Annotated in this window: 46 protein-coding genes (2 of these 46 cut by a window edge); 34 read left to right on the top strand and 12 right to left on the bottom strand. The window is 62.0% G+C overall.

All coding sequences use genetic code 11. The annotated features are described in order from the left end of the window. Window positions 1–455 carry the 5' portion of a hypothetical protein gene (locus DyAD56_RS11500; RefSeq protein WP_102302906.1) on the bottom strand. Its footprint begins 151 nt before the window's first position, so the window shows 455 of its 606 coding nt (coding positions 1–455); it begins with the start codon at window positions 453–455; its stop codon lies off the left edge, out of view. A gap of 102 nt (window positions 456–557) precedes the next feature. Between DyAD56_RS11500 and ubiH the strand changes: the two genes are divergently transcribed. From ubiH to DyAD56_RS11480, 4 genes are read left to right on the top strand one after another with little or no spacing between them, the layout of a single operon-like run. After that, the gene (gene ubiH, locus DyAD56_RS11495; protein ID WP_102302905.1) at window positions 558–1787 is read left to right on the top strand and encodes a 2-octaprenyl-6-methoxyphenyl hydroxylase; all 1230 of its coding nucleotides are present in this window, start codon (window positions 558–560) and stop codon (window positions 1785–1787) included. Further along, complete coding sequence (locus DyAD56_RS11490) at window positions 1784–3007, top strand: FAD-dependent oxidoreductase (RefSeq protein WP_102302904.1); 1224 nt, start codon at window positions 1784–1786, stop codon at window positions 3005–3007. Before ubiH ends, DyAD56_RS11490 begins: the two co-directional genes overlap by 4 nt. Before the next feature lie 17 nt (window positions 3008–3024). Continuing rightward, complete coding sequence (locus tag DyAD56_RS11485; RefSeq protein ID WP_102302903.1) at window positions 3025–3384, top strand: hypothetical protein; 360 nt, start codon at window positions 3025–3027, stop codon at window positions 3382–3384. Between the two features lie 36 nt (window positions 3385–3420). Beyond that, the gene (locus tag DyAD56_RS11480) at window positions 3421–4209 is read left to right on the top strand and encodes a dienelactone hydrolase family protein (protein WP_102302902.1); all 789 of its coding nucleotides are present in this window, start codon (window positions 3421–3423) and stop codon (window positions 4207–4209) included. A 45-nt stretch (window positions 4210–4254) separates the two neighbouring features. On the opposite strand, the gene DyAD56_RS11475 is transcribed toward DyAD56_RS11480, so the two are convergent. Continuing rightward, window positions 4255–5256 carry a polyprenyl synthetase family protein gene (locus DyAD56_RS11475; RefSeq protein ID WP_102302901.1) on the bottom strand — a complete coding sequence of 334 codons (1002 nt, stop codon included), beginning with the start codon at window positions 5254–5256 and terminating at the stop codon, window positions 4255–4257. Between the two features lie 138 nt (window positions 5257–5394). Between DyAD56_RS11475 and DyAD56_RS11470 the strand changes: the two genes are divergently transcribed. The 12 genes from DyAD56_RS11470 (at window position 5395) to DyAD56_RS11415 (ending at window position 19956) form a co-directional block, all read left to right on the top strand. Next, window positions 5395–6615 carry an MFS transporter gene (locus tag DyAD56_RS11470; protein WP_102302900.1) on the top strand — a complete coding sequence of 407 codons (1221 nt, stop codon included), beginning with the start codon at window positions 5395–5397 and terminating at the stop codon, window positions 6613–6615. 106 nt (window positions 6616–6721) lie between these two features. After that, window positions 6722–7693 carry a VTT domain-containing protein gene (locus DyAD56_RS11465; protein ID WP_102302899.1) on the top strand — a complete coding sequence of 324 codons (972 nt, stop codon included), beginning with the start codon at window positions 6722–6724 and terminating at the stop codon, window positions 7691–7693. A 296-nt stretch (window positions 7694–7989) separates the two neighbouring features. Next, on the top strand, window positions 7990–8082 hold the full coding sequence (kdpF, locus tag DyAD56_RS11460; protein ID WP_074545624.1) for a K(+)-transporting ATPase subunit F: 93 nt from the start codon (window positions 7990–7992) through the stop codon (window positions 8080–8082). Then, window positions 8079–9881, top strand: coding sequence for a potassium-transporting ATPase subunit KdpA (gene kdpA / locus DyAD56_RS11455; protein WP_102302898.1), 1803 nt, complete (start codon window positions 8079–8081; stop codon window positions 9879–9881). The genes kdpF and kdpA overlap by 4 nt, the downstream gene beginning before the upstream one ends. 25 nt (window positions 9882–9906) lie before the next feature. Then, window positions 9907–11988: a potassium-transporting ATPase subunit KdpB gene (gene kdpB, locus DyAD56_RS11450; protein WP_102302897.1), complete on the top strand. Its 2082-nt coding sequence runs from the start codon at window positions 9907–9909 to the stop codon at window positions 11986–11988. A 92-nt stretch (window positions 11989–12080) separates the two neighbouring features. Next, window positions 12081–12281 carry a hypothetical protein gene (locus DyAD56_RS11445; protein ID WP_102302896.1) on the top strand — a complete coding sequence of 67 codons (201 nt, stop codon included), beginning with the start codon at window positions 12081–12083 and terminating at the stop codon, window positions 12279–12281. Window positions 12282–12361: 80 nt separating this feature from the next. After that, window positions 12362–13861, top strand: coding sequence for an outer membrane beta-barrel protein (locus tag DyAD56_RS11440; protein ID WP_199178949.1), 1500 nt, complete (start codon window positions 12362–12364; stop codon window positions 13859–13861). 10 nt (window positions 13862–13871) lie between these two features. Next, the gene (kdpC, locus tag DyAD56_RS11435; RefSeq protein ID WP_102302989.1) at window positions 13872–14441 is read left to right on the top strand and encodes a potassium-transporting ATPase subunit KdpC; all 570 of its coding nucleotides are present in this window, start codon (window positions 13872–13874) and stop codon (window positions 14439–14441) included. 164 nt (window positions 14442–14605) lie between these two features. Further along, window positions 14606–17272 carry a sensor histidine kinase KdpD gene (locus tag DyAD56_RS11430; protein ID WP_102302895.1) on the top strand — a complete coding sequence of 889 codons (2667 nt, stop codon included), beginning with the start codon at window positions 14606–14608 and terminating at the stop codon, window positions 17270–17272. Further along, window positions 17269–17958 carry a response regulator transcription factor gene (locus tag DyAD56_RS11425; RefSeq protein WP_102302894.1) on the top strand — a complete coding sequence of 230 codons (690 nt, stop codon included), beginning with the start codon at window positions 17269–17271 and terminating at the stop codon, window positions 17956–17958. Before DyAD56_RS11430 ends, DyAD56_RS11425 begins: the two co-directional genes overlap by 4 nt. Before the next feature lie 231 nt (window positions 17959–18189). Further along, complete coding sequence (gene ssb, locus DyAD56_RS11420) at window positions 18190–18756, top strand: single-stranded DNA-binding protein (protein ID WP_102302893.1); 567 nt, start codon at window positions 18190–18192, stop codon at window positions 18754–18756. A gap of 312 nt (window positions 18757–19068) precedes the next feature. Continuing rightward, window positions 19069–19956: a nucleotide-binding protein gene (locus DyAD56_RS11415; RefSeq protein ID WP_102302892.1), complete on the top strand. Its 888-nt coding sequence runs from the start codon at window positions 19069–19071 to the stop codon at window positions 19954–19956. Between the two features lie 192 nt (window positions 19957–20148). Here DyAD56_RS11415 and DyAD56_RS11410 read toward each other — a convergent pair whose 3' ends face one another. The 4 genes from DyAD56_RS11410 to DyAD56_RS11395 form a co-directional block, all read right to left on the bottom strand. Then, the gene (locus DyAD56_RS11410; RefSeq protein WP_102302891.1) at window positions 20149–20439 is read right to left on the bottom strand and encodes a DUF1330 domain-containing protein; all 291 of its coding nucleotides are present in this window, start codon (window positions 20437–20439) and stop codon (window positions 20149–20151) included. 136 nt (window positions 20440–20575) lie between these two features. Next, window positions 20576–21001, bottom strand: a complete 426-nt coding sequence (locus DyAD56_RS11405; RefSeq protein WP_102302890.1) for an organic hydroperoxide resistance protein — start codon at window positions 20999–21001, stop codon at window positions 20576–20578. Between the two features lie 42 nt (window positions 21002–21043). Beyond that, on the bottom strand, window positions 21044–21754 hold the full coding sequence (locus DyAD56_RS11400) for an SDR family NAD(P)-dependent oxidoreductase (protein ID WP_102302889.1): 711 nt from the start codon (window positions 21752–21754) through the stop codon (window positions 21044–21046). Window positions 21755–21855: 101 nt separating this feature from the next. Next, entirely contained in the window at window positions 21856–22809 is a 954-nt protein-coding gene (locus DyAD56_RS11395; protein WP_233202390.1) for a LysR family transcriptional regulator, read from the bottom strand. Between the two features lie 354 nt (window positions 22810–23163). Here DyAD56_RS11395 and DyAD56_RS23575 point away from each other — a divergent pair, with 354 nt between their 5' ends. The 3 genes from DyAD56_RS23575 to DyAD56_RS11385 all read left to right on the top strand — a co-directional run bounded on the left by DyAD56_RS23575 (window position 23164) and on the right by DyAD56_RS11385 (window position 25381). Beyond that, window positions 23164–23379: a hypothetical protein gene (locus tag DyAD56_RS23575; protein WP_146010487.1), complete on the top strand. Its 216-nt coding sequence runs from the start codon at window positions 23164–23166 to the stop codon at window positions 23377–23379. A gap of 122 nt (window positions 23380–23501) precedes the next feature. Further along, window positions 23502–24533, top strand: coding sequence for a fimbrial protein (locus tag DyAD56_RS11390; protein ID WP_102302887.1), 1032 nt, complete (start codon window positions 23502–23504; stop codon window positions 24531–24533). 227 nt (window positions 24534–24760) lie between these two features. Further along, on the top strand, window positions 24761–25381 hold the full coding sequence (locus DyAD56_RS11385) for a DNA-3-methyladenine glycosylase (protein ID WP_102302886.1): 621 nt from the start codon (window positions 24761–24763) through the stop codon (window positions 25379–25381). 50 nt (window positions 25382–25431) lie between these two features. Here the strand turns inward: DyAD56_RS11385 and DyAD56_RS11380 are convergent, their stop codons facing one another. The 5 genes from DyAD56_RS11380 to DyAD56_RS11360 form a co-directional block, all read right to left on the bottom strand. Then, complete coding sequence (locus DyAD56_RS11380; protein WP_233202389.1) at window positions 25432–25968, bottom strand: gluconokinase; 537 nt, start codon at window positions 25966–25968, stop codon at window positions 25432–25434. A 2-nt stretch (window positions 25969–25970) separates the two neighbouring features. Beyond that, window positions 25971–28388 carry a GH92 family glycosyl hydrolase gene (locus DyAD56_RS11375; RefSeq protein ID WP_102302885.1) on the bottom strand — a complete coding sequence of 806 codons (2418 nt, stop codon included), beginning with the start codon at window positions 28386–28388 and terminating at the stop codon, window positions 25971–25973. Between the two features lie 64 nt (window positions 28389–28452). Further along, entirely contained in the window at window positions 28453–29892 is a 1440-nt protein-coding gene (locus DyAD56_RS11370; RefSeq protein ID WP_102302884.1) for a glycoside hydrolase family 125 protein, read from the bottom strand. Then, window positions 29889–32534 (bottom strand): glycoside hydrolase family 2 protein, encoded by a 2646-nt coding sequence (locus DyAD56_RS11365; RefSeq protein ID WP_102302883.1) that lies wholly within the window; start codon window positions 32532–32534, stop codon window positions 29889–29891. The genes DyAD56_RS11370 and DyAD56_RS11365 overlap by 4 nt, the downstream gene beginning before the upstream one ends. A 110-nt stretch (window positions 32535–32644) precedes the next feature. Next, the gene (locus DyAD56_RS11360; RefSeq protein ID WP_233202388.1) at window positions 32645–35290 is read right to left on the bottom strand and encodes a TonB-dependent receptor; all 2646 of its coding nucleotides are present in this window, start codon (window positions 35288–35290) and stop codon (window positions 32645–32647) included. Window positions 35291–36219: 929 nt separating this feature from the next. Between DyAD56_RS11360 and DyAD56_RS11355 the strand changes: the two genes are divergently transcribed. Beyond that, window positions 36220–37611 carry a DUF4118 domain-containing protein gene (locus tag DyAD56_RS11355; RefSeq protein WP_158241319.1) on the top strand — a complete coding sequence of 464 codons (1392 nt, stop codon included), beginning with the start codon at window positions 36220–36222 and terminating at the stop codon, window positions 37609–37611. Continuing rightward, window positions 37608–38357 (top strand): response regulator, encoded by a 750-nt coding sequence (locus DyAD56_RS11350; RefSeq protein ID WP_102302881.1) that lies wholly within the window; start codon window positions 37608–37610, stop codon window positions 38355–38357. The genes DyAD56_RS11355 and DyAD56_RS11350 overlap by 4 nt, the downstream gene beginning before the upstream one ends. Here DyAD56_RS11350 and DyAD56_RS11345 read toward each other — a convergent pair. Beyond that, a complete protein-coding gene (locus DyAD56_RS11345) occupies window positions 38324–39118 on the bottom strand; it encodes a TorF family putative porin (RefSeq protein ID WP_158241318.1) in 795 nt (264 codons plus the stop codon). The two genes, DyAD56_RS11350 and DyAD56_RS11345, sit on opposite strands and share 34 nt — an antisense overlap. 274 nt (window positions 39119–39392) lie before the next feature. On the opposite strand from DyAD56_RS11345, the gene DyAD56_RS11340 reads away from it, so the two are divergent. The 13 genes from DyAD56_RS11340 to DyAD56_RS11280 all read left to right on the top strand — a co-directional run. Beyond that, entirely contained in the window at window positions 39393–39908 is a 516-nt protein-coding gene (locus tag DyAD56_RS11340; protein ID WP_102302879.1) for an RNA polymerase sigma factor, read from the top strand. Further along, window positions 39901–41013, top strand: coding sequence for a FecR domain-containing protein (locus DyAD56_RS11335; RefSeq protein WP_102302878.1), 1113 nt, complete (start codon window positions 39901–39903; stop codon window positions 41011–41013). Before DyAD56_RS11340 ends, DyAD56_RS11335 begins: the two co-directional genes overlap by 8 nt. 118 nt (window positions 41014–41131) lie before the next feature. Continuing rightward, window positions 41132–43927: a TonB-dependent receptor gene (locus DyAD56_RS11330; RefSeq protein WP_233202387.1), complete on the top strand. Its 2796-nt coding sequence runs from the start codon at window positions 41132–41134 to the stop codon at window positions 43925–43927. 73 nt (window positions 43928–44000) lie between these two features. After that, complete coding sequence (locus DyAD56_RS11325) at window positions 44001–45530, top strand: CehA/McbA family metallohydrolase (RefSeq protein WP_102302877.1); 1530 nt, start codon at window positions 44001–44003, stop codon at window positions 45528–45530. A gap of 293 nt (window positions 45531–45823) precedes the next feature. After that, entirely contained in the window at window positions 45824–46354 is a 531-nt protein-coding gene (locus DyAD56_RS11320; protein ID WP_102302876.1) for an NADPH-dependent FMN reductase, read from the top strand. A 406-nt stretch (window positions 46355–46760) separates the two neighbouring features. After that, window positions 46761–47726, top strand: coding sequence for an HAD family hydrolase (locus tag DyAD56_RS11315; RefSeq protein ID WP_102302875.1), 966 nt, complete (start codon window positions 46761–46763; stop codon window positions 47724–47726). A 96-nt stretch (window positions 47727–47822) separates the two neighbouring features. After that, entirely contained in the window at window positions 47823–49493 is a 1671-nt protein-coding gene (locus tag DyAD56_RS11310; protein WP_102302874.1) for an arylsulfatase, read from the top strand. A gap of 594 nt (window positions 49494–50087) precedes the next feature. Further along, a complete protein-coding gene (locus tag DyAD56_RS11305; protein WP_233202386.1) occupies window positions 50088–51722 on the top strand; it encodes an arylsulfatase in 1635 nt (544 codons plus the stop codon). Between the two features lie 140 nt (window positions 51723–51862). Further along, window positions 51863–54373, top strand: coding sequence for a fused MFS/spermidine synthase (locus DyAD56_RS11300; RefSeq protein WP_233202385.1), 2511 nt, complete (start codon window positions 51863–51865; stop codon window positions 54371–54373). A 31-nt stretch (window positions 54374–54404) separates the two neighbouring features. Next, window positions 54405–55385: a MoxR family ATPase gene (locus tag DyAD56_RS11295; RefSeq protein WP_102302871.1), complete on the top strand. Its 981-nt coding sequence runs from the start codon at window positions 54405–54407 to the stop codon at window positions 55383–55385. A gap of 8 nt (window positions 55386–55393) precedes the next feature. After that, window positions 55394–56344 carry a DUF58 domain-containing protein gene (locus DyAD56_RS11290; RefSeq protein WP_102302870.1) on the top strand — a complete coding sequence of 317 codons (951 nt, stop codon included), beginning with the start codon at window positions 55394–55396 and terminating at the stop codon, window positions 56342–56344. 4 nt (window positions 56345–56348) lie between these two features. Further along, a complete protein-coding gene (locus DyAD56_RS11285) occupies window positions 56349–56852 on the top strand; it encodes a DUF4381 domain-containing protein (RefSeq protein WP_102302869.1) in 504 nt (167 codons plus the stop codon). Continuing rightward, window positions 56839–57671, top strand: the 5' portion of a protein-coding gene (locus DyAD56_RS11280) for a VWA domain-containing protein (protein WP_102302868.1). The gene runs 190 nt beyond the window's last position; the window shows 833 of its 1023 coding nt (coding positions 1–833); the start codon lies at window positions 56839–56841; its stop codon lies off the right edge, out of view. The genes DyAD56_RS11285 and DyAD56_RS11280 overlap by 14 nt, the downstream gene beginning before the upstream one ends.

The raw sequence follows: 57671 nt of genomic DNA, 5'->3' as shown, positions 1-57671 counted from the left end.
ACGCTGCGCGGCTGCGGCACACTGTTGCTCAGCCAATAGAAGCTGCCATTGGAGATCACGTAGCAGGCCAGCCAGCTCACCAGTACGGCGCTGACGGTGAGCGCGAGGCTGCTGGCGTTGAAGCCGAGCTTGCGTCCGGCCAACCAGCTACCACCCAGCCACAGGCTGAGATACGACGGCACCAGGAACCAGTAGGCCGCGGAGACGCAGTAGTGATCCCAGAAGTTGATGCCCTGGTTGCTGATGACCAGGTAATCGACCAGCACGGCCTCGACCATCAGCAGGGGGAACGCCCAGCGTGCCGAACTGCGCAGCCAGAAGCCGGCCAGAAAGAAGATGCCCCACGACGCATCCCAGATGTCGTGATGGAACAGCGAAAGATGGATGCGCGTGGCAGCCATCACCGCGGCCAGGGCCAGGAAGATGCCCAGGCGCTGGGTCTGCGTCTTAGCCATGAGTTGCTCCAGAATAAGGTCGCGTCGTAAGCAGAGACTGAGTTTAGCGCAATTGCGCGAAGCCCAGATGGGGCAGGCCCCGGGCGCGTATGATTCGGCGCCATGACGAACTCATCCTTTCAGGCGGCTGCACGGCAGCCGGTGCTCATCGTTGGCGGCGGGCTGGTTGGTGCCAGTCTGGCCATCGCCCTGGACGCTGCGGGCATCGACGCCGTTATGGTCGAGGCAGCCGCGCCGCGGGTGGGCGAGCAGCCAAGCTACGACGAGCGCAATCTGGCGCTGGCTCGATCTACCGTGAACGGCCTGACCGCCATTGGCGTGTGGAAGCACGCACAGGCGCAGGCTACGGCGATCCGTCATATCCACGTCACGCGGGCTGGCGAGTTCGGCAGCGTGCAGATGGATGCCGCGCGCCAGGGCGTCGATGCGATGGGCTGGACACTGCCCGCGCGCGAACTCGGTGCGGCGTTGTTGCGTCGGCTCGATGAATGCACACGCCTGCGCCGCCTGGCGCCGGCCCGCGTCGAGTCACTGGAACCGTTGGCCGAGGGTTGGCGTGCCCGTATCCAAACCAGCGAAGGGCCAGTCGATATCGACACCCCCTTGCTGGTTGGTGCCGATGGCGCGGGCTCCTTCGTGCGCGAACGCCTGGGCATCGAGGCGGAACGCCACGATTACCGGCAGACTCTGTTCGTCTGCACGATGACGCCGGAGCGCGATCACGCGCATCGTGCCTATGAGCGCTTTGCGGACAACGGCCCGATTGCACTGCTTCCCCTTGCCGGTCGCCGCTGCGGACTGGTGCTCACCGTGCCGCAGCATGAGGCCAAGTTGGTTGAGGCGATGGACGATGAAGCCTTTGTCGCGTTGGCGCAGGAGCGATTCGGCTGGCGTCTGGGCCGCCTGAGCCGACCGGGCAAGCGCCATCCTTATGCGATCCAGCGCGTCGCCGCTCGTTCGCTGGTGTCTGGACGTGCTGTGCTGGTCGGTAATGCCGCGCAGACCGTGCATCCCATTGGCGCGCAGGGCTTTAACCTCGGATTGCGCGACGCGCTCACGTTGGCCGAGTTGCTCACCGGTGCTGCCGATCCCGGCGCGGAAGGGCTGCTAGCGAACTACGCCGCCCGCCGCGCGCCGGATCGCGAAGGCACCATGGTGATGAGCCACGGACTGGTGCAACTGGCCTGTCTGCCGCAGCCGCTGCTGGGGCCGTTGCGCTCAATGGCCATGCTGGCATTCGATCGCGTGCCACCGCTGCAACGCCTGATGGCCCGTCGTGGCATGGGTTTTCGCGGCGAGCCGCCCAAGGCCGTGCTGGAGCGCTTGCCATGAACGCGACGGCTTCTTCTCGCCACGAATCATCGCGTCGTCGCGGCCCGGCCCTCGACATCGCGGTAGTCGGCGGTGGCATGGTGGGTGCGGCGGCAGCACTGGCACTGGCCCGTGCCGGGTTCGCCACGGCGCTGATCGAGGCACGCGCACCGGCACCGTGGTCCGCGAATGACGATGTGGATCTTCGCGTGGTCGGGCTGGCGCCATCGTCGATCGCCCTCCTGCACGAGCTTGGCGTCTGGACGTCCATCCGCACCTCGCGCGCAAGCCCTTATGCACACATGCACGTGTGGGACGCGGCGAGTGGTTCGGCCATCCATTTCGATGCTGCCGACGACGATCGCGACCTGCTGGGCTACATCGTGGAAAACAACCTTGTGCAGTGGCAGCTTTGGCAGGCGCTGGATGCCGCCGGCGTGCGTCGCCTTTGCCCTGCAAAGGTCAGTAGCTATGAGGCGCTTGAAGACCGTGTGCAGTTGTCCTTGAACGGCGCCGAGACCGACGCGGTTTCCGCCCGTTTGCTGGTCGCCGCCGATGGCGCGGCCTCACCCTTGCGCGCGATGGCGGGCATTGATACCAAGGGGCGCGATTACGCCCAACGTGGCGTCGTTGCACACGTACAGACCGAGCGGCCGCACGAGGGAACAGCATGGCAGCGCTTCCTGGACACTGGGCCGCTGGCCTTGTTGCCGCTGGCCGATGGCCGCAGCTCCATCGTGTGGTCCTTGCCGGAAGACGAAGCGCAGCGCGTGCTCGCGCTGGACGATGAAGCATTCTTTGGGGAGCTGGGCGTGGCCAGCGACTTCCGCCTTGGCCGCATCACGGGTGCCACGCCACGCGCAGCGTTCCCGTTGCGGCTGCAACTGGCCGAAACCTATCAGGCCGAGCGCTTCGTACTGCTCGGCGATGCGGCGCATGCGGTGCATCCGCTGGCGGGGCAGGGCGTGAACCTTGGTTTGCGCGATGTCGCCGAGTTGCGCGACACGCTGGTCGCCGCTCGCGACGCGGGCAGTGATATCGCGGCCGCGCACGTGTTGCGCCGGTATGCGCGTCGCCGGCGCAGTGCCGATACCGTCGATGCCCTCGGTTTCGACGCGCTGGCGCGCATCTACGCATGGCAATCGTCGCCATGGGTGGCGGCGCGCGGTCTCGGGGTGAAACTGATCGACAAACTGTCACCCATCAAGCGCAGACTGGCAAAGCACGCCGCTGGTCTATAGACCTGCAGGGAAGTGACATGGGTGGCAAATACGTTTGCAAGGAACATGGTCCCCTGGGGAAGATGGCCTGTGTCAGCGCCTCACTGGGCCCGCTGATACTCCAAGGATCGCTGGCGGGGGCCAGTGTCCATCCGATTCGGACGCTTAGCCCTGATCGTGCCGAAGCTCATCGAGTAAGCAGCGCTTATTTGGACGCCCAGGACTTCGAGCGGGTTGTGGCCTATCTCAAGTCAAACGATCGGGCGGAGCTTTGCTTGGTAGATCGGGCGCGATCAGCGAAGGCATTGAATGATCGCCTCTTCATGCAAAAAATGAAGCGCAGTTTTCGTTTGGCATGTCCCGCTTGTCTGGCTCAAGCGCTGGAAAAAAATAGCTGATTTACCCGTGGTAGTCACCGCAATAAGGAGATCCTCATGCGCATTGCCCGCCTTTGCAGTTTTCTGTTGTTTGCAGGATTCACCGTCGCCGCGCAGGCGAAGATGGTGGAAAAGCCGACCGAGTGGACGCAGGACGGCACCACCTTTCACAGCGTGCTGGTCTACGACGACGCGGTGACCACCAAGCGCCCGGGCCTGGTCATGGTGCCTAACTGGTATGGCGTGAACGATCTCGCCATCAAGAAGGCGGAGATGATCGCCGGCAAGGACTACGTGATCCTGCTCACCGACATGTACGGCGCGAAGATCCGCCCGACCAATGATGACGAAGCCAAGGCTGCGATCAAGCCGCTCTACGGCGACCGCGTACTGATGCGCAAGCGCGCCAATATGGCGCTGGATCAGTTGAAGGCGCAGGCCAAGACCGCACCCATCGACGTCAGCAAGCTCGCCGCGATCGGCTTCTGTTTCGGCGGCACGGCGGTTCTTGATCTTGCGCGCAGTGGCGCCGACGTGGCCGCCGTCGTGTCGTTCCATGGTGGCCTGCAGACGGATGATCCGTCACTGGCCAAGAACATCAAGGCACGCGTGCTAGTGATGAACGGCGCCGATGACAAGGGCACCATGCCCGACGCCGACAAGTTCTTGGACGAAATGCGCGCCACCAAGGTCGACTGGCAGTTCGTTGTGCTGGGCAATGCCGTGCACTGCTTCACCGAGACCGATCAGCACAGCGCCGGATGTGCCTATGACGAACGTGCCGCTCAGCGCAGCTATCGCATGATGCGGGATTGGCTGCACGGGGCGTTCAACGGTACGCCGTAATCCGGTCGTGAATCGGGGCGCACACTTCTTGTGCGCTCCCTAGGCTCAGAAGCTGCGCTGCACCGAATAGTCCGCCAGCGTCGCCATGGCATCGCGCCATGGCGAATCGGGCAGCACGCGCAACGCGTCGCGCGCAGCGTCGGCGTGCATCACCGCACGCTCGTGGGTGCGCTCCAGTGCACCGGAATCGCGGATGGCCGCGATGATGCGGTCCAGCGAATCCAGCCCGCCGTGCTCAATGGCATGGCGCAGCGACTGTTTCTGTTCGGCATCCGCCCGTTGCAGTGCGTAGATCAGCGGCAGCGTGGGCTTGCCCTCGGCGAGGTCGTCGCCGATGTTCTTGCCCAGCGTGCCCGCGTCGGACACATAGTCGAGCAGGTCGTCGGCGATCTGGAACGCATAACCCAACTGCATACCGTAGTGGCGCAGGGCAGCGCATTGATCCGCTGGTAGCCCGCCGAGCAGCCCGCCGAGTTCCGTCGCGGCGGCGAACAGCACTGCCGTCTTGCGTTCGATCACATTGAGGTAGGACGCCTCGTCGACGTCGGCATTGCCGATGTTGAGCAATTGCAGCACCTCGCCTTCGGCGATGGTGTTGGTGGTATTGGCCAGGATGCGCATGATGCGCATGTCATCCAGCTCAACCATCATCTGGAACGAACGCGAGTAGAGGAAGTCACCCACCAGCACGCTGGCGGCGTTGCCCCACAGCGCGTTGGCCGTCTTGCGGCCGCGGCGCAGATCCGACTCGTCCACCACGTCGTCGTGCAGCAGGGTGGAGGTGTGGATGAACTCGATGACAGCCGCCAGCTTGATGTGGTGCTCGCCGTGGTAACCCGCCGCATTGGCGGCCAGCACATGCAGCATCGGACGCAGTCGCTTGCCACCGCCCGCGATGATGTGGTCGGCGATCTGGTTGATCAGCACCACGTCCGACGAAAGGCGTTGGCGGATCAGCGAGTCGACCCGGTGCATGTCTGCGGCGGCGAGCCCTCGGACGGCGGCAAAGTCGGCAGAGCGGCGGGTGTCGGCTTGGGTCGTGGTCATGAGGCGATCGTAGCGTCGTATCCAGGGATTATAGAGAGAGAACAGCGCAAGAAACCGCCGCGACACGGCACCACGGTTGGTTTTTTGGACCGAAACGTAATAATCGTTGCCTGATGCGACCCTTTTAAGAAGCCCCCGGTGAGCAAACTCTCCCCCCTTGAGCGGCGCAGTGCGTTGACCCTGGCCTGCGTGATCAGCCTGCGTTTGTTTGGTCTGTTCCTGATCATGCCGGTGTTTTCGCTGTATGCGCAGCGCCTGCCGGATGCAACGCCGTGGCTGATCGGGTTGGCCCTGGGCGTGTATGGGTTGGGGCAGGTCCTGCTGCAAATCCCGCTTGGGTTGCTGTCTGACCGCATCGGCCGTAAGCCCGCAATTACCCTGGGTCTGCTGGTGTTCGCGGCCGGCGGCCTGGTGGCGGCGATGTCGCACACGCTGCTCGGCATCGTGATCGGGCGGGCCTTGCAGGGTATGGGCGCTGTCGCCGGGGCGGGAACGGCGCTGGCCGCCGACCTGACCCGGCATGAGAACCGCAGCAAGGTGATGGGCATCATTGGCGTCTCTATTGGCGTGGCGTTCCTGCTGGCGCTGATCCTGGGGCCGCCGCTGGAAGCACTTGGCGGGTTGCCGGGCCTGTTTGCCGCTACCTCCGTCCTTGCGCTGGCAGCCCTGGTGTTGCTGTGGTTGATCGTGCCCACACCAGAGCGGCCTTCGGCACCGGCGTCCGCCTCGCTCGGTGGCGTTCTATCGATGCTGCGTGACGGCCGCCTGCTGGTGCTCAACGGCTCGGTGTTCTTCCTGCACCTGCTGTTGACGGCCAGTTTCGTGGGCTTGCCGCTGCTGTTGGCGGACCGCCTGCAGCTGCCGGTGAATCGCCATTGGGAGCTCTACCTCCCGGTGATGGTGATCGCCGCCTTCGTGATGGGCGCCTGTCTGCGCCGCATGCGCGATCTGGCACAGAGCCTGCGAGTAGTGGCCGTGTGCGTGGTGGCAGTGGGGCTCGGGTTGCTCGGCCTCGGCGTGGCCGGGACCCACGTCGCTGCGTTGGGGCTGGCGGCCGCCGTGTTCTTCTCGGCCTTTAACCTGCTGGAAGCGGCCTTGCCCAGCCTGGTCTCCCAACTGGCGCCGGGGGCATTACGCGGCGCGGCCATGGGGGCCTATTCGACCAGCCAGTTCCTGGGCGCTTTCGTGGGCGGTGCCGTGGGTGGCATAGCGCTGGGGCGTCTGGGTATCGAGGGCATTTTCCTGTGCTCCGCGGCCCTGACTTTGCTTTGGTTGCCGCTGGTTCTGCTGGGTGCCCGGCGGATGGCCGGTGCCGCAGGTCTGGCAGGCGGCACCGCCGAGGCCTCCAGCGGCGCCTGACTGCTAAAAAGAGCGCAAAACCACATTGCGTTTGCGCCCCGTAACCCCAATCATCGTGGCGCTGGGCGGCGTGTCGCCGCCTGATAGGGCGGCGAGGTTGGCGTCCATGGCTCACCACATCATCGAACTCATCGCGCAGTACGGACTGCTGCTGGTTTTCGTCAACGTGCTCGTCGAGCAGGCGGGCGTTCCCGTGCCCGCCGTGCCCACCATGATCGTGGCCGGCGCGCTGGCATCGATGGAGCGGCTTCCATTGACGGGCGTGGCGGCGGCGGCTGTGCTCGCCTGCCTCCTGGCCGATTACGCCTGGTATGCGGCCGGCCGCTATTTCGGCGGCAGCGTCATGCGTACGCTGTGCCGTATTTCCTTGTCCCCCGACTCTTGCGTCAGGCAGTCGGAACTGCGATTCCAGAAGTGGCGCGGAAGCATCTTGCTGCTGGCCAAGTTTGTGCCAGGCCTGTCCACCGTAGCCCCGCCGCTGGTCGGTGCAATGGGATTGCGCACGGCGCCTTTCATCCTGTTCGACGGCCTGGGTTCGCTCATGTGGGTGGGCACGGCAGTCAGCCTTGGGTACATCTTCGCCAATCAGATCGATGCGGTGCTGATGGCCTTGGCCAATGCCGGCAGCGTGGCGCTCATGTTCATTGGCTGCCTGCTCGCGCTCTACATCATCGTCAAGTGGTGGCAGCGGCATCACCTGATGCGCACCCTGCGCATGGCGCGCATCACTGTGGAAGAACTCAACGACGTCGTGAACAACGGCGGCAACCCGGTCATCGTGGATGTGCGTTCGGATGGCGCGCGGCTGGTTGACGCGCGTGTCATTCCCGGTGCCTTGCTGGCAGATATCAACAGCATCGAGCGCATCGCCGATACCGTGCCGCCGGACACGGAGCTGGTGCTCTATTGCACCTGCCCCAACGAATACTCCGCGGCGCTGGTGGCCAAGGCGCTGATGCTGCGGGGGTACAAGCGCGTGCGTCCGCTGCTGGGCGGCCTGGACGCCTGGGATGCGGCAGGCTACCCGGTGCATCGCATGTCGGTGGCGGAAGAGGTCGTGGTTTCTCACGCCGTTTGATTCGCGTGTCCTGGGCGCTGTAACCCAGGTACGGGGCAAATTTTTACGGCTTCTATACGCGGCCGATGGAAATCACTACCCCTTTCTTATGCGCCACTGCCGACAATTTTCATCGTTAACTAACACGGTGAATCGGGCATCCATGGACGCCATCTACCTCCTTTTTTCGATCGTGCTGTTCGCTGCGGCGCTCGGCTTCCTGCTGATCTGCGACCGCCTGGGCCGCCGCCCTTGACGACCGCCGGTCGCCGCTGTTGGCGACCGGGTCCGCGCCTTTCCTCCGGGAGACTCCTTCAATGAACGCGTTGTATTTCGTGGCTGCCGTCATTGCGGTGGCCCTGACGGGCTACCTGTGCGTGGCCCTGCTCAAACCGGAGTGGTTCGAATGACCACCTTTGACATTTTCCAGGTTGTGCTCTTCGTGGGCGTGCTGCTCGTGCTTATCAAGCCGGTCGGCGCCTACATGGCATTGGCCTTCGCCGATACGTCCAACGGCGTGAATCGCGTGGGTGGCAAGGTCGAGCATCTGCTCTACCGTCTCTCGGGCGTGAGTGCCGACGATCAGATGAGCTGGAAGCGCTATGCCATCGCCATGTTGCTGTTCAACATGGCTGGCCTGTTCCTGCTGTACGCCTTGCAGCGCGTGCAGCAGTGGCTTCCGCTGAACCCTCAGCATTTCGATGCGCTGTCGCCGGATCTGGCGATGAATACCGCCATCAGCTTCGTCAGCAACACCAACTGGCAGGCTTACGGCGGCGAAAACACCATGAGCTACCTGACCCAGATGGTGGGTCTTGCGGTGCAAAACTTCCTGTCGGCCGCCACGGGTATTGCCGTGCTGCTGGCGGTGGTGCGTGGCTTCACGCGCCGCAGTGCCGATAGCGTTGGCAACTTCTGGGTCGATATGACCCGCAGCACGCTCTATGTGTTGTTGCCGTTCTCGCTGGTGGTCGCGCTGCTGCTTTCCTCGCAGGGTGTGGTGCAGAACTTCAAGAACTATGTCGATGTTCCGCTCATGCAGAACACGACGGCCGTCGAAACGGTGAAGGACGCTGCCGGCAACACGGTGAAGGACGCTCAGGGCAAGGACGTGACCAAGTCGAGTACGGTCAGCACGCAGACCTTGCCGATGGGCCCGGCCGCCTCGCAGATCGCGATCAAGCAGCTCGGCACCAATGGCGGCGGCTTCTTCAACGCGAACTCGGCCCACCCGTATGAAAACCCGACGCCGTTCAGCAACTTTATCGAGATGCTGGCGATCTTCCTGATTCCTGGGGGACTTTGCTACACGTTTGGCAGCATGGTCGGCGACCGCCGCCAGGGCTGGGCGATCCTCGCCACCATGCTGCTCATTTTTGTCCCTCTCGCCTTCGGCGCCATCGCCGCCGAACAGGCCGGCAACCCGGCACTGCACGGCCTGGCCGTCGACCAGCAGGCCTCCGCGCTGCAGGCCGGTGGCAACATGGAAGGCAAGGAAACGCGCTTCGGTATCGCTGCCAGCGGTCTGTTCTCCACCGTCACCACCGCAGCCTCGTGCGGCGCAGTGAACAACATGCACGACTCGCTTACCCCGCTGGGTGGCCTGGTGCCGATGTGGCTGATGCAGTTGGGTGAGGTGATCTTCGGCGGTGTCGGTTGCGGTCTCTACGGCATGCTGGCCTTCGCCGTGGTCGCGGTGTTCATCGCTGGCCTGATGGTGGGCCGTACACCCGAATACCTGGGCAAGAAGATCGAAGCGCATGAAATGAAGATGGCCAGCCTCGCCGTGCTGGTGCCCTGTGCGCTGGTGGTGATCTGCACGGCTATCGCGGTGATGACGCCGGCGGGTGTGGCGGGCGTGGGCAACCCGGGTGCGCACAGCTTCAGCGAGATCCTCTACGCGGTGTCGTCGGCCTCGAACAACAACGGCAGCGCGTTCGGCGGTCTCTCGGCAAATACCCCGTTCTGGAATGTGTTGCTGGGCGTGTGCATGTACCTGTCGCGCTTCCTGCTCGCCATCGCGATGCTTGCCATGGCCGGCTCGTTGGCCGCCAAGCGCCACGTGCCACCGTCGGCCGGCACGCTGCCCACGCATACACCGCTGTTCGTGACCCTGCTTGCTTGCGTGGTGGTTGTGGTGGGCGCGCTCACCTTCCTCCCCGCGCTGGCGCTCGGCCCCATCGCCGAATTCCTGATGTCGGTGCGCTGATCGGCGCACGAAGGAACATTGATCCATGACAACGACTCATACCCCCGTCCACGGCGTTCGCAGTTTCGACCGCGACCTGATCGTGAAAGCCATCGCGGATTCGTTCCGCAAACTGTCGCCGAAGCAGCAGTTCCGCAACCCGGTGATGTTCGTGGTGTTCGTGTGCAGCGTGCTGACCACTTTGCTGTGGGTACAAGCGCTGACCGGCCACGGCGAGGCGCCAACCAGCTTCATCTTCTGGGTGACGATCTGGCTGTGGTTCACTCTGCTGTTCGCCAACTTTGCCGAAGCGCTGGCAGAGGGCCGCGGCAAGGCACAGGCTGCTGCACTGCGCAGCTCGCGCAAAGATGTGGTGGCCAAGCGCCTCGCTGCGCCGACCAAGGACTCCGCCGTGACGTTCACGCCGTCTTCCGAACTGCGCGTGGGTCATCACGTGCTGGTCGAGGCGGGCGAACAGATGCCCGGCGACGGCGAAGTGGTGATGGGCGCGGCTAGCGTCGATGAAAGCGCTATCACCGGCGAATCCGCGCCGGTGATCCGCGAATCCGGCGGTGACCGCAGCGCGGTGACCGGTGGCACGCGTGTACTGTCGGACTGGCTGGTGGTGCGCATCACCGCCAATCCGGGCGAAAGCTTCCTGGATCGCATGATCGCCATGGTGGAAGGCGCATCGCGTCGCAAGACACCCAACGAGATTGCACTCACCATCCTGCTGGCGAAGTTCACCCTGATCTTCCTGCTGGCCTGTGCCACGCTGCTGCCGTACTCCATTTACAGCGTGCAGGTGGCTGGCTCGGGCAATCCCATCACGCTCACCGTGCTGGTGGCGCTGCTGGTGTGCCTGATTCCCACCACCATCGGCGCGTTGCTCTCGGCCATCGGTATTGCGGGCATGGATCGCATGATCCGCGCCAACGTCATCGCGACCTCCGGCCGTGCGGTGGAAGCGGCGGGCGATGTAGACGTACTGCTGCTCGACAAGACCGGCACCATCACGCTGGGCAACCGCCAGGCTGTCGCCTTCGTACCGGCTCCGGGCGTCGAGGAAGCCAGGCTCGCCGATGCCGCGCAACTGGCCTCGCTGGCGGATGAAACGCCGGAAGGCCGCAGCATCGTCGTGCTGGCCAAGGAGCGTTTCGGCATCCGCGAGCGTCAGCTGGAAGAAGGTCACGCCGAGTTCGTGCCGTTCACCGCACAGACCCGCATGAGCGGCGTGAACCTCGGTGAGCGCCTGATCCGCAAGGGCGCGCTGGACGCGGTGGAACGCTACCTGGAATCCTGCGGTAGCCATCTACCGCCGCTGGTCAAGCGCATGGCCGAAGACATCGCGCGTCGTGGTGCCACGCCGCTGATCGTCACGGAAGGCGCCGTCGCCCTGGGTGTGATCGAGCTGAAGGACATTGTGAAGGGCGGTATCCGTGAGCGCTTCGCCGAAATGCGCCGCATGGGCATCAAGACCATCATGATCACCGGCGACAACCCGCTGACGGCCGCCGCGATCGCGGCAGAAGCCGGCGTGGACGACTTCCTCGCCGAAGCCACCCCGGAAGCCAAGCTCAAGTTGATCCGCAAGATCCAGGCCGAGAACCGCCTGGTGGCCATGTGCGGCGACGGTACCAACGATGCCCCTGCGCTGGCCCAGGCCGACGTGGCGGTGGCGATGAACACCGGCACCCAGGCGGCCAAGGAAGCCGGCAACATGGTGGATCTGGATTCCAACCCCACCAAGCTCATCGAGGTGGTGGAGATTGGCAAGCAGATGCTGATCACGCGCGGTTCGTTGACCACGTTCTCCATCGCCAACGACATCGCCAAGTACTTCGCCATCATCCCGGCAGCCTTTGCGACCACGTACCCGGCGCTGAACACGCTCAACGTGATGAAGCTCGCCACCCCGCAGAGCGCTATCCTGTCGGCGGTGATCTTCAACGCGCTCATCATCATCTTCCTGATTCCATTGGCGCTGAAGGGCGTGAAGTACCGCGCGCTGGGTGCAGGCGCCTTGCTTCGTCGCAACCTGCTCGTCTACGGCCTCGGCGGCATCGTGGTTCCGTTCCTGGGCATCAAGGTGATCGATATGTTGCTGGTGCTTTGCGGCTTGGCCTGATCAACGCGCCAAACCGTCTGGAAACGTCATTCCCGCAGGGCGGGAATGATGGCTCGATAAACCAATCGCACTCGACTCCTGGAGTCATTGCCATGCAGATCCTCAAGCTTTCCGTTTCGCTGCCCGACGACACCCATCCGGACATGGAGCTTCGGCTTTCCTCGAACGACTCCGCCTGCGACGTGGTGATCGCACTGCCGGCGCAGGGACGGACGCGCATCCAGTCGCGTGACACGGATGCGCCGCACAGCGAGCAGGACGACTACGTACTCGGCGGCTACGCCGGCATCTGATACGAGGCCGCAAGAAAGCGGCCCATCATTCTCTACTCACAAAAAGGACGGCTCGCCCCGGGCCGGTTTCAGGAACACCCATGATGTCCAAGAAGGTTCTTTCAGTTGCGTTGTTGTTGGCGCTTGCCCCGGCGGGTCAAGTCTTCGCCGAAGGCATCACCGCTGCTGCGACTGACGTCGCTCCCGCGGCCAGCCTCGACGACGGTACCACCCATAACACTATGCCGCCGGCATCGAGTGATGATTGTTCGCAGGGTTTCTTCTCCCGCCTTGGCGCTGCCTATCGCGAAGATGCACAGCCGGCCGACCCGAATGCACCGGCACCCGCCCGCCGCGCGATGGACGCGCCGCTCGACTCGCCGCCGTTCCCCAGCAGTGAATGGCAGCTGGGTGGCGTTGCTGCGCCCATCGGCGTCCCGACGTCCTATGGGCAGTACCCGCTGCAGAAAGCGCTGTCGTGCACCAAGCTCGGCAACTGGATGAAGCGCAACCGCATCGAGATCAACGGCTGGATCAATCCTTCGGCCAACGTGAGCTCGTCCAGCTTCACCAACTACCCGTTGTCGTACGCCACACGCCCCAATCGCGTGGAGTTCGACCAGCTTGTGTTCAACATCACCCGCGTCGAAGACACCGTGCAGACGGATCACGTGGACTGGGGTTTCAACATCTCCACGCTGTACGGCTACGACTATCACTACACGGTGAGCAAGGGCGTATTCAGCAACCAGCTGTTGAATAACCCCAAGTCGAACAGCGCGCTCAACGGCAAGATCTACGGCGTCGACCCGATGCTGTTCTACTACGATCTGTACATCCCGTCGGTCGCGGAGGGCATGGTGATCCGTATCGGTCGCTATCTGTCACTGCCCGACATCGAGGCGCAGTTCTCGCCGCAGAACTACCTGGTGACGCACTCCATCCTTTACACGGTGGATCCGTACACCCAGACCGGCATCATGACCACCACGCGTCTGAGTCAGCAGTGGACCGTGCAGTTGGGCATCAATGCGAGCAACGACACGGCGCCGTGGAACCATTCGGCACGGCCCACGCTGCAAGGTTGCGTGCGCTGGGTGTCGAAAGACAACAACGACATGCTTTACCCCTGCATCAACAGCTGGAACACCTCCGACTACAACTACAACAACGTGCAGATGTACGTGATGACCTGGGGCCATCGCTTCAGCCAGAGCGTGCACATGCAGACCGAGGCCTACTACATGTACGGCCGCAACATTCCTGGCTTTGGGCCGGATGGCGAGCCAGGCGTGGTGGCCTCGTCACCGTATCCGGGCAAGGCCGGCGAGTACGGCGTGGTGAATTACCTGAACTTCGAGTTGAACTCCAGCAACATGCTGTCGTTCCGCAACGAGTTCTACAACGACCAGAAAGGTCAGCGCACCGGTTACGCCACCAAGTACAGCAGCCACACGCTGGGCCTGACGCACTGGGTGTCGTCGGACCTGGAGATCCGCCCGGAGATTCGCTACGAGCACTCGTACGATGTGAACGCGTACAACGGCGGCAAGAAGAACTACCAGGCAGTCGCTATGGTCGACGCCATCCTTCACTACTGAGGTCATGAACATGGGCAAGCTGATTCGCAGCGCCATAGTGATGCTGCTCCTGATGACGGTGATAACCGGCGTGGCGTACCCGCTGGTCGTTACCGGCCTGGCCCAGGTGCTGTTCCCGTCGCAGGCGAACGGCAGCCTGATCGTGAAAGACGGCAAGCCGGTCGGCTCCACGCTGATCGGCCAGTCCTTCGACGACCCCAAGTATTTCTGGGGTCGTCCGTCGGCTACGGCGCCGCAGCCGAACAATGGTGCGTCGTCGACCGGATCGAACCAGGGTCCCACCAATCCGGCGTTGGCTGACGCCGTCAAACAGCGTATCGACGCGCTGCGTGTGGCCGATCCAGGCAACACCAAGCCGGTGCCGGTGGATCTGGTAACGGCCTCGGGTAGCGGTCTCGATCCGGAGATCTCGCCCGCTGCGGCGGATTACCAGGTGGCGCGTGTGGCCAAGGTGCGTGGGATGAGTCCTTCGCAAGTGCAGGCGATGGTGGCGATGGCGACCACAGGACGTCAGTTCGGCATGCTCGGTGAGCCGCGCGTCAATGTGCTCAAGCTCAATCTGGCGTTGGATGGTCGGTGAAGCGGCATTCCGCCCTCTCTCCTGAGGGGAGAGGGCTGGGGTAAGCCCCGAAAAGGGGAGTCAAAGGGTGGTGCTTGCGGCGGAGTTGCAAACCGACGATTTCACTTCCGGTCCTATCTCCCAAGTCCTACCCTAACTCCACACCTACCATCACCTGCGAACCCATGTCCGAACCCTCCCGCGACGCACGTGCCGATGCCTTGCTTGATTCCGTGCAGGAGGAGCGCACGCGTCGCCTGAAGATCTTCCTGGGTGCCGCGCCGGGCGTGGGCAAGACGTACGCCATGCTTTCTGCCGCGCGCGAGCTCAAGCGGCAGGGTGTGGACGTGGTGATCGGGTTGGTAGAAACGCATGGCCGGCAGGAAACCGCGGCCTTGCTGGAAGGGCTCGAACAGTTGCCCCGCCGCACGGTGAACTACAAGGGGCGTGATTTCACCGAGTTCGATCTCGATGCGGCGTTGGCTCGTCGGCCGGACATCATCCTGGTTGACGAGCTTGCGCACACCAACCTGCCGGGAGGTCGCCACGAGCGACGTTGGCAGGATATCGCCGAGCTGATCGAGGCCGGTATCGAGGTGTACACCGCGCTCAACGTGCAGCATCTCGAAAGTCTCAACGATCAGGTGCGACGCATCACCAACGTCACCGTTCGCGAAACCGTGCCGGATGCCTTCCTGGATCGCGCACGCGACATCGTGCTGGTCGACCTGCCGCCACGCGAGCTGATCCAGCGCCTGAAACAGGGCAAGGTCTACGTGCCGGAGACGGCCGCCGCTGCGCTCGATGCGTTCTTCTCTCCCACCAACCTCGTTGCCTTGCGTGAACTGGCCGTCGACACCGTCGCGGGCCACGTGGACAGCGATCTGCGCGAGCACATGCTGGCGCGCGGTGGCGTCATGCCCGTGCGTCGTCGCGTGCTGGCCGCCATCGATGGGCAATCGCAAAGTGAATACCTCGTGCGCATTGCGCGCCGCATTGCGGAGCGTCGCGGCGCGCCATGGAGCGTGGCTTTCGTCGATACCGGCATCACGCTCGACAAGGCACGCCGCGAGCGGATGGATGCCGCCATGCGTCTGGCTCGCCGGCTGGGCGGTGACACCGTCGTGTTGCGTGGCCATGCCATCGCGGACGAACTGATCGCGCACGCAGATCGCGAAGGCATCGGCCAGATCATCCTGGGTCGTACACGCGAGCGACCGCTGGCACGCATGCTGGGTCGATCGCTCACGCAGTTGCTGCTGCGTCGCGGTGCGCACCTGGAACTGACCATCATTGCCACGCCCGCCGAGCGGGCCAAGTCGCGCCTGCGCCTGCGCATGCCGGGTGGTAGGGGACGTCGTGGCGAATACATCTATGCCACCCTCGCCACACTGGTCGCGTTTGGTCTGTCCTTCATCGCCGATCGCTATCTGTCGGTAGCCAACCTCTCGCTGATCTTCTTGACCGCCGTGCTGGTGGTGGCGGTGCGCACGCGCATGGCCGTGGCGGTGTACACCGCGGTGCTGTGTTTCCTCGGCTACAACTTCTTCTTTGCACCGCCGCGCTACACCTTGATGATCGCCAATTTCGACGACGTACTGGCAGTCTGCCTGTTCCTCGTCGCGGCACTGGTGGCGAGTCGGCTGGCCACCAAACTGGCCAGCCAGGTGGAATCCCTGCGTATGGCGCACGCGCAGGCGCGTGCGCTGCTGGCCCTCGGGCAGCGGCTTTCCACCAGCACCGATGCCGAAGGCATCCGTCGGGTGGGTGCAGCAGCGTTGGCGGATGTCCTGCGTTGCGACGTAGCGATGCTGGCGCGCGATGCCAGCCAGGTGCTGCGTGTGGTGGCAGCGGCGCCGCGTGATTTCGATCTGACCGCACAGGATCTGGGTGCCGCTGCCTGGTGCGAAAAGCACACCGAACAAGCGGGCCGTTACACCGATACGCTCAATGCTGCGCCGTGCTGGGTGTTGCCATTGGGCAGCGATGACAATCATCTCGGCGTAGCGGCGCTGCGTTTTCCGCCAGGGCAGGGCGAGCCATCTACCGATGAGCGCAGCCTTGCGCTGACCATGGTGCAGGACATTGGGCAGGCGCTGCAGCGCGCGCGTCTGGCGGAGGAACTGGAGGGTGCGCGCGTGCAGGGCGAAACCGAGCGCCTGCGCAACGCGCTGTTGTCATCCGTGTCGCATGATCTGCGCTCGCCGCTCGCCTCGATGATCGGTTCGGCCGGCACGCTATCCAGCTATGGCGACCAGCTGCCGCCGGAGGAACGCCGTGAACTGTTGGAGGCGATCCTTGGCGAAGGTCAGCGCCTGGACCGCTACATCCAGAATCTGCTGGACATGACCAAGCTTGGCCACGGCACGCTCAAGCTCAATCGCGACTGGACGGATGTCGCCGAGATCGTCGCGGCGGCCACCACGCGTTTGCGCAAATTGTTTCCCGATCTGCGGGTGGACATAGCGTTGCCGCCGCAGACCTTGCTGCTCTACGTGCATCCCGCGCTGATCGAACAGGCGCTGTTCAATATCCTTGAGAACGCCGCGCGCTTCTCGCCACCGGGCGAAGCTGTGCGGGTGGTGGCACGGGCAAAAGGCGAACAAGTACAGATCGACGTGGTCGATCGCGGCCCCGGCATTCCGGAGGACGAGCGCGCGCGCATCTTCGACATGTTCTATTCGGTATCGCGTGGTGATCGCGCGCCGCAGGGCACCGGCCTTGGCCTGGCCATCTGCCGCGGCATGATCGGCGCGCACGGCGGCAGCGTGGAGGCCTTGCCCGGCGACGGCGTAGGCACCAACATTCGCATTACCTTGCCGCTCCCGGCGCCGCCCGCGAACCCTGTATGACCTCTGCTGCGCGTGTCCTGGTCATCGACGACGAGGCGCAGATCCGCAAATTCCTCGACATCGGCCTGCGTGCTGAGGGTTACGAGGTGCTGCTCGCAGCGAATGCGGCGGAAGGGCTGGCGTTGGCGGCCACCCGCTCGCCGGATCTGGTGATTCTCGATATCGGCCTCCCTGACAAGGAAGGGCACGAGGTGCTGTCCGAGTTGCGCCAGTGGAGCCATGTGCCCGTGGTGATGCTGTCCGTGCGCGATGCGGAAAGCGAGAAGGTCAAAGCCCTGGATGCAGGCGCCAACGACTACGTGACCAAGCCCTTCGGTATCCAGGAGTTGATGGCCCGCCTGCGCGCCCTGATGCGCAACCGCCAGGGCGAACCGGAAGCCACCCAGCGCTATGACGATGGACACCTCGCCATCGATCTGTCCCGCCGCGAAGTGTTCCTTGACGGTGTGGTGCTTTCGCTCACCCGCAAGGAGTACGCGGTGCTGGCCCTGCTGTTGCGCCACGCCGGGCGCGTGGTGACCCAGCAACAGCTGCTGCGCGATATCTGGGGCGCCACCCACACCCAAGACAGCCACTACCTGCGCATCGTGGTCGGCAAGCTGCGCCAAAAGCTGGGCGACGACCCGGCCACCCCCCGCTGGCTCAAGACCGAGCCGGGTGTGGGCTACCGCTTTCTTGGCGGCTGAACGATCGGGTGCGTGTCGCAGCCGGTGAGAGCCGGTAGTGGTCTGATTTTCGGACTTTTTCCGCCCTTCCCGGACAGCCGGGCAGGGCGACGGCTGGCCTGATTCATAGATCCCCGGCCCCGGTCAACGCCTGTCTCCACGGCCGGGGCACGGTTATGATGGCCGCCTGTACAACCATCCGGTGCTGACTGCTCAAGAACGCAGCGCCGGCTCACAGAGGAAACAACATCCATGGCACGCGGCGTCAATAAAGTCATTATCGTCGGCAATCTCGGTGCAGATCCGGAAACCCGCTACACCGGTAATGGCACGGCCATCACCAGCATCCGCATCGCAACGTCCGAAAGCTGGACCGACAAGCAGAGCGGCGAAAAGCAGGAACGCACCGAGTGGCACCGCGTGAAGCTGTTCGGCCGCCTCGCTGAAATCGCCGGCGAATACCTGAAAAAGGGTCGCCAGGTTTATATCGAAGGCTCGCTGCGTACCGACAAGTACACCGACAAGGATGGCGTCGAGCGTTTCAGTACCGACATCGTCGCGGCTGAAATGCAGATGCTCGGCGGTGGTTCGGAAGGCGGCTCGGGCGGCGGTGGCGGTGGTAACTTCCAGCGCTCGCAGGGTGGCGGCGGCGGTGGTCAGCGTCAGGGCGGCTACAGCGGTGGCCAGCAGGCCCGTGGCGGCGACAACTACGACGGCGGCTCGCGCGGCGGCGACAACTACGGCAACCAGAACCAGCAGCGCCAGTCCGCGCCGCCGGTGCAGAACAACAGCTTCGACGACGACGATATTCCGTTCTGACCGATAGGGTCGGTGCACTTGTTGCTTATCTCAAAAAGCCCATGGTCGCCATGGGCTTTTTGTTTGCGCTGAGTGTTTGACGGACCGGCCCGTTTGATGCGTGGTGTTTCTCTACCGCGCATGTCCATTAGTCAGCGTGCATGGATGGAAAAGCACTCTAACCTCTGTTTGGACCGCACGGTGTGGCGCATCTGGCGAGAATGCAATGGCATCCGATAAGCTCGGAGCGTCAATGCGCGTAGCTTGGAAAGCCTTTGCTTCCCTATTGAGGCTCCAAGAAGGCGGCTACAACCCCTCACATGGATTCGGCTCATGGCGCGAAAGACCACCACTAAGACTCCAGATGTCCTTGCAAGGCCGACAACGCTTCTGCTTCCTCGCGCTGAGGTCGAGAGCAAGTTACAGGATAGGATCAAGCAGGGGAACGAAATGCTGGCGACAACCCTGCGTACCCCGGCTGACCTAGCAGAGATTCAGTCCAAGCGAACCCTGTGGAATGACTACAACATCGAACTCTTAAAGCGATGCTTTGACCCATACACCCTGTCCGACGAATATAACGCGATCTCGCTTTACGGCGGGTTTGTGCTCATGGATCCTTCGTTTGCTCAACGCGTCGATGCATTCCGCCGTGGAGTTCAGGGCAAGGTTACCAACATCGAGTCGATTATCGGGCGACTTGAACTGCTGCCCGAACCGGCTTCAGCCAGCGCGCCGGTAATGGACGTCCGTAAGGCATCTGGTGCCGGCCAGTCGAACTCTGTGTTCATTGTTCACGGGTCGAATGAGGCGGCGAAGACTCGTGTCGCACGCTTTGTCGAACGCTTCAAGTTGAATGCGATCATTCTCCATGAACAGCCGAACCGGGGCCGCACGATCATAGAAAAGTTCGAGAAGAGCGCCGCTGAGGTTGGTTTCGCGGTTGTTCTTCTAACTGCAGATGACATAGGGGCACCCAAGGAATCACCTGATCAGGCAAAACCCAGGGCAAGGCAGAATGTGCTGTTGGAGTTGGGCTACTTCACGGCTTCGTTAGGTCGGGACAGGGTCTGCGTGCTCTACGAAAAGGGCGTCGAAATTCCTACCGACTATCTTGGCGTGGTGTATACGGAGTTTGACGAGGCAGGAGGGTGGCAGCTGGGGCTGGCGAGGGAAATGAAGGTGGCCGGGCTCGATGTTGATCTCAATAATGCGGTGTGAGTCGAGATCTTCGCGCTAGTTTCACCTGTCCGTGTGCCGGCAAATCAAATAGCAATGACAATGCGAAAACTGATGCAAAGCTGGGTCAGAGCGCCCTTTTCCTGCCAGCTTTCGTGGAAAGTCCACTCTGACCCTGGTTTTGGCGCGTTCTTGTTTCGCTTCCGACAATTTAAGCGAAGCGCAATCTTCGTCTCAGGTGCCTTCAACGATGCGAACGTCACGTTCGGCTGCACCGACGAGGTACTGCACTGCTGCCTGATACTCGGGGCTACGGTACGCGGCGTCAGCTGCTTCGAGATTGCTGAACTCAACGATGGCTACGCGCTGCATCGTGCCGGCTTCATACGAAAAACTCGGCAGACCTGCCGCTAGAACTCGCCCACCATGAGCTCGGATGACCGGCCCCGCGACAGCCGCATATCTGTCGACGCCGGTCTGGTCCGAAACTGATCGAAATGTCATCACCCAATATCCACTAGCCATGGTTCGACTCCGTTCGGCGACACATCGGCTTCGCATAATTTTTAAAACACGGATCTATCCGTCGAAATTAACTCCACTACCGTTCCACGCCCAGTGCAGCATATGTCTGCCGTGCTGGGTGTGGGGCAACGTGTAGTTAGGCAATCAATAGTTCGACATCGATGTTGCCGCGCGTAGCGTTCGAGTACGGGCAGGCCTGGTGCGCCGCATCCACCAGTTGTTTCTTTTGGACGCTATCGAGGCCCGGCAGGCTGATCGCCAGCTTGACCGCGATACCGTACCCTGCGCCGCCGTTGATGGCACCGAGAGACACGTGCCCATCGATAGCCACATCATTCGGCACTTTGATGTTCAGCTTCGCTGACACTGCCTTCATCGCGCCGATGAAACAGGCCGAGTAACCGATAGCAAACAACTGCTCTGGGTTAGTGCCAGGCTTGCCCGAGCCGGGCGAGCTAAGCACCACGTTGAGTGCGCCATCGCTGGTCTTTCCTGCGCCGTCGCGCCCGCCCGTGGTGTGGGATTCGGCTGTGTACAGCACTTTTTCGAGTTTCTGGATCATGACGATTCCTTTAGATTGGCCGGATAAACTGCTTCGTCTTTGTCAGTGCCCAGCACTCTGCCCACCATCGACATGGAGAATCTCGCCCGTTACGAAAGTGGCTGAGTCGAGATAGAGCACAGCTTCGACGACGTCGGAAATCTCGCCCATCCGTCCCACTGGATGCAGGCTGGCCAGCGCGTCGTACGTTTCGGGCGCGTGCATCGGCGTTTTCATGATGCCTGGTGCTACCGCGTTTACGCGGATGCCACGCTTGGCGTACTCGATGGCCAGCGACTTGGTCGCTGCGTTCAGGCCACCCTTGGTAAGTGCGGCCAGCACTGACGGTACGCCATCGATCGCGTTATCGACCAGGCTCGCCGTCAGGTTGACTACATGGCCGCTGCCTTGCTTTTCCATCTCGGCGATGGCGAGCTGGGTAATGTGGAAGAAACCGTCAAGGTTGACCGACAGAACGCTACTGTAGTCATCCGTCGTGTACGCGGTGAATGGCTTGGCGATAAAAATGCCCGCATTGTTGACCAGCGTATCGATGCGCCCGAAACGCGACAACGCCTCGTCAATGATGCGTGCGGCCACGGAGCGGTCAGCGATGTCGCCGGTCACGGCGATCACGTTGGGATCGCTGGACGGCTTGATCGAGCGGGAGTTCGCGATCACGCGGTAATTGCGGTCGACAAAGCCTTTCACCAGGCCAGCGCCGATACCCTGCGATGCGCCGGTAATGATGGCGACTTTCTGTTGACTGTTCATTCTATGTCTCACTCGTAGAAGGGGGTTTCCGGCGTTATGCAGATAGCCTGCGTTGCCGACGTGATCAATCTACGAGTGAGCAGCGGATAAGCGAATCCCCGCTACTCGGTAAACACTTTTGCGCGCCGCGTTGTAATCGCCTTGGCTGGCGAGGTCGCTGCGTCCTTGGCGAGGGACGCGAAGCGAGAGCGCAGGCGCGGAAGCGCGAAGTCGACAAACGCGCGGACCTTGGGCACGGCGAGGCGCCCATACGGAGAAATGATGTGTGCGGGCACGGGTGCTGGCTCCGCATCGGCAAGCACAACCTGAAGCAAACCCTGCTTGATCTCAGGCGCCACGTGATAGGCAAGCAGACGGGTTACACCATGGCCTTCCACCGCCGACGCAACAACGCCGCGAACGCTGTTGATGACCAGCCGAGGCGTGAACGAAATGGATCGCGGCACTGCCGATCCCTCCAGCGGTGGAAAGCTCCACGAGGCCAGGCCCATATGATCCATGGCAATAATCTGATGTTTGCCGAGGTCGGCTGGCTCGGTGATGCGCGGATGCGACGTCAGGTAGCGCGGCGATGCCACCACCAACCTGCGCACCTCGCCGATTTTGTGTGCCACGAGTGTGGAGTCCGACAGATGCGTGACGCGCAAGGCCAGATCCATTCCCTCGTCGATCAGGTTGACCTGTCGCTCCAGCAAGTACAGCCGCACGTTGACGGTTGGATATTCGTCCAAGAAGGCATCGACGATGGGCCGCAGTATCTCTGCGCCAACGAAAACGGTGGCAGAGATGGTCAGCGTGCCGCGGGGAACGGAGCGCTCACCGGCCGCGATGCGTTCGGCCTCCTCCAGCTCCATCAGCAGTCTCCGGCACGCGATGGCGTAGCGTTCGCCTGCCTCGCTCAACTTTATCGAACGCGTAGTCCGATGCAGCAAGGGCACGCCCACTCGCGCTTCAAGGAATGCAATAGCGCGACTTACCGCTGCTACGGAGCGACCGGTCTTCCGACTGGCCCCGGTAAGACTTCCTTCGTCCAGCGTGGCGACGAAGACTTTCATGGCGTCCAAACGATCCATAGGGGCAGTCTCACTTGCTCGCGGCGAAACCGAGATTACGCCCATTGTGCATGACGTCGCGACCCGGCCGCCTCCAGTTATCCGTGGCCTGATTTGCGGGGAGTCGGCACTTGAACGGGAAGCTCTACTTCCATCTGGCTCGAATCAACGAGGACGACTTCAAGCCGATGGCACCCTTGGAAGCCAAGCAAAGAAGCCGACGCCTCGCCAATTAAATCAGACCGTTCTCGTTGACGCGAAAGTTCGAGGACGTTTCACTGCCGCTCGGTGCCGATGTGCTTAACGACAGGTGGGAGGCCTGAGCGTGACCGGTTTGATACGTGGTGGTTCTCTACCGTGCGTCCATCAGCCATGGTCGATGGACGACGCTGCACTCTGACCCCTGCTTTCATGCCGTTCGGCGCCGATCTGCTCAACGAGAGGGGCAACACCTTGCTGGTGCGCTGGGGCAGCGAGGCGGCGGAGCAGTGCCACGTCAGCTATCAATTGTCGGTGCGTGCCAAGGAAGCGGCGTTCAGCGCGCTTGAAAATGTCGATGCGGCGTATCGATAAATGGCGTTGAAGCAACAACATTGGCTCTAACCTAATTTGCAGTGCCGGGGAGGGCACTCCACCACTCCGTCACTGCATCACCTAGGGCATTTCGTGATGCCTCTGAGCACAGTGGGTTCATTATGAGCACAACTATTCGACATCTGATTCTGTTTGGCCTGCTAACGTTGGCGCCGATCATGCCTACCATGGTGCACGCCGCCGGCACGACATGTTCCAGTCCCATCATTGCTATGGTCACGGGGCCTGCCATCAATGTGAGCAATAACGCTGCTATTGGCGATGTGATCGGTACGCTTACGACCTCATTCCCTGGAGGTGCCAACCCCAACTGTACGTCCACGGGGACGCCAGGGGGGAATGTTTACTTTGGCGGCGGGTTTTTAGGGTCTGCCCCCGATTTGGGGCCCACTTATGGTAACGGCGGCCATTTGTATGCGACCACCATTCCGGGTGTGGGATTTCGAGTGAATATCACGGGTGGTAGTTCCATTTTTTGGGGCTATATACCGAGCCCGTTCATGCCCTACCAGATCACCACGGGCGTTGCGGCGCGCCAAGTACTTGTTGAACTGGTCAAGATCGGTCCCATTACCCAGGGCGGTGCGTTGAGTGGCGATATTGCCTACTTTCAAATGACCGACAGCAATGGTGCCTACACGACCCGGTATGTCACCTATCAGTGGTCTTCGTCGGTCGTTGTGACACTCAAAAGCCCGGCCTGCAGCGTCAGCACGCCGTCCGTGAAAGTGGGCATGGGTGTGGTTGCCAACCCGCATGTGGCCGTGGGCCAAACGTTCGATCCAGTGGATTTCAACGTGCAGCTCAACTGCTCGGTGGGCGATGTAGGCCAGTCGACCAGCGTCTACATGACCATAAGTGACGCCACGAATGCTGGTAACACCAGCAACATACTCAATCTTGGCGCGAGTTCCACCGTCACCGGCTTGGGCATCCAACTCGTTCGAAACGGCACACCAGTGAGCTTTGGACCGGATTCTGCCGTGGTGGGCTCGCAAAACCAGTTCAGCGTTAGCAGCACCACGGGCGGCACCATCAATATTCCATTTACCGCGCGGTACATCGCCACCAGCAATACCGTGACCCCGGGCGTCGTGAATGCCTTTGCCACGTTTACTTTCGCTTACCAGTGATATGGGTATTCGGCAGTTGATGGTTTAGTTCATTGTGTCAGAGGGGTGCTTCAGCACCCCTTTTCATTTCTTAGCGCTGAGGTGACGTCCTTGATCGCGGGACGTGTATTCATCATCGACCTCTTTCTGCCATCCTCAGTTTGGGGCTTCCGGGTCGATGCCTTGACCAAGTATAAGCGGCTGGGATGCCTAGAATGTCCTCATCCATGACGTGACTGGAGCTTTGAATGCCCAAAAGATCTCGGCGATCCGTGGCTTGGCCTGGCACCGTTGTATCGCGGCCATTCTTCGAGCGCCCATCAACGGAAGTGGCTCCTCAACTGCTCAACAAGATCCTCGCGGGTGCGGATGGTCGTGCCGGTCGCATTGTGGAGGTGGAGGCTTATGTCGGCTCCATGGATCCCGCCGCGCACACGTATCGCGGGCAGACGCCGAGAAACGCCGTTATGTTCGGCCCCGCAGGGCATATGTATGTTTACTTCACCTATGGCATGCACTGGTGCAGCAACTGCGTTTGTCAGGTGGGTGAGGGCGTGTTGATCCGCGCACTGGAACCCTTGCATGGCGTAGACCTGATGTACGAGGCGCGTTCGTGGGGAATGAAGGAGCGCGATCTTTGCCGCGGCCCGGCGCGCCTGACGCAGGCCATGGGCATCACGGGGGCGCAGAACGGCATCGATCTGGTCGGTGCGCGTGATGGTTTCGCCATCCTCGATGACGGCATGCCGCCGCCCAAGGCGCTGGTCGGCGGACCGCGTATCGGTATTCGCGTGGGCGTCGATTTGCCGTGGCGATGGAGCGTCCCGAATAACCGCTACGTGTCTGGGCCTGTGGCTCGCGGCGTCTGACGAAAGTGATGACCCGGCGCCGGGGATGATCTAGCTCTTCGGCGCGATGCCTACGGCGTTGTTGCAGCCGTTGACCACCAGTGCACGATCTGGTCGACGATGACGTCGGTTGATTCGGTAGCGTTGATAGTTACTACACGCGATTCGCCGGACGGTGGTTCCAGATCACGGAACTGACTGTCGATCAGCGACGCGGGCATGAAGTGACCGGTGCGATGAGCGACGCGCCGGCCGGCTTCCTCAGGTGAAAGCTGCAGGAAGACAAAGCCAAGGCCCGGCAGTGCGGCACGCAGCGTATCGCGATAGCGCCGCTTCAGCGCCGAGCATGTGAGTACGACGATATCCTCGCCCTGGGCGGTGCGTTGCAGTTCGCGGCCCAGGGTTTCCAGCCAGCCCTGGCGGTCGGCATCCGTCAGTGGGATGCCGGCCTCCATCTTTCGGATGTTGTGCTCGGGATGGAACGCATCGCCCTCGATCATGTGTGCTTGGATATGCGCGCACAGCGCTGTAGCAATGCTGGTTTTTCCGCAGCCGGAAAAACCCATCACCACCACAGCGCGCATGCTCTTATCCAGGGCGACGCTCACGATCACACCTGTTCGCTGGCCGGCTTGCCGTAGCTCGGCGGACGATCCGCTGCCGCAGCGCCGAACGCGGTGTTCGGTTTGTCGCCCATCACGAACAACAGCGTGCCGCCGGCGGTGAGTTCGGCGTGGCTGATCCAGCTCTTGGTCCACGGCTTGCCGTTCCAGGTGACCGACTGGATGTAAGGGCGTCCCTTGCCGTTACCCTGTGTCTGCACCACCAGCTTCTTGCCGCCGGCCAGTTGCACTTCGGCGCGGTCCAGCAGCGGGCTGCCGAACACGTAGTGCGTGCTCACCGGGTCCACCGCGTAAAGGCCCAGCGCGCTCATCACGTACCACGCGCTCATCTGGCCGCAATCCTCGTTGCCGGGCAGGCCATCAGGTTCGGCGCGGTACATGGTTTCCAGCAGCATGCGCACGCGCGCCTGGGTTTTGTGGTGCGCGCCGGTGTAGGCGTAGAGGTAGGGCACGTGGTGGGCGGGTTCGTTGCCGAAGGCGAACTGGCCGACCATGCCGGCGATATCCGGCGGCGCATCGGCGGGCAGCTCGCTGTCGATGTTGAACAACTCGTCCAGCTTCTTCTCGAAGGCATTCTCGCTGCCGAACAACTTCATGTAGGCATAGAGGTCGTGCTGGTTGAGGAAGGTGGCCTGCCACGCGTTGGATTCGGTGAAGTCGCGCCACTTCTTCGAATGGCCGATAGCACGCGGGTCGAACGGTTCCAGCCACTTGCCGTCGCTACCGCGCGGACGCGTGAACGTTGTCGCCTTGTCGAACACGTTGCGGTAGTTCTGCGAACGTGCCTTGAGCGCGACGGCGTCATCGTGATGGCCGAGCTTTTCGGCGTAGTGCGACATCACCCAATCGTCGTAGGCGTACTCGAGCGTCTTGCTGACCGCTTCGCCCTCGACATCGCTGGGGATGTAGCCGCGCTTGCGGTATTCGGGCAGGCCGAAGTAGTCGTCTTCCATGGCGCGCTTGCGGAACACCGGCCATGCCGCGGCGTAGTCGATGCCGGTGAAGCCCTTGGCCTGCGCTTCGGCAACGACCACGGCGGAGTGGTAACCGATCATGCACACCGTTTCGATGCCTTGCAGCGGCCACACCGGCGGACCGGCGGGGCTCTCCTGTGCCATGCGCACCAGGCCGTTGACGAGGTCGGGCACGCGATCGGCCTGATACAGCGTAAACAACGGATGCTCGGCGCGGTAGGTGTCCCACAGCGAGTAGGTGCTGTAGTTGTGCTGCCCCTTGGCCAGCTGGTGCACCTTCATGTCCATGCCGCGATAGCGGCCGTCCACGTCGCTGAACAGCGTGGGCGCGAGCATGGTGTGGTACAGCGAGCTGTAGAAGGTGCGCTTGATGGTTTCATCCGGCGTATCCACGCGGATGCGGCTGAGTTCACGCTCCCAGGCGGCTTCGGCAGCCGCCTGCACGCCGTCGAAATCCCATGCGGGAATCTCGCTGGTCAGGTTGCGCAGCGCACCTTCGATATCCACGCCGGAAATACCCACCTTCACCAGCAGCGGCGCGTCGTTGAGCGTGTCGTAGTGCAGTGTGGCCTTGAGGTTGGTGCCGCTGGCCTGCGTGCTGCCGGCGGTAAGCGCGGTGTCATTGCTGTAGAGCGTGCCGCGCTTGAACGGGCGAGATACCTTCATCGCGAAATAGATGTGGCGGCCATTAGCCCACTGGTGCACCACGCGACTGCCGACCAGCGTGTCGTTGCCGATCAGTTTCAGTTCGGCATCGGTGACCTTGGTCGGCGTCTTCGCGTCATCGTGGAAGCCATGCGCAAAGTCGACCAGCAGATGGGCGTCACCCGGTTGCTGGAAGGTATAGCGATGAATGCCCGCGCGTTCGGTCGTGGTCAACTCGGCAAGCACATGGCTGTCGGTGAGCTGCACGCGGTAGTAACCCGGGCGTGCCTCTTCACCGGTGTAGTGCGAGCGGTAGCCCTTGATGCCGGTGCGGTAACCCTTGGGCTTCGGTCCGTTGTCCGCGTGCACGCCGTCGTAGCGCGAGGTGTAGTTGACCCCGTCGTAGTCGCGGTCACCGGGCTGCAGGAGTACGGCGCCCATCGCCGGCACCACCAGCACGTCCAGCATGTCGCTCGCGCCGGTGCCGGACAGGTGCGTGTGCGAGAAGCCCATAATCGAGCCGTCGCCCTGGTGATAGCCGGAGCTGCTGTCCCACTGCCAGTTGTTGGTATCGGGGCCGAGCTGCACCATGCCGAAGGGCATCGTGGGGCCGGGGAAGGTGTGGCCATGGCCGCCGGTGCCGACGAACACGTCGACGTGGCGCGAGACGCCATCGGCGAGTGCGGTCTTCTTGCCGGCGGCAGCAAAGGACGGCAGGGCATTGGCGGTGCTGCCCAGGACGGAAAGTGCGGCCATGCCTTGCAGAAAGCGGCGGCGCGTAACCATGGTCTGACTCCTTTGAAGCAAAACGGAGGCCGCCAGCAGCGGCCGTAGAGATATCAAAACGGTGCTACGCCTTGCGCAGTACCTCGGGGTGGCTATCGGCCAGATGCACGATCAGTTCGCCGAACAAGGTGTTGGCCCAGGCGAACCAGGTGCGTGTGAATTTGGCGGGATCGTCCTGATCGAACGATTCATGCATAAAGCCGGTGCCGGCGTGCGTGGTTTTCAGCCACGTCAGGCATTGGGCGATGTCGCGCGTGTCGTCGGTGGTGAAGGCGCGCATCATGATCGACATCGGCCAGATCATGCGCAGCCCTTCGTGCGGTCCACCGACACCTTCTGCCGCGCTGCCTTTGAAGAAGTACGGATTGTGCGTGCTCCACACTTGCGCGCGCGTGCGCAGGTAGCGCGCGTCGTTCTGTTCGCAGGCGTGGAGATAGGGCAGGGCGAGCAAGCTGGGAACGTTGGCATCGTCCATGAACAACTGGTTGCCGTAGCCGTCGACCTCATAAGCCCAGTAGTCACCCTGGTTGCCGTGAATCACGCCGTAGGCTTCAACCGCGCGCTGGATCTCATCGGCCAGCGCCACGCAGTCGGACGCACCAGCATCGTCATGGCGGATGGCACGAAGCATCTCCGCGAGCTGGCGCAGGCTGGTGACGGCGAAGAGGTTGCCGGGAATATTGAACGGGTAGACCGTCGCATCGTCCGACGGGCGGAACATCGCGTGGATCATGCCCACCGGGCGCGTCGGGTTGCCGTAGCCCTGCAGGAATTGCGACTCGGTCGGGATCGGCGAGCTGCGCTGGAAGTGGTACGGCCCTGGGCCGTCTTTGCGCTGCTGTTCGCGGAACGTCTTGAGCACCGTGCGCATGGCGGCATGCCAGTCGTCATCGAAGGCGGTGGTGTCGCCCGTGGCCTTCCAGTACCCATGCGCAAGGCGGATCGGGTAGCACAGCGAATCGATCTCCCATTTGCGCTCGGCCACACCGGGTTTCATATCGGTGATGTCGTGCTGGGACCAATCCAGGTTGGACTTCGCACCCGGATCGGGCATGAACGCATTGGCGTAGGGGTCGATGCTGATGCATACCGCGTGGCGATGGATCAGGCCACGGAATAGCCGTTGCAGCGCCTTGTCCTGCTTCGCGAGCTGCACGTACGGCCACACCTGCGCGGACGAGTCGCGCATCCACATGGCGTCGATATCGCCGGTGACGATGAAGGTGTCGGGCTTGCCGCGCAGCGTGCCTACTTCGACCGTGGTATCCAGCGTGTTCGGGAAACAGTTCTCGAACATCCACGCCAGTTCGGGATCACTGATCTTGGCCTTGGTCTGGGCGAGCAGCTTTTCCACAGCGGCGCTGGTGAACTTGCGCTTGCCGATGGGCGGTCGCTGGCTGACGAAGGCACTCGTACCTGTCGCTGCGAACACACCATCCGACAGCCATGCAGCAGCGGGCGCCAGCGCCATCCATTTGAGCAGGTTGCGGCGAGAGGTGATCATCGCGTGGTCTCCGGTTTGACGGTATCGATCAGCGAGGTCAGCTTGAGCGCCGACTTGAGGGCGTGCAGGTCAGCCTGGCTGTTGACGGCGATATCCACATGCTCGCCCGGCAGCAGGTCAAAGGCATTGTTGGAAAAGGTGGCGTCAAGCTTGCCCAGGTCAATCCACACGCCACGAGCGAGCTGCTTCGTGCTGACGCGCAACACCGTGCCGTTGTCGTCCTTGATCCACTCGGCGCCCAGGCCAGGGTGCTTGGGCAGATTTAGTGTCTTGGCGAGACCGAAGTAGAGCAGGTGATGCGCCACGACCTCGTCGTTCTTGATCACATCGAAAGAGGCGACGCTTTGCGTTGGCTTGGCACCGTGCAGCAGCTCCGCGTCGCTGAACTCGCCAACGAGTGTGCTGCTAAGTGCGGCGGCCTCCACCGGCTCGCTCTTCTCGCTAAGCAACTTGCCCGCCATGTCATAGACACGTGTGCGTAGCGTGGCGTTGAAGGGCGTGGTGCGGTCGGAGACCAGATGCAGCGTGGTGTGGCCATCACGGCGGATCGGCACCACATCCACCGGCGCATAGAAGCGCTTGGCGTGGAATTGCAGCGCCTTCCAGCGGCCGTAGTAGTCGATGCTGGACCAGGACGGCCCCGGCCATACGTCGTTGAGCTGCCAGTACAGCGAGCCCATGCTCTGCGGTCGCGCGCTGCGCAGGTGTTCTGCCGCAAGCTCAATGCCCTCGGCCTGCATCAGCTGGCTAAGGTAGACGAAGGAGGCAAAGTCCTTCGGCTCACCGTAGTTGGCGCGGATGTACAGCAGCAGACGGTCGTTGCCATTGCCATTGGCGAATTTCTGGTGTGCACGCATCACCGGCGAGTTCGGCGTCATGTCGGCCGGCGTGGCGAAACTCTCGATGGTCGACATCACCGGGAAGGACTGCAGGCCGTACTCAGACTGGAAGCGCGGCGTGATATCCAGATAGTGATCGATGGGCTCGGAACCCGACCACACCTTCCAGTAGTGATAATCGCCGTCGTTCAGCACGTTGGCTTCGCCATCGAAATCCGTGCTGGGCGAGCTGGCCCAGTAGGGCACGTCGGGATCGTTGGCCTTCACCACTTCGCGCAGCGTGTGGCCGAATAGCTCGCGCATGCCGTTCTCGATGCGCTGGCGTTCGTCGGTGCTGATCGCCTTCTTGAAGTCGATACGGTCCGGCCAGGATTCCCAGCCAGTCTGCACTTCGTTGTTGCCACACCACAGCACGATGCTGGGGTGGTTGCGCAAGCGGCGTACCTGTTCCTCGGCTTCGACGCGCGAGTTGCCTAGGAATTCGTGGTCATACGGCGTAATCGCGCCGCCAAACATAAAGTCCTGCCAGATCATGATGCCCATCTGGTCGGCGAGATCGTAGAACGCATCGCTCTGGTAGTAACCGCCACCCCACATGCGCAGCATGTTCATGTTGGCATCGCGGGTGGAGGTGAGCAGCTGCTTGAGTTGTTCCGGCGTGGTGCGCTCCGGGAAGCTATCGGTCGGGATGAGATCCGCGCCCTTGGCGAAGATCGGCACGCCGTTCACCACGAAGGCGAAGCCGCGCCCCCACTGATCACGATCGCGGCGCAGTTCGACGCTGCGCAGGCCCGTGCTGCGATCGGCGCTGGCGAGGGTGTCGTTGCCGCGCTTCACTTCCATGTGGAAGCGATAGAGGTTCTGCATGCCGTAGCCGGCAGGCCACCAGCGTTCGGGCTTGGCAATGGCGAACGGCACGCGCAGCGTGTTCTCGCCGGATTTGAGCGTGGCATCCTGGGCTATCTCGCCTTGGCTGCCATCCGGCGCGGTCCAGTTCACCGTGACGCGCGCGCGGCCAGCCTTGCCTGCCTGTAGCGAGACTTCCGCGGCGAGTTCGGCGTTGTCGGCATCCACGTGCGGCTGGGCAACGTGGAAATCCTCCAGTCGCGCATCGGTCCAGCTTTCCAGTTGCACCGGCTGCCAGATGCCCATGGTGACGAAGCGCGGGCCCCAGTCCCAGCCGTACTGGTAGTTGGCCTTGCGCACGTAGTTGGAGGTCTGCTTGCCTTTGGGCTCGTCGCCGAAGGCGGAGTCGAATTCGCCGGGCAGGGCGTACGGCTGCATCAGCAGCCACGGTTGCAGTTTCGCGATGGGCGAATGCAGGCGCACTGTGAGCGTGTTGCTGCCGGCGTGCAGCACATCCTTCACGGGCAGGCGCCAGCGACGGAACATGTTGCCCGTCTTCAGTAGTGGCTTGTCGTTGAGGCTGATGTCAGCAAAGGTGTCCACGCCATCGAACACCAGATCGACATGGTCCTGCTTCAGCGTGGCGGCATCGACGTTGAAGACTAGCTGGTAATCCCAGTCGGCCAGGCCAATCCATTGCTGCTGCGCTTCGTTGTCGCGGAAGAACGGGTCGCCGATGTTGCCTGTGGTCAGCAGATCGGTCTGCACGCTGCCGGGCACGTGGGCCGGGGTCCAGGTCGTCTGGTCAGGGTGCTGAGCAACCAGCGTTGAGTCGGGCGCCAGACGGAATTGCCAGCCGTCGTCGAGCGGCGTCACGGTGGTGGCGCCCAGCGTGGACGCGCGTGCGAAGGCGAGGGCGGCCAGCAGGCCAACGGAAAGACGTGTCAGGGATGACAAGGCAAGGCGCTCCGCTTCTTGCTGAAAGGTCTCTTATCGCACACGGCGAAAGAAAGTGGATATCGCCCCAAAAAAACGGGCGCTACGAGAGCGCCCGGAAGTGGGGGGTCTTACAACTTGAATCCGAGATTGACTGTGTACGTGCGGCCGTTCTTGTAAGCGTTTAGTGGCTGAGCTGGTGTGTTGTTGTAGACGAAGTAGGTGGAATCCAGCAGGTTGGTGCCATCCAGCGAGACGCGCATGTGGTCGTTGATCTGGTAACCCAGCGACGCATCCAGTTCGCGGAAGATGCCGGTGATCTGTGAGGACTGCAGCTGTGCGATCTGCGTGAAGTAGTGCGAGCGCCAGCTATAGGTGACGCGCGCGCTCCACGGTCCGTTCTCGAAGTAAGGCGTGAGGTTGAACGCGTTCTTCGAGTTGTACGGCAGTGGGAACCCGTTGCTGGTGTCCGCATCGGACAAGGTGTAGTTCGCCAGCAGGCCGAAGCCGTAGGCAAAGTTGCCCTGGTAGGTCAGCGACAGGCCCTTCACCTTGGCGACGCCGGCGTTCACCGGGATCTCCATCTGGTACACGTCGTCCTGCTGGTCGGTGACGTTGTAGTGCGTCTGCGGCACGTTGGTATTGAGGATGTAGCCGGAGATGCGGCGGAAGAAGAATTCCGCCGAGAGCAGGCTGTTCTCTGCGAAGTACCACTCGGCCGTCGCGTCGTAGTTGGTCGACTTGTACGGCTTCAGATCGGTGTTGCCACCCGAACCGGTAAGGGTGCGGTCATCCAGTGCGACGTACGGCGTCATTTCCTGGAAGCGCGGGCGCGCGACGGTCTTTGCGGCGGCAAAGCGCAGCGTGACGTCTTCAATGGGATCGTACGCAATGTTGAACGACGGCAGCCATTCGCCATAGCTGCTGCGCTTGTCCACCGGTGCGTACTGGTTGTTGCCGATGAAGTTGTAGCCGGTGACGGTATCGCGCGTGTGGAAATAGCGCATGCCGAAGTTGCCGCGGTAGTCGGTGCCGGCGAAATCGGCCTGCCAGTAGAACGCGCGATTCTGCTCCTGGATGCCGTAAGTGGCCTTCGGGTCCATCGGCGCATTGCTATAGAGCGACTCGACGTAGCTCTTCAGGCCACCGCGGTTGATCTGTGTCCAGTTGGCCATGCTCGCGGTCGGGTCGAGGCCGTCGAGGTAGCCGCCTGGCGTGTTGCCGCCATTGAGGTCGGCCAGTGATACGCCGGAGCCATCCTGCGTGGGGATGCTCGCCTGGTAGCCGGTCTGACCGTTGTAGTGGTTGCTCGCCTTGATGCCCACTTCGATCTCGTTCAACGGGCCCCAGCTGAGGTCGTGGTTGAAGTCGGCCTGGAAGTAGCGCTCTTTGTCGTAGCTCGGCGCGTAGCTGAAGCCGGCGCCGTGGGCCAGCATGTCGCTCGGGTCGTTCGCAGCGTTGTAGTTGATCTGCGGATTCTGGCCGTTGAGGTTCCAGTTGTAGCCGCCGTAGCCGCGGAACTGCACGTTGTAGATGCCCTGCGAACCGCCGGTGGAGCTGGTGTAGCCCAGCTGGCTGGACGCGTTCCAGCCGTCGCCGTGCCAGTCGGCACGCAGTTGTGCGCTGCCGGTGTTGACCTTGGAGAAGCGCTCGTAGCCGTCCAGATAGGTCGGTGCGCCTGCACCATACGAGCCGCTGGTGGCCACGCCGTTGGTGAAGTTCATGGCCGTCGCGTCAGGCGCGCTGCCGGACCAGTCGCCGTAGCGGCTCTGGTTGAAGTTGTTGAACTTCTCGGTGACGTAAAGGCCGGTGAAGTTCAGCTCGAACGCTTCGTTCGGCTTCCACTGGATATCGGTGGACACACCGTCGCGCTTGCGCTCCTGCTTGAACAGGGCGGTGTTGATGGCGGTCGGGTACACGCCCGTCTGGCCCGGCGGCACCACACCCGGCGCGAACTGGTGGTTCGGGTCCGTATCGGTCGGGTCATTGGCGCGCTGGTAGCCGAAGATCTCGGTGCCTTCGCGCTGGATGACGCGGTCCGAGTGCATCACCGAACCCAGCACGCCGAACGTGCTGTCGTTGTTTTTCCAGCTATACAGCAGCGAACCCTGCGGCTCGCCCTTGTCGGCGCGGTCGTTGTACTGGTAGCCCAGCGTGCCGGTGAGCGTGTTGGCTTTCAGGTCCAGCGGGCGACGCGTGTTGATGATCACCGTACCGCCGATGGAGCCTTCGTCGATGCGCGCCTGCGGGGTCTTGTAGACCTCCGCCGTGCCGATGATTTCGGAGGTGAGCAGGCTGTAGTCGAACGAGCGGCTATCCGGGTTATTCGGGTCAGACGTCCAATTGGTGGATGCCAGCGTCTGGCCGTTGAGCAACAACCGGTTCAATGCCGGGTCGGTGCCGAGAATGCTGACCTTGTCACCCTCGCCGAAATTGCGGTCCACGCTGATGCCGGGCAGGTGCGAGAGGGATTCGGCCACGTTGGTGTCCGGGAACTTGCCCACGTCCTCAGCCGAGATCGCATCGACGATGGAGTCGGAGTTGCGCTTGAGATCCAGCGACTTCTGCAGGCTGGCGCGGATGCCGGTAACGGTGACGCCTTCCAACTGCTTGGCCTTGGCCGGGTCCGTCGGATTGGACTGCCCGGTCGCCGTCTGCTGCGTGCTGCCATTGGGTGCCGTGCCCTGGGTGCTGGCGGCGTCCTGTGCCATGGCTGTTGCGCTCGCGAACAACGCGCTGGCCAGGCTCATCCAAAGTGCGGTCTTGCGATACGTCACGCCTATCTCCCTGCAACGACAAAGCGCTGAGCGGGCTGGGGGAGACGCGGGGGAGCGCGTATCCCGGATTGTTCGGGACGAACTCGCCTGCACTACCTTGCGGTGGTGGTCCTGACGGTTCGTATGAATTGGCTCGATGGGGCCGGCGAGGGGGCCGGTCGTTGCGGCCGTTGATGCTGGTGCCGGTGAGGCGACCGGTCGCCGTGGCTGGCGGGTTCGCCCTTCCGATGTCACACGACTCAAAACCCCTCGCCGCACCGCCGGCTACGTGTGGAGGTCACCGACGACAGGACCATTCTTGAAGTCCGCTGATAACGTTGTCAACAAAAAATTTCACTCGATCTAAAGAAGAGACCAGTACCCCAAGGTATTGATTTTTCTGGGTGGATGGATAGGGCCAAATATTGCGCTGCAATATAGAAACAGGCCTTCTTGAATCGATCTAAGGAGTGCTGTCTGACGGGCACATGGGCCTACCCGCGGTGGGATCAGGCCATACCTGCGTTTGGCGCTGGTCAGGGCATTCCGGACCGCCGGTGATCGGCTCGCGCGGGTCTTTGTTGCAATGCACCGCAAATCGCTGCGATCGGTGCCCGTACGGGCCTGTTGCCGCTGAATCGAGGGCGGACGACCTTACGCTTTACGGCATCTATACGCGTTGCCGTGCGCCCCATACCCCAACTTTATGGCCGCCCCCACAGAATGGCCGCATGGATTGGAGTGACACCCACGGACGTCGGCGCGAGCGGGCGGCGACATGCATGTCTAGGGCCGGCATCGCGACGCGCGGCATGCGCGTGCCCGTGCCGGCCGAATAAGCCGCGATGTTGGCGACGCGGTTGGCGCGTTTTATGGTTCCGGAGCCGTCCGCACATCGCCGGTGGCCCGGCAGGCATGCCGCAGGGGTGGAGACGCTGCGGGGAGTGCTGATGGCGCTGCTGGCCTGCGCTATCGCCACCTTGCTTGGCGAACTCCTGGTGCGGGTGTTCGACATCTCCAACGTTGTCGCCTTGTTCCTGTTCACCGTGGTGGTGGTGGCCCTGCGCTGGGGCAAAGTGGCGGGTAGCGTTGCCGCGCTGGTCGGCGTGACGTGCTTCGACTTCTTCTTCGTACCGCCGGTGCTCGCGTTTCGTCTTTCCGATGCGCAGTACCTGTTCACCTTTGTGCTGACGCTGGTGATTGCCTTGGTCACCGGCCAGCTCGTGGCGCGCATACGGGCGGAAGCCGCCTCCGCATTGGCAGGCGAGCGCCGCGCCGTCGCGCTGGCAGACGTGGCGCGAGATCTGTCCGCCACGTCGACGGTGATGCAGATCGCCAGCGTCTGCAGTCATCGCATCGCGCCCTTGTTTGGCGCGACCGGCGTTCTGCTGAAACCCGATGTGGAAGGCGGAATGGCCGATATCGATGGCGCCATCGTGTCGGCGTCAGCCAGTGGACACCGGATGCACTACATCCCCTTGATTTCACCCACACGCACGCGCGGCGTGTTGGCCTTTCACCGCGAAGCGGCATGGGTGCTGGACGAAGACGATCAGCGGCAGTTGGAAGCCTGTTGCGCCTTGGTCGCGCAGGCGTTGGATCGCGTGCATTTCACCGACGAGGCGCGCGACACGCTGGTCAGGATGGAGGGTGAGCGCTTTCGGCACACCTTGCTTGCAGCGGTATCGCACGACCTGAAGACGCCGCTGACTGCCATACGCGGGTTGGCGGAAACGCTGGAGCTTGGTAACGCATCATCGCCGGCCGAAGGACGCGACATGGCGCGTGCCATCCATCGTCAGGCCGACGCCATGCACCGCCAGGTCAGCAACCTGCTCGATCTGGCGCGGATGCAGGACGACGGCACGCACCTCGAATTGGACTGGCACGACGTGGGCGAGGTGGTCGGCAGCGCGCTGGCCGCCATGGATGTGGTGCTCGGCCATCGCCACGTAAACATCGAATGGCCGCCGGGGTTGCCGCTGGTGCACATGGATGCGCGCCTGTTCGAGCACGTCATCGTCAATCTGCTGGATAACGCAGCCAAGCACACGCCTGCATCAGCGTCGATATGGATCTGTGCGCACAAGGACGAAGACTGTTTGATGATCGACGTGGAAGACGATGGACCGGGTTTGCCGCCCGACATGGCCAGACACATCCCGACGGCGACATGTGCGCGTAACGCGCCAGGCACGGGCTTGGGGCTGGCCTTGTGTCAAAGCATCGTGCAGGCGCACGGCGGATCTATGGATGTGTTTGGTGGCAAATCGCGTGGCGTGTGCTTCCGGGTGAGTTTGCCCATCGCAGACATGCCTGAACTGGAGCGTGAAGTTCTATGAATCGCCCACGCGTCCTCGTTGTCGAAGACGAATCGGACATCCGCCGCTTCGTGCGCTTGTCGCTGGAGCGCGAAGGCATGCAGGTTTTCGAGGTGGGCAACGCCTGCGATGCGCGCATCGACTCCGCCTCGCGACAGCCGCAGTTGCTCATCGTGGACCTTGGCCTTCCCGATGCGGATGGCAAGACCCTCATCCGTGAAGTGCGCCGCTGGTCCAGCGTCCCTGTGATCGTCCTGTCCGCACGCGAGCACGAGCAGGAAAAAGTGGAAGCGCTTGAAGCGGGTGCGGACGATTATCTGGTGAAGCCTTTCGGCGTGCCCGAATTGCTCGCCCGGGCCAAGGCGCAGCTCCGACGTGCCAGCATGGTGTCTTCTGGCCCCGAGTCCTCCGTGGTGTGCTTCGGCGACGTGAGGGTGGATCTGGCCACGCACGAAGTGGTTCGCCACGATGAGCTGATCCATCTCACACCCATCGAATTCCGCTTGCTGGCGGCGCTGGTGCGCGGCCAGGGCAAAGTGATGACCTATCGCCAGTTGTTGCTGGATGTGTGGGGGCCGGGTTATGCAGCTCGTGCCCACTACGTGCGCGTCTACATGACCAACCTGCGGCAAAAGCTCGAAGAGCATCCACCCCGGCCACGTCATCTGCTCACCGAGCTGCAAGTGGGCTATCGACTGGCCGGGGTGGCGCGGGAAAGCGCGCAGGCAGCGGGTCAGAACGCGAACTTCAGTGCGGCCACCGCGTGAGAGCCGTAGATGTGGCCGGAGTCATGCGCGTTGGTATCCCAGTAGCGCAGATCCAGTGACAGGCCGTCGCGAATCGTCCAGGTGACGCCAGCATTCCACGTGTTGTAGCTGAAATCGGCGCGTGAGCCGTCGTCGCGCATCACGGAGCTGCCAATGGTCTGCCGACCCATGGCCACGGAAACAGTCCACGCGGGATCTATCGTGTACGCGACATTGCCTTCCGCATACACCGCATGTCGGGCGATGCCGGGGAAATTCGGTGAGTAGTACACCGCACCGCCCAGGGTCACCGGACCGAACGCGTGGCTACCCCGCAGATAGGTTTCGGCATACGACTCGGTCATCTCCTTGGGTTGGTGCAGATAGCCGTAGTGGATGTAGCCAAGATCGAAGGTGATGCCCGCGAACGTGGGGCGCCATCCGCCGTACAGGTCGACCTCTTGCCGGGTGCGGGTGTCGCCAGAGGGACTGAAATCCACATTGGACGTCCACACGCCCGCGTAAAACGCGCCCTTGGCGGTAACGTCCAGCCCTGCAAAGCCCGACGGATGTTCGTTGGTTTGGCTGATGCCGCGAAAGATGTAGTCGGACTGCGCGCCCACGTTGAACGCGACCTGCCAGGTATCCGGCGCAGGTTGTGAGGGGATAGGGGGTGGGGTGCCGCCATCGGCCGGACCGCCGCCTACGGTGTCTTGCGCATGTAACAGGCTGGATGCGCCAGCCAGCATGGAAACGAGGGTGAAGCTCAGTATTTTTTTCATGTCCTGCATCCGCGTGGAGGCACCTACGGAAGCTGTCCGAGTGCCGAAATTCCCGAGGAATGCTAGGGATGGGGGTACAAAGACGACGCTGGATTTCAGCCTTCCGTATCAAGGTGGCATCAAGGCGTGCATCGGGCTTTCGTGGTTGTCGTGGAGGGAGTGAGAAGACGTTGGCGAGCGCCACGTTTCATCTAACCGTCACAACGGCACCCTAGGCTCCGAGGCTGACGCAGAGCCGTAGCCTTCCTCGGCGAACACGGTCGAAGGAGGCGGTGTGCGCGAAAAGCATGGGGCGTGGTCGGCGTTGTTCGCCGAAAAAGGCGCGATGCTGAGCAAATATTTTCTGCGGCGCGTGGCGCACCGCTGGGATGCTCAGGACTTGGTGCAAGAGGTCTATCTGCGCTTGTTGCGCATCGAGCCCGACGACGCGGCCAACATTCGCAGCCCCGAGGCCTACCTGTTCACCGTGGCCGCGAACCTGGTGAAGGAACATGCCGTGCTGCGCCAGCAGCAGCCGTTGGGCAGCGACGAGCTAGAGCAAGTGGTGGAGCAGCTTGCGGCACCGGCCAATCCCGAGGCGGACATGGATAGCCGGCTACGGCGGGAGCGCCTCGGCACCCTGATCGATCGGCTCTCGCCCAAGTGCAAGGCCGTGCTCGTTATGCACTATCGCGACGAGATGTCGTATCGCGAGATCGCCGAGCGCATGTCCATCTCGACGAACATGGTGAAGAAGTACATCGTCAAAGGCTTGGCAGCATGCCGGCAAAGGATGGCCGACTATGAGTGATTCCACACAATTCGATGCCGCACGGCAGGCGCGGCGCATCACCGAACAGGCCGTGTCCTGGTACATCGAGCAGCAGGAGCCGCTGAGCGAGCGCCAGCGCGTTGCGTTCCTCCATTGGCTGCGTGCTTCGCCGCGCCACGTGGCGGAGTATTTCGCGGTGGCGCAGATGCACGGCGACCTGAAGGCTGCGGCTTCATTGCAGGCGCTGACAAGTGAGGCGCTGGTGGAGCAGGCGACCCGCGATAACCCGGTGATCATGTTCCCGGGGATGGGCGGCGTCATGCGGAAGCCGGACGAGCCACGTGCGGGACGCATGCGACGCGCAGCCATCGCCTTGGCGGGGCTGGCAGCTGCCGTGGTCATGGCGTGGCTCGGCGTTGGCTACTGGCGCACTGCCGATGGTCGTGTTCAGCAGAGCTACGCGGGTGACGCATCCGTACGCTCGGTGACCCTGCCTGACGGTACGCTGGTCCAGTTGGATCGCGACAGTCTTATCGATGTGCATTTCGACGGACGCCTGCGTCGGATCGAAGTGGTGCGCGGCAACGCCTTGTTCGATGTGGGGAAGGATCCGAAGCGGCCGATGCTGGTCAGCGTGGGCGGCCATGTGTTGCAGGATATCGGCACCGTCTTCGACGTGAGGCGAGAGACCGGCGGCGATACGCTGACCGTCATCAGCGGCCGCGTGCGCGTGCTCAACGTGCCGGATGCGTCGCTCAAGGGCTTTGACATCGCGTTGCTCGGCGGTGACGCCGTGGCGGACCTTACCGCGGGTCAACAGATCTCACTCGGCAACACTGACGTGGGCGCGAAGCGACCAGCGCAGATGGCGCAAGTGACATCATGGCTGCCAACGGACATCCGTTTTCAGCACGAAACCATCGGCAACGTGGCCCGGCGCTTCAATGCCTACACCATCAAGCCATTGGTGATCGAGAACGAACACATCGCCGGCGAACGCATCAGCGGCATCTTTCACGCGAACAATCCACAAGCGTTCGCGGCCTACCTGGCGACGCTGCCAGATGTGCGCGTTATCGAAGAGAGCGACCGTGTGCGCGTCGTGGCATCAAACCAAACTGAAACGAAAACCAGCCATCTGTAAGAAAAGATTCATGCAATCGGAGGTACCCGATTTCGCGTCGGGCGGCTCTTGAAGGGTATGGGCTGGCGAAAACTCATGTCGCCGGCCGTTGACTAACCCACTCAAGGCTTCTTTCAAAATGCGACATCGTTTGGCTTTCCATATCGCGCTGGCGCTTGGCGTCAGTCTTCCTCTGGCGGTTTTCGCCCAAGCCGGTGCATTGCATACGACGGCTATTGCGCCGATGCCGCTCGCCAAGGCACTGGAGAGCTTCTCGCACGAAGCGGGCATGCAGATCGTCTATGGTTCGGATATCGCCGATACCGTGCGCAGCCCGGGTGCCGACGCCGGCCTTGCGCCGGAACAGCAGCTGCGTCAGTTGCTGGCAGGCACGGGCCTGACCTACCGCCTGGTCACGCCCAACACGGTGTCGATCATCCCGGGAAACGTGGCAGCCAATGCGGGCAATCCGGCCTCCGCTGCGGTGACGACGGCCGGTAACGCAAGCTCCAATCCGTTCGGTGACGCGGCTGCTGCATCCGGCGGCAACAAGAGTGCAAAGGATCTCGATCAGGTGGTGGTGACGGCGCGTTCCGGTGTAGACGAGCGCACCAAGGCGCAGACCAGCTACTCCATCACCACCATCGACGAAGACCGCCTGCGCATGCAGAACCCGACCAGCGTCACCGAGGCGATGAAGTCGGTGCCGGGTTTCTGGGTGGAGTCGTCGGGTGGCGAAGCGAGTGGAAACATTCGTGCGCGTGGTATTCCGGTGGACGGTTTTGGCTCGGTGAACCTGCTGGAAGACGGCATTCCCGTACAGCACGATCCAGCACTTGGCTATCTCAATGCCGATCAGGCTTTTCGTCTGGATGAAACCATCGATCGCATCGAAGTGGTGCGCGGTGGTCCGTCATCCATCTTCTATTCGAATGCGCCGGCCGGTGCGATCAACTTCATTCCGCGTCAGGTCGGTGACTCCGCCGAAGGCCTGGTGAAGTACACCGTGGGTAACTACGGGCTCAATCGCCTCGACTTCTGGTACGGCACCCCTATCGGCGATGGCTGGAAGCTGAGTGCGGGTGGTTTCTTTCGTCAGGATAATGGCGTCCGCAGCCCCGGCTTCACGAACGATCAAGGCGGCCAGTTGCGCGCCTCGCTCTCCAAGCAGTTCGAAAACGGCAGCATCAGCTTCGACGTGAAGCACATGGACGACAAGGTGGCGTTGGACCTTGGCATCCCGATGTATCGCAATGCCAGCGGCGATCTGCAGGCCGTGCCGGGTTTCAATGGCAACTACGGCACGCTCGCCGGGCCGGAGACCGAACACATCCAGATGATTCAGGGCAACGGCAGTCTGTACAACTTCGACAACTCGCTGGGCACGCAGGTCAAGCGTACGCAGTTCACGGTGAAGTTCGACTACAACCTGGGCGATGGCTGGAAGATTGCGGAGAACCTGCGCTACAGCGATACCGATACGCAGCGCAATGGTGTGTATCCGAATGCCGTGCAAACCACTGCGGGCTTCCTCAGCACCGCCCAGAGCCGGCTTGCTCAGTACTATCCGAATGCGGCTGGCATGCAGCTGCAATACGTGGATAACGGGCAGGCGTACAACGCTAGTCCCAATAACGGCCTGGTCGTGACGGGTGGCTTGCGCGGCATCACCATGCCGATGAACGAGTTCACCAGCGACACGCGCCTGCTGCGCAAGTTCGAGTTGGGTGACCAGACGCACGACGTGACGTTCGGTTACTACTACGCGCACTTCAACCAGAGCTTTGATCGCTACTCGTCGACGGCGATCCTCACCGCGACCGACAACGCACGCCTGCTGGACGTGGTGGCGGTGGGTGCCAACGGCAATGCGCTTGGCAAGCTGACCAACAATGGCATCTACGGCTATGGCTATGAGTGGGCGCATGCCAGTGGCACATCCAATACCAGCGCGTTCTATGCCTCGGACGAATGGCAGGTCAACGACAAGCTCCGCATTGATGGCGGCGCGCGCTGGGAGCGCGTGAACACGACAGGCTGGACCGAGCTGTCACAAACCGTGAACCTGGGAACGCCTGCGACGAGCAACATTCTCACTGGCAGCGGTCAGTACGCCGATTACGATCACAGCTTCAACAAGCTGGGTTGGACCTTGGGCGCCAACTATCAGTTCAGCGAGCATCAGGGTGTGTTTGCCCGCTACACGTCCACGTTCCGCCTGCCGAACCTTAGCTCGTACATCACCTCGCCGACGGCTACACCCATCACGCAGACGATGATCCTGCCGGAGATGGGCTACAAGTACAGCAACCGCTACATGGATGCATACGCCACGCTGTTCTATACCAAGTACAACAACGTCAGCTTCAGCAACTATGTGTTCAACCCGAACACCGGTGTGTCGACGCCGCAGACCGGCTATGCGAACACCGAAACCTATGGCCTGGAGCTGGAAGGCACGTTCTATCCGTCCAAGTGGTTCGACGTGCAATACACGGCCACGGTGCAGGATCCGAAGTACAAGGGTCTAAGCTATACCACCGTTACGGCGGGTGCGCCGGTGTTGCTCAATTACGATGACAATCAGCTCATTCGCGTACCGAAGAACAGCTTTCGTATCGTTCCCGGTGTGAACCTGCTCGACGACAAGCTGCGCTTGCAGATGTCCTACGAGTACGAGGGTCGGCGTTATGTGGATACGGCCAACTCGGTGGTGTTGCCGCAGTACCACACCATCGGTTTTAGCGCGCGCTACCAGATGACGCCGGAGCTGTCGTTCTTCTTCTACGCCGACAATCTCAACAACTCGCTGGGCCTGACGGAGGGCAACCCGCGTGCCGGCGAGCTGGCGAGCAGTGATGCGACCAAGAGCGTGTTCATCGCGCGTCCGTTGCTGGGTCGCTCGTTCCGCGCCTCGGTGATGTACCGTTTCTGACGGCGTTTGGCGTCCCGCGCGTCGCTCCGCATGGCGGCGCGCGGGATGGTTTTCCTGCTGCAGGAAGAAAGCCATGCATAAAAGCTCACTTTGTCGTCATCGGCTTCTGGCGCTGGCCGCACTCTGGCTGGCGGTTATCGGCGTGGCGTGCGCCACGGATACTGCGCCGGACGTCGTGCTGCGCGGCCAGTTGCAAGGCGCCGACAACCATACCTATCGCGAGGTGCCGTTCAAGGTGCCCGAGGGTGTCAATCGCATCACTGTGCAGTTTGAATCCACAGGGCGTGATGAGCACACCACCGTCGATCTTGGACTGATAGATCCGGCAGGCTTTCACGGCCAGCAGGGCCTCCGTGGGTGGACGGGTGGAAGCAAACAGCTTTTTACCGTGGGTGCCGTTGATGCCACGCCATCCTTCGCTCCCGGTCCGATTCAGCCCGGGCGCTGGGCACTCCTGCTCGGCATCCCCAATATCCGCCCGGCGTCGAAAGCGGAATTCACCGCCAAGATCTGGTTCGGCCATCCGGGCGATCCCGCATGGTTGCCTGCCGTGCTCAACCCACCGCTGCGCAAGGAGGCGGGTTGGTATCGCGGTGATCTTCATATGCATGGCGCTCACAGCGACGGAAGCTGTCCTACGCAAAGTGGGGGCGCACGTGCGCCGTGCCCGCTGTTCTTTACGGTGGACGATGCGGCCAAACGCGGGCTCGACTTCATCGCGCTGAGCGATCACAACACGATATCGCAGGCCAACGACATCCGCGAATTGCAGCCGTACTTCGACCGATTGCTGCTGATTCCCGCGCGCGAGATCACTACGTTTGAAGGCCACGCCAATCTTTTTGGGACCACGGAGCCGCTGGATTTTCGCCTCGGCAGTGCATCCGTGCCGGACTGGAACGCGCTGCTGGCACAAGCAGCGACCTTGCATGGTGTGCTTTCCATCAATCACCCCATCCGCCCGAATGATGAAACTTGTATGGGCTGCGGTTGGACGCCCTCAAAGCCGGTAGATATGCGGCGCGTGCAAGCCATTGAAGCAGTAAACGGAATGGACGCGCTCAGTCCGACCTACACTGGTATCCCTTTCTGGCAAGACCAATTGAATAAAGGCCTCCACCTCACCGGCATCGGCGGTAGCGACAACCACAACGCGAAAGTAGCGCTGCCCATGCCTGGCGGAAGCACGGCGATCGGTCTGCCGACGACGGTGGTGCATGCCAGCGAGTTATCGATGAAGGCGATTCTCGACGCCATTCGTGCGGGTCACGTCTTCATCGATGTGCAAGGCAGTCGCGATCGTCTGTTCGACATGGTGGCGAGCGTGGGCAATCAGGCGGCCGAGATGGGCGACTCGTTGAGTGCATCCGCTGGAAGCACCGTTCGCGTCACCATGCATGCGACCGCGATGGACCAGGCAAAGGCAGAAATCATCATGGACGGCAAACTCTTTCAGCTAGAGGAGAACTTGGCTATTCACGGGGCAAAGCAGACGTTGTCGTTTGATTGGCCAAGCGATGGCAAGCGCCACTGGGTTCGTGCGAACGTGCGTGATGCGGGTGGAGCCTTCTTGATCGTTGGTAATCCGATTTACGTCAACTGAGTGCGCGCCGATCCGTCTCTTTCCCTTGAGCTTTTTGTTTCGCTTCTACGGGCCGGAGAGGTCGTTCTTCGGCTGGATATGGACATTGCCTGAGGTGACGCCTGAGGCGTGACATACCCGCGCGAGTGGCTTCCAGGTCGAACGAACGAGCTGGAAGCCTCCGGCGGGAAAGGCGCCATGGAACGCAGAGGCGCCGTATCTTTATAATGCGTGGCCGTTTGTGCAAAGCGGTGCCGCCTACCGGTGTTTTATCCGGTGCCTTCCGCGATTGCCCTGTTCAGGACCCGGCCGATATGAAGCTCTTAGCTATCTCAGGTAGCGCGCGCCAGGAATCCACGAACACTGCGTTGCTCATGGCGATGAGAGGCCTTGCTCCCGTCGGCGTGGACGTGTCGGTGTTTCACCGGCTCGATACGTTGCCCGTGTTCTCGCCCGATCTGGAAGGAGAGCAGACGCCGGTGGCTGTGGTTGATTTTCTGAGTCGCATCGCCGGTGCGGATGGCATCATTATTTCCAGCCCGGAGTACGTGAGGGCCATTCCCGGCGGCTTGAAGAATGCCATCGACTGGATGGTTTCCCGTTACGAAATCATCGGTAAACCCATCGCGCTCGCTCACGCCTCACACCGCGGTGACGACATGCTGGCCTCGCTCAGGGTTGTGCTCGGGACGGTCAGTGACGGCTTTCTTCCTCAGGTGTTCCTCCGCCTGCCGCTGGTGGGCAAGTCCGTGGAAGACATCGCGCTACTGATGCGTGAACCCGGCTACACATCGCAGATCACGGACTTCCTGTCCGAAGTTGCTGCCGCCATCGAGGCAAGGTAGCTGGGCCACTTGTAAGGCGTTTGTCGGTGGCTGCCGAATCGGTGCGCACCATCATGTGGCAAATCCACTTTCACTCGCCCCTCACGCGGTTACACCGTGCGGCGCATGGTGTTCGCTTCATGCACTACCGTATTTTTGCTTAGCGCACCTACGTAGTCTCTCGAATTGTCAGTGCCGTCCAAATCCGCGACCGTGAGAATTGTCGCGCATCGTCAGCGCGCGTAGCTCGGGCACAGTCCGTCGGGCGTGTTCTTCATGCATCGTGGCGGTGGCCAGGAAAGGCCTGGCCGGTTGTCGCGATGGAGTTGGTATATCGGGAGAAGTGTGGATGTATGCGGCATATCGCTCTGACATAAGCAGGGTAGGGGCACGAAAGAACGGGAAGGCGCGTCGGGGATCGCTATGCATGCTTTTGGCGCTGGTGTGGGCCAACGCGTGTATGGCCGCGCAGGATCCGTTGCCATCCTGGAACGACGGTGGAACCAAGCAGCAAATCGAAAGCTTCGTCACTAAGGTCACCAAGCCGGGCTCGCCCGATTTCGTCGAACCAGCCAAACGCATCGCCGTATTCGACAACGACGGCACCTTGTGGACGGAGCAGCCCATCTACTTCGAGTTCTTCTTCGTACTGGATCAGGTGAAGGCGCAGGCCCCGCAACATCCGGAGTGGAAGACAACCGAACCCTTCAAATCTGCGCTGGCCGGCGACATGAAAGGGCTGGCCGCGTCAGGCGAGAAAGGTGCCATTGAACTTATGGCTGCCACGCATGCGGGTATGTCCACCGACGAATTCGCGCGGCGCGTCAACCAATGGGTGTCCACGGCGCGCCATCCGAAGACGCACCGTGTGTTCACCGAAATGGTCTACCAGCCCATGCTGGAGCTGCTGCACTACCTGCGCGAGAACGGCTTCAAGACCTACATCGTTTCCGGCGGCGGCCAGGACTTCATGCGCGCCTGGGCTGAGGCCGTGTATGGCGTCCCGCCTGAGCAGGTGATTGGCAGCGAGACCGAGCTCAAGTACGAGTTGCGCGATGGTCAACCCGTATTGATCAAGGAGCCCAACGTGGCCCTTGTCGACGACCACGCAGGCAAGCCGGTCGGTATCGAACGCTTCATCGGTCGCAAGCCCATCTTTGCATTCGGCAACTCTGATGGTGACCAGCAGATGCTGGAGTGGACGACATCGGGCGGTGGCGCGCGTTTCGCGGGCCTGGTGCATCACACCGATGCCGCGCGCGAATACGCCTACGACCGGAAGTCGCCAGTCGGTACGCTCGATAAGGCGCTGGATGAAGCCACGGCCAAGGGTTGGACCGTAGTGGACATGAAGCAAGACTGGAAGGTTATCTACCCCGCAGAAAAGCAGTAGCGCAATACGACGGCGCCGCCCGCGTGCGCCGTTGCGGATTGAACGATGTGGTCCCCGTTGGCTGCCCCGCGCAGTCGTGTACACCTGGAGGTTCCCATGTTTCGCCCGTGGCAGCGCAGTACCTTGTTGAAATCACTGACGACGGTAGTCACGACGGCTTTGCTGGTCGTGGCCGCCGTCACTCTCCAGCCACCCGTGGCAAAAGCACAGCCGCCGGCACAAGATCAGCAGGAGTCATCGTCCGACAACGGCAAGCCGAATATCCTTGTCATCTTCGGTGATGACGTAGGTATCTCGAACCTGAGTGCTTACTCCATGGGTCTGGTCGGCTACCGCACGCCCAACATCGACCGTATCGCCCGCGAGGGCATGATCTTCACCGACTACTACGGTGAGAACAGCTGTACGGCGGGCCGTTCAACCTTCATCACGGGCCAGACTGTGTTGCGCACGGGCTTGTCGAAGGTGGGTGCACCCGGTGCGCCGCAAGGCCTGCAGGATCGCGACATCACCATTGCTCAGGCACTCAAGGGACTGGGTTACGGCACAGCGCAATTTGGCAAGAACCACCTGGGCGACCAGGATCGCTTCCTGCCGACCAAGCACGGTTTTGATGAGTACTTCGGCAATCTCTACCACCTCAATGCAGAGGAAGAGCCGGAGCGTCCGTACTGGCCCAAGAACGACCCGGAGTTCCTCAAGTCCTACAATCCTCGCGGCGTCATACACAGTGTCGCGGACGGCAAGATCGAGGATACCGGCCCGCTGACCAAGAAGCGCATGGAGACCATCGACGACGAGACGACAGGCGCCGCGATCTCCTACATCAAGAAACAGGCCGATGCCAAGCAGCCGTTCTTCGTGTGGATGAACTTCACGCGTATGCACGTCTTCACCCATGTGCGGCCCGAATTCAAAGGCAAGGCTGGATTGGGCGATGGGCATGAATATGCCGATGGCATGTGGGAGATGGATCAGAACGTGGGCAAGCTGCTCAAGTCGCTCGATGATGCCGGCATCGCCAAGAACACCATCGTGGTTTTCACCACGGACAATGGTCCGAACTTCTTCACCTGGCCTGACGCCGCCAATACACCCTTCCGCAGTGAGAAGGACTCCAATTGGGAGGGCGCCTTCCGTGTGCCGGGGATGGTTCGCTGGCCCGGGCACATTCGCCCCAACACGGTGAGTAACGCGTTGATCTCTGGCCTCGATTGGTTTCCCACCTTGGTGGCAGCCGCCGGCGATCCCGATATCACCAACAAGCTGCTTAAGGGAGACAGCATCGGCGGAAAGACTTTCAAAGTCCATTTGGACGGCTACAACTTCCTGCCCTATATGACCGGAAAGACGAATGTTTCGCCGAGGCAAGAGTTCTATTACTTCAACGATGATGCCGAAATGGTGGCTGTGCGTTGGGACCCCATCGAGACGGGTGGTGTGAGACCCGACGCATGGAAAACCGTTTTCTGCGAACAAAAGGCGCAAGGAGGCCTGGATATCTGGCAGGAGCCCTTTGTGTGTCTGCGCGTGCCGCGGCTATTCAATCTTCGAATGGATCCGTATGAGCGGGCCAATATCGGTCCGACGACGGGCTACGAACAATGGATGACCGAGAACGTTTACCTGATCGCTGACGGTACCCGCCGAGCCGCCACGTTCTTGCAGACCTTCAAGGACTATCCGCCGAGCCAGTCGCCCGGTTCGTTCACCATCGACAAGGCAATCGACTCCCTAAAGATGCAGTTGGAAAAGCAGGGCAAGTAGTCGCCCGCGAAGTAGCCACAGGGAAGTGGCATAGAGAGCTCCAAGCAAACGCCAGCCGAAGATATCGGCTGGCGTTTGCTTTTTGAAACCGGTCCGGTCGTGGCCTGCGGCAGCCCCATGAGTAGCTGCTGGTACAGACGGCCATTTGGATTGTCATCCATACTCCTGATGATCCCTTCGATGTTCAACGTGCGCATCGCGATGCCGGACGAAAGTGTTGAGTCCGCCTGGTGGCATAGCTTGGTGTGAGTAGGATGTTTCCTGTTTTGAGCAGGATATCTCTGATGACTGCGCATGCTTTTCGCGTCCGCTTCGCGAAGCACCGAGCGTTGCGCAAAAACCCTACACGGCGCTGAGGGTTTGAGCGATGTCACGCATCGCTGAGCTTGGGCACTCTAGTCGACCTTCTTTCGTTCGAGGAACTTTGATCACCTTGCTCATGGTGACAAAGTGATTTCGTGGGCGGTGTGGTTGGATCTTCACTGGCTCGTCGGTTCCCGGAGGAGGAAGGGATGCATCGACGTTGGCTGCATGGCGCGGTCAAGTCCAATCAGGAGCACAAGCATGTTTCCGTCACGGAAGCGAAGTACTTTGATGAGATCACTCACGGCGATGATTGCGACGACCGTGATCGGCGTTGCTGCCTTTGCCATGCAGCCACCCGCTGTCCAGGCGCAGTCCGCGGCGGCCGATGCGTCTGCTGGCAATGAAAAGCCGAACATCCTCGTCATCTTTGGCGACGATATAGGCATCTCCAACCTCAGCGCCTATTCCATGGGTATGACGGGTTACCGCACGCCGAATATCGATCGCATTGCCCGCGAAGGCATGATCTTCACCGACTACTACGGCGAAAACAGCTGCACGGCCGGGCGCTCCACTTTCATCACGGGCGAAAACGTCCTACGCACTGGTCTGTCCAAGGTGGGCCTGCCGGGTGCGCCAGTGGGCTTGCAGGACAGCAACGTCACCATCGCTCAGGTGCTGAAGTCGATGGGCTACGGCACGGCGCAGTTTGGCAAGAACCATTTGGGCGACCAGGATCGCTTCCTGCCGACCAAGCATGGTTTCGACGAGTTCTTTGGAAACCTCTATCACCTCAATGCGGAAGAGGAACCTGAGCGTCCCTATTGGCCGGCGAACAACCCCGAGTTCCTTGCGCACTACAACCCGCGCGGCGTGATCCATTCCTATGCGGACGGCAAGATCGAGGACACGGGTCCCTTGACCAAGAAACGCATGGAGACCATCGACGACGAGACCACCGGTGCGGCAATCTCCTACATCAAGAAGCAGGCGGATGCTAAGCAGCCGTTCTTCATGTGGATGAACTTCACGCGCATGCACGTGTTCACCCATGTACGCCCGGAATACGAGGGCAAGGCGGGTCTCGGCAAGGGTCAGATGTACGCCGATGGCATGTGGGAAATGGACCAGAACGTCGGCAAGCTGCTGCAGACGCTGGAAGAAGCGGGTGTTTCCAAGAACACCATCGTGGTCTTCACTACCGACAACGGCCCGAACGAGTTCACTTGGCCAGATACCGCCACCTCGCCGTTTCGTAGCGAGAAGGATTCCAACTGGGAGGGCGCGTATCGCTCGCCGGCCATGGTGCGCTGGCCAGGACACATCAAGCCGAATACGGTGAGCAATACACTAGTTTCCGGCCTTGACTGGTTCCCGACCCTGGTGGCTGCCGCCGGCGATTCGGACATCACCAACAAGCTGCTCAAGGGTACCAGCGTCGGAGGCAAGAACTTCAAGGTGCACCTGGACGGTTACAACTTCCTTCCCTACCTCACGGGCAAAACCAACGAAGGACCTCGCAAGGAGTTCTTCTACTTCAACGACAATGCACAAGTGATGGCGGTGCGTTTCGATACGATAACGCCAGGGGGGAAGGTGCCTACGGCTTGGAAGGTCGAGTTCTGCGAGCAGCGCGCGCCAGGCGGGCTGCAGATCTGGATGGAACCATTCGTTTGCTTGCGCGTACCGAAGATCTTCAACTTGAGGATGGACCCGTACGAGCGTGCCGATGTCGGCCCAACCAATGGCTACTATGCCTGGGAGACGGAGAACGTCTATCTGGCCGCCGAAGGCGTGATGCGTGCCACCCAGATGCTGCAGTCGTTCAAGGAATATCCACCTAGTCAGATCCCGGCGACGTTCACCATCGACCAGGCGACCGATGCGCTGAAGCGTGAGCTGCAGCAGAAACAAGGCAAGTAATTGCCTGTTGGACGCGAGTGATCCAGTTATCACTCGCGTCCACTTTTCGATATGGGTCATTCTTACTTAAGTAGTCAGTGGTGCGCTGTTTGTTCTCTATACTCCGGAAGAACCAGCCTCGCGCGAGTTGCATGCCTGCCATGAAACCTCCCCGTGTTGGAAAACAAGCCTTTGTGGCCACACCTGCCGTCTCCACGACAGGCGTTGCGCCGGCACTGCTTCTCTTTGGATCGGGAGCGGCTTCGCTGGTCTATCAGCTCCTTTGGATCAAACAGCTTTCACTGGTGGTCGGCGTCGAGGTCTATGCCGTCACTATTGCGGTAAGTGCTTTCTTCGCTGGTCTGGCTCTGGGGGGCGCGTGGTTCGGACGCAAGGCGGATCGCCTTGAACACCCACTTCGTCTCTATGCATGGCTGGAAGGTGCGGTTGCCGTTCTCGGCGTGGCCGCGACTTTCTTGCTGGCGCACAGCACTTCTTTATTCGCCACGCTTGAGCAGCAGATGGGTTGGCTCGCGTGGTCGCTTCCTTTTCTTCTGGTTGGCGTACCGGCGGTTGCCATGGGCGGCGCGCTGCCGGTTCTCGTGCGTACGGCTGCACGCGACAGTGTGGCTGGCATAGGCGGTCGCCTTTACGCAGCCAACACCGCGGGTGCGGTGTTCGGCGTGTTGGCCGCGCCCTTCCTGCTACTTCCTGCACTGGGTGTGCAGGGTTCTGCTTGGGTGGCCGCTGCGGTCAATGTGCTGGCCGCGCTAGTGGCGTTGGCGCTGGACCGTCGCTTGGAGCCACCGCCGTCCATGGTTGCGAATCAGGGGGTAACTCCCCAGTCGGCTCGTCTGGCGCTTGCGCTTTACGCCATTGCCGGTGGCATCGCGCTTGGCTACGAAGTGGTGTGGTCGCAAACCGTGGTGCAGTTCATGAGTACGCGTTCGTTTGCGTTTGCCATGATGCTCGCCGTTTATTTGATTGGCTTGATGGCGGGTAGCGCGATATATGCCCGCTTTGCCGATCGCATTCGTAATGGCTGGGCGGCTTTCGGGGTCCTGATCGCTCTCGCCGGTTTCGCAGCGTTGCTGCAGGTAAGCCTGCTTGGTGATTGGTTGCCGACGTTGCAAAGCCAGGCGTCAAATCTGGTGATGTCGATGACAGGCAGCCGACTGGCTTCCATGTGCGCGCGTTTTGCGACAGCGGCAAGCGTGATCGTGCTGATTCCCACCCTGCTGTTGGGCGCCGCCTTTCCCGCGGTACTTCGCCTTTCTGCGCGCGCCGACAATACGGGCCAAAGCGTCGGCTTGGCGCTCGCTTTCAACACGCTTGGTGGCATCGCGGGTACGGCATTGACGGGTTTCCTGCTGGTGCCGACGTTTGGGCTTGTGCGGTCGCTCGCGCTACTGGCGATGCTGGCCGCGCTGGTTGGTCTGGTGGCCGTGTTCGTGGGATCCCCGCAGCGCGGCCGGGCTCGCTGGGCCGTGGCGGCGGTGACCGTGTGCTCTATGGTCGCTGCGGTGCTGACGCCTCCGCAAAAGCTGGCCAGTCTCCTAACGCAGAACCGCGGCGGAGAGATCACCTATTACGAGGAAAGCCGAGGCGGTACGGTCGCTGTGTTGGCGCAAGGGCAGGGTGATCACACATTTCATCGCCTGTATATCCAGGGCGTATCGAACTCGGGAGATACCTTGCCTTCGCTGCGTTACATGCGACTGCAAGCGCTGTTGCCGTTGATCATCCATCGTGGGGAGCCACACTCGGGCCTGGTGATCGGGTTCGGGACGGGTATTACCGCCGGTGCCTTGTCGCAGTACCCCGGCCTCTCCACACGCGTCTGTGCGGAGTTGCTGCCGGCCGTGGTACGCGCCGCGTCGCAGTTTCAGGGCAACTACGGGGCGGGACATGACCACGGCCTGGATATCCGGCTACGCGATGGTCGGCGTGAGCTGCTGGCCAGCGAACAGCGCTACGACGTGATCACGCTGGAGCCGCCGCCGCCCTCGGCGGCAGGCGTGGTAAACCTCTATTCGCGAGATTTCTACCAACTGGCGGCAAGGCGACTTGCGCCAGGGGGGGTGCTGGCACAGTGGTGGCCGCTGCCGACGCAGAACGACGAAGATTCTCGCGCCATGGTGCGGGCGTTCCTCGATGCGTTTCCCCACGCCACACTGTGGACGACTGAACTGCACGAAATGCTGCTGGTCGGCTCGAACGACCCGATTGAACTCGATGCGACGCGGATTGAGCAACATTTCAATCAGCCGTCCGTCGCCGGTGCGCTGGGTGAGGTCGGCGTAAGTTCGCCAGCGGCGTTGTTGGCGACCTGGGTGACTGATCGCGCCGGTCTTGAGCGCTATGCGGGAAGCACGCCGCCTGTCACCGACGATCATCCGAGCATCGAGTACGCGACCTGGGTGCGACGCAACGAGTTGGTTCGAGTGCTTCCCGAACTGGTGGCGCTGCGGACGGAACCGCCGCTACGCGGCGCCAGTCCCGAACTGATCGAAGCCATGCACCGCCAGCGCGATGTGCTTTTCACGTTTTACGCCTCCGGGTTGGCGGCCTATCAGGGTGATCGCGACCAATGGTCCGAAGCACTGGGCTTGGTGATGCAGGCAGATGGCCAGAACCCCTATTACCGCTGGATTGCCGGTGGCGGTCCGTGATGCACGCTAGGCAAGGGAGCCGAAAAGACACATGAACGCCAAAGAGGCCATGTCAAACCTGCAGACGCAGATGGAAGCGTCCATCATCGGGCAGACGGATTTGATCCGGCAGATGATTGTCGGCCTGCTGGCGAACGGGCATCTGCTGCTGGAAAGCTTGCCCGGTCTCGCCAAGACCCGGGCAGTCAAGAGCATGGCGAAGCATCTTGATACCGAGATGCGCCGCATCCAGTTCACGCCGGACCTGCTTCCTTCGGACATCACGGGTGCGGAAGTGTTGCATCAGCAGGGCGGTCAGAACATTTTCCAGTTTCAACCTGGGCCCATCTTCGGCAACGTCATCCTGGCCGACGAGATCAACCGCGCACCGGCCAAGGTGCAGGCGGCGTTGCTGGAAGCGATGGAGGAACGGCAGGTCACCGTGGCGGGAACCACGCACAAGATGTCCGATCTGTTCATCGTGATGGCCACGCAGAATCCCATCGAACAGGAAGGCACGTATCCCCTGCCAGAGGCTCAGCTCGACCGCTTCTTGTTGAAGGTGCTGGTGGACTATCCGGACCGTGACAGCGAGGTCGGCGTGCTGAAACTGGTACGCAGCGAAGAGGTGGGTGGTTCGTCCAGCGCCGCTGTTGCGACGATCACGCGCATCGAGCCAGCAAGCATTTTCGACGCGCGTGACGAGATCCACGGCCTGCACGTGGCTCCGACCATCGAGCAATACATCATGGCGCTGGTCGATGCCACGCGGCATCCGTATCAGTACGACAAGACGCTGGCAACCTGGATCCAGGTCGGCTCCAGCCCGCGCGGCGGCATTGCACTGGAGCGCACGTCGCGCGTCCACGCGTGGCTGGAGGGTCGTGACCATGTAACGCCAGATGACGTGCGTGCGATGGCCCATCCGGTGCTGCGTCACCGCATCATGCTTTCCTACGACGCCAGCGCAGAAGGTATCCATGCCGATCAGGTGATCGACAAGATCCTTGAACTCGTGGCCGTACCGGCCTGAGGCCATCGATGACCACGGTAGAGGCCAGCGACGTCGGCACCGTTTACGTCACTCCCGCGCATCTGGCGCGCATGGAGTACGACGCGCGCCGCCTGCGCGCCACACCGCATCGTCCCCACCACAGCGTGCTGGCAGGGCGACATGCCTCACGGCTGCGCGGGCGTGGACTCAACTTCGAGGAGATTCGCGCCTACGTGCCCGGCGACGACGTACGCCACCTCGACTGGAAGGTGTCGTTGCGTGTCGGGCATGCGATGGTGCGGTCGTATACGGAGGAGCGCGACCGGCCCGCGCTGTTCGTGGTGGATCAACGCATGTCGATGTTCTATGGCACGCGTCGCGCGATGAAATCGGTGGTAGCGGCGGAAGTGGCCGCACTGGGTGCCTGGATGGCATTTCAGGCGGGGGACCGCGCCGGCGCCGTGGTGTTTGACGACAGCGAGATCCACAGCCTGCGCGCGCGACGCAGCCGTTCGAGTCTCCAGGCCGTATTGGGTGCACTCGCGCGCAGCAACCAGGCGCTTCGCGCCGACAGCTCCACGCGCATCAACCCGGCACAATTGAACGGTGCGTTGCGTGCTGCGCTCCATTTGGCGACCCACGATTACCTGGTCTTCATCGTGAGCGACTTCCTCGGGGCGGATGAAGAAACCCTGCAGCTCATCCGCGAGTTGGCCACGCACAACGACGTCATCGCCGCACTCGTGTTCGATCCTTCGGCGCGCGCCGTGCCCGATAGCGGCAAGATTGTCGTGACCGAAGGCGAGTTGCAGGTGGAGCTGGATTTCGGTCGCAAGACCATCCGCGAGCCGCTCAGCGCCATGTTCGAGCAGCGTCTGCAACAGACGGTGGAGCTGGTGCAGCGCTGCGGCGTGCCCACGCTGGCGATCGATACCGAGCAGCCTACGCTGTTGCAGATGGCGCGCCTGCTCGGTCACTTTGCGCAGATGCGGGGTTAGCCGCATGTATGTGTTTGTCGACCCCATCAAGATGGCATCCATCGCCGATCTCAAGGACATTCCCGCCCCGCCCCCGGTTTCCTGGATGCCGCAGACCGCAGGCTGGTGGGTGCTGGGTGGGCTCGTGTTGCTAGGTGTTCTTGTGTATGCCTTCCTGTGGTGGCGCAGGTGGTGGCGCAATCGCTACCGCCGCGAGGCACAGGCGGAGTTGGCGGCCATCGAGCGCGCCATCGTCGATCCCGCCACACGCGCGGAAGCGCTGATGGCTATTCCTGCGCTGGTGAAGCGAACCGTGCTTGCCTGGGCGTCACGTCGGGAGGTGGGGCCGATGAGTGGCGAGGCATGGCTACGCTACCTGGATCGTACGTATCCCTCCGGCGGCTTTGTGCAGGGGCCCGGCCGGCAACTGGACACGCTGGCATACGGGCAAGGTGTCATCGGCAACGACGACCTGGCTTCACTCATGGCGTTGCTGCATCAGTGGATCGATAGCCATGTTGCAGCTTGAGTATCCCTGGCTGCTGACCTTGTTGCCGCTGCCTTTGCTGGTGTGGTGGCTGATGCCGCCCTATGGCGAGCGTACCGAGGCGGTTCGCGTACCGTTTTTCGAAGAACTGGCCAAAGCGACAGGGCAGCAGCCGGCCCGTGGTGCAGTGGTGCTACGTGGGAACTGGCTGCGCCGCCTCCTGGCGCCGCTGTGTTGGGCATGGGTCGTGCTTGCACTTGCCGGCCCTCAGCGGTTGGAGCCACCGGTCGAACGAACCGAGGCGGCGCGAGACCTGCTGCTGGCGATCGACCTGTCGGGATCCATGGCGACGCCGGATTTCCTGGATACTCAGGGGCAGCGCATTTCCAGGCTTGATGCGGTGAAAGGCGTCGTGGACGATTTCGTCCGGCGTCGTAACACCGATCGCATCGGTCTAATCGTGTTCGGTACCAATGCCTTTCCACAGGCTCCGCTGACACTGGACCACGTGGCCGTACGCGAACTGTTGGATGAACTGCGCGTAGGTATGGCCGGCGAGCAGACCGCCATCGGTGACGCCATCGGTGTGGCGGTGAAGATGACCGCGCATTCGCAGCAACGCGAGCGCGTGTTGATTCTGCTGACCGATGGCAACGATACCGCCGGTCGGATTCCCGCAGAGACAGCCGCGGGAATCGCCAAGGCCAACCATATCGTTATCCATACCATCGGTATCGGCGATCCGAACGCCAAGGGCGAGAATCGCGTGGATCTGGATGCGCTCAAGCGCATCGCGTCGGCGACGGGTGGGCGCAGTTTTCGCGGCGAGAATCGCGAACAGCTGGCCGATATCTATGCGCT

This window comes from Dyella sp. AD56, assembly GCF_002878475.1.
In the GTDB taxonomy this organism is placed as follows: Bacteria; Pseudomonadota; Gammaproteobacteria; order Xanthomonadales; family Rhodanobacteraceae; genus Dyella.
The sequence above is the reverse complement of the archived record's forward strand: the minus strand, read 5'-3'. Positions and strand labels throughout refer to the sequence as shown.

What these genes read in the sequence shown, in the direction of transcription:
- DyAD56_RS11325 (WP_102302877.1), top strand. Translation starts at nt 44,001, where the DNA reads ATGCATAAAAGCTCACTTTGTCGTCATCGGCTTCTGGCGCTGGCCGCA.
- DyAD56_RS11370 (WP_102302884.1), bottom strand. Translation starts at nt 29,892, where the DNA reads ATGATCACCTCTCGCCGCAACCTGCTCAAATGGATGGCGCTGGCGCCC.
- DyAD56_RS11405 (WP_102302890.1), bottom strand. Translation starts at nt 21,001, where the DNA reads ATGATCCAGAAACTCGAAAAAGTGCTGTACACAGCCGAATCCCACACC.
- DyAD56_RS11300 (WP_233202385.1), top strand. Translation starts at nt 51,863, where the DNA reads ATGAAACCTCCCCGTGTTGGAAAACAAGCCTTTGTGGCCACACCTGCC.
- DyAD56_RS11355 (WP_158241319.1), top strand. Translation starts at nt 36,220, where the DNA reads ATGGCGCTGCTGGCCTGCGCTATCGCCACCTTGCTTGGCGAACTCCTG.
- DyAD56_RS11375 (WP_102302885.1), bottom strand. Translation starts at nt 28,388, where the DNA reads ATGGTTACGCGCCGCCGCTTTCTGCAAGGCATGGCCGCACTTTCCGTC.
- DyAD56_RS11320 (WP_102302876.1), top strand. Translation starts at nt 45,824, where the DNA reads ATGAAGCTCTTAGCTATCTCAGGTAGCGCGCGCCAGGAATCCACGAAC.
- DyAD56_RS11395 (WP_233202390.1), bottom strand. Translation starts at nt 22,809, where the DNA reads ATGAAAGTCTTCGTCGCCACGCTGGACGAAGGAAGTCTTACCGGGGCC.
- DyAD56_RS11475 (WP_102302901.1), bottom strand. Translation starts at nt 5,256, where the DNA reads ATGACCACGACCCAAGCCGACACCCGCCGCTCTGCCGACTTTGCCGCC.
- kdpA (WP_102302898.1), top strand. Translation starts at nt 8,079, where the DNA reads ATGACCACCTTTGACATTTTCCAGGTTGTGCTCTTCGTGGGCGTGCTG.
- DyAD56_RS11485 (WP_102302903.1), top strand. Translation starts at nt 3,025, where the DNA reads ATGGGTGGCAAATACGTTTGCAAGGAACATGGTCCCCTGGGGAAGATG.
- DyAD56_RS11385 (WP_102302886.1), top strand. Translation starts at nt 24,761, where the DNA reads ATGCCCAAAAGATCTCGGCGATCCGTGGCTTGGCCTGGCACCGTTGTA.
- DyAD56_RS11290 (WP_102302870.1), top strand. Translation starts at nt 55,394, where the DNA reads ATGACCACGGTAGAGGCCAGCGACGTCGGCACCGTTTACGTCACTCCC.
- DyAD56_RS11390 (WP_102302887.1), top strand. Translation starts at nt 23,502, where the DNA reads ATGAGCACAACTATTCGACATCTGATTCTGTTTGGCCTGCTAACGTTG.
- DyAD56_RS11315 (WP_102302875.1), top strand. Translation starts at nt 46,761, where the DNA reads ATGCTTTTGGCGCTGGTGTGGGCCAACGCGTGTATGGCCGCGCAGGAT.
- DyAD56_RS11330 (WP_233202387.1), top strand. Translation starts at nt 41,132, where the DNA reads ATGCGACATCGTTTGGCTTTCCATATCGCGCTGGCGCTTGGCGTCAGT.
- DyAD56_RS11305 (WP_233202386.1), top strand. Translation starts at nt 50,088, where the DNA reads ATGAGATCACTCACGGCGATGATTGCGACGACCGTGATCGGCGTTGCT.
- DyAD56_RS11465 (WP_102302899.1), top strand. Translation starts at nt 6,722, where the DNA reads ATGGCTCACCACATCATCGAACTCATCGCGCAGTACGGACTGCTGCTG.
- DyAD56_RS11345 (WP_158241318.1), bottom strand. Translation starts at nt 39,118, where the DNA reads ATGAAAAAAATACTGAGCTTCACCCTCGTTTCCATGCTGGCTGGCGCA.
- DyAD56_RS11310 (WP_102302874.1), top strand. Translation starts at nt 47,823, where the DNA reads ATGTTTCGCCCGTGGCAGCGCAGTACCTTGTTGAAATCACTGACGACG.
- ubiH (WP_102302905.1), top strand. Translation starts at nt 558, where the DNA reads ATGACGAACTCATCCTTTCAGGCGGCTGCACGGCAGCCGGTGCTCATC.
- DyAD56_RS11430 (WP_102302895.1), top strand. Translation starts at nt 14,606, where the DNA reads ATGTCCGAACCCTCCCGCGACGCACGTGCCGATGCCTTGCTTGATTCC.
- DyAD56_RS11480 (WP_102302902.1), top strand. Translation starts at nt 3,421, where the DNA reads ATGCGCATTGCCCGCCTTTGCAGTTTTCTGTTGTTTGCAGGATTCACC.
- DyAD56_RS11335 (WP_102302878.1), top strand. Translation starts at nt 39,901, where the DNA reads ATGAGTGATTCCACACAATTCGATGCCGCACGGCAGGCGCGGCGCATC.
- kdpB (WP_102302897.1), top strand. Translation starts at nt 9,907, where the DNA reads ATGACAACGACTCATACCCCCGTCCACGGCGTTCGCAGTTTCGACCGC.
- DyAD56_RS11410 (WP_102302891.1), bottom strand. Translation starts at nt 20,439, where the DNA reads ATGGCTAGTGGATATTGGGTGATGACATTTCGATCAGTTTCGGACCAG.
- DyAD56_RS11295 (WP_102302871.1), top strand. Translation starts at nt 54,405, where the DNA reads ATGAACGCCAAAGAGGCCATGTCAAACCTGCAGACGCAGATGGAAGCG.
- DyAD56_RS11415 (WP_102302892.1), top strand. Translation starts at nt 19,069, where the DNA reads ATGGCGCGAAAGACCACCACTAAGACTCCAGATGTCCTTGCAAGGCCG.
- DyAD56_RS11440 (WP_199178949.1), top strand. Translation starts at nt 12,362, where the DNA reads ATGATGTCCAAGAAGGTTCTTTCAGTTGCGTTGTTGTTGGCGCTTGCC.
- DyAD56_RS11490 (WP_102302904.1), top strand. Translation starts at nt 1,784, where the DNA reads ATGAACGCGACGGCTTCTTCTCGCCACGAATCATCGCGTCGTCGCGGC.
- kdpF (WP_074545624.1), top strand. Translation starts at nt 7,990, where the DNA reads ATGAACGCGTTGTATTTCGTGGCTGCCGTCATTGCGGTGGCCCTGACG.
- DyAD56_RS11445 (WP_102302896.1), top strand. Translation starts at nt 12,081, where the DNA reads ATGCAGATCCTCAAGCTTTCCGTTTCGCTGCCCGACGACACCCATCCG.
- ssb (WP_102302893.1), top strand. Translation starts at nt 18,190, where the DNA reads ATGGCACGCGGCGTCAATAAAGTCATTATCGTCGGCAATCTCGGTGCA.
- DyAD56_RS11350 (WP_102302881.1), top strand. Translation starts at nt 37,608, where the DNA reads ATGAATCGCCCACGCGTCCTCGTTGTCGAAGACGAATCGGACATCCGC.
- DyAD56_RS11425 (WP_102302894.1), top strand. Translation starts at nt 17,269, where the DNA reads ATGACCTCTGCTGCGCGTGTCCTGGTCATCGACGACGAGGCGCAGATC.
- DyAD56_RS11400 (WP_102302889.1), bottom strand. Translation starts at nt 21,754, where the DNA reads ATGAACAGTCAACAGAAAGTCGCCATCATTACCGGCGCATCGCAGGGT.
- DyAD56_RS11285 (WP_102302869.1), top strand. Translation starts at nt 56,349, where the DNA reads ATGTATGTGTTTGTCGACCCCATCAAGATGGCATCCATCGCCGATCTC.
- kdpC (WP_102302989.1), top strand. Translation starts at nt 13,872, where the DNA reads ATGGGCAAGCTGATTCGCAGCGCCATAGTGATGCTGCTCCTGATGACG.